This is a genomic window from Streptomyces sp. H27-H1 (assembly GCF_026627445.1).
Taxonomy (GTDB): domain Bacteria; phylum Actinomycetota; class Actinomycetes; order Streptomycetales; family Streptomycetaceae; genus Streptomyces.
Genome location: NZ_JAPNLJ010000019.1, coordinates 57,330 through 112,134, shown reverse-complemented (window position 1 = coordinate 112,134; position 54,805 = coordinate 57,330). Strand labels below are relative to the sequence as shown.

Below are 54,805 nucleotides of genomic sequence, written 5' to 3'. Positions count from 1 at the left end.
GCCCCGGGATTCAGTCGCTGCGTCAATCCCCGCATGTATCCGGAGAGTTGGCCAATCACCTGCGAAGTCGCGGTCTCCATCCCCGCATTGGATCCCATCCGTGTTACGGGCGGGCTACAGGAGTCTCAAAGCTTGGCGGCGGGCGGGGCGAGCCTGACCGCGATCGCGGTGTGAGGCCGCTCGCCGCGACGGAACACGGTGGCCGGCACGTCCAGCAGCCAGAACTGCCAGGTGTACTTGCGCAGCAGCAGCTTCCGCACCCCCTTCAGCCCCGCCACGTCCAGCAGGCGTGCCTCCGCCTCGACCGCCACGGCCCCCTCGGCCACCCGCCCGCGTACGTCACACGCCACGACGGTGACCTGTGCGTTGTTGCGGATCCGCTTCACCTTCCACGAGTCGCTGCGCGTCCACACGTACAGCTCGTCGCCCTCCGCCACCGCCCACACCGGCGTGGCCACCGCCGTGCCGTCCTTGCGGAAGGTGGTGAGACTGACGTACTTCGCTCTGCCCAGCTCCTCGATCATCATGCGCCCGACCCTACGCGGCGCGGGTCACCCAGTAGGGCCTGCGCCGGAGCCGGCCGCCCGTGCGTGAGGGTCTCCCGCGCCACGAACAGGTCGTCCTCCCGGACGGATGGTCTCGGCGGCCCGTGCCGAGGTGGAGCCGGAACAGGCGGCCTGGAGTCCGGCGTCGTCCTCGACGTGGCGCTTCATCACGGCCGACCAGCCGTCCACGATCCGTGCGGCCTTGCGGGCGTGGACGTCTTGCCGTTCACCGACCACAGCAGGGCGTGGGTGTACGCGGCGATCGCGTCCTGCCGTTCGTCGAGGCAGGACCGCGGTCCCGCTGGAAGCGGGTGTAGGTGACGGCGACGCCCCGGTCGCGGGTGTGGCTGAAGACGACGCCCGGGTGGTGGAACACCACCTCGCCCGGGCCCTCGGCCTGGGCCTCGGGGGCGGCGCATGCCGCGAGCAGCAGGCCGCCCGCGAGGAGGGCGCCCAGGATTCCGAGGCCGAGTCGCTCGGATACGGATGCGTTCATGTCCGACACGCCTTCACGCTTGCCCCGCGCCGCAGGACTCCCACCGCCGATTGGGCCGTTCGGCCCGCCGGGCCCGCCGGGCCCGCCCTGAGGACATGCCGAACGGCGGGCCCGGCGGCCGAACGGCCGCGGCCCGCACGCTCCCCCGGGTCTCACACGGGTACGAGGGCGCAGCCCCGCAGCACTTCGTCCAGGGAGAGCCCGAGGGCCCCGGCGAGGGCGGCGACGGTGAAGAAGGCCGGGGTCGGGGCCCGGCCGGTCTCGATCTTGCGGAGGGTTTCGGCGGAGAGCCCGGCGCTGGCCGCGACCTCGACCATGCTGCGAGCGCCGCGGGCCGTGCGCAACATGGCGCCCAGACGCTCGCCGCGCTCGCGCTCTTCGGGGGTGAGGGGGGTACGGACCATGCCTCCACTCTACCCCGGACCCCAATAATTATCCCGTTACAGTTATACCGGTATAGTTATTGGCATGATGGAACTGAAGACAGACCGATCGATCGACCAGATGCGCGCCGCCGGCCGCGTGGTCGCACACGCCCTCGCCTCCGTCCGGGACCTGGCCGACGTGGGAGTGTCCCTGCTCGAGCTCGACCGAGCCGCCCGCGAAGTGCTCCGCGAGGCCGGCGCGAGCTCGCCCTTCCTCGGCTACCGGCCCCGGTTCGCGCCGGTCCCCTTCCCTGCCGTCATCTGCGCCTCGGTCAACGACGCGATCGTGCACGGCATCCCCGACGGCTACCGGCTGCGCGACGGCGACCTGGTCAGCATCGACTGCGGCGCGAAACTGGACGGCTGGGTCGGCGACGCGGCCGTGAGCTTCACCGTGGGCCGGGCCCGCCCCGCCGACCTGCGGCTCATCGAGACCGCCGAGGCCGCCCTCGCCGCGGGCATCGCCGCGGCACGGCCCGGCAACCGCGTCGGCGACATCGCCCACGCCATCGGCAACGTCTGCCGCGCCGCCGGGTACGGCATCCCCGACGGCTTCGGCGGCCACGGCATCGGGCGCTCCATGCACGAGGAGCCGGGCGTGCCCAACGAGGGCCCGGCCGGACAGGGTACGAAGCTGCGCGCCGGCATGGTGATCGCGATCGAGCCGATGCTGATCGCGGGCGGCACGGACGACTACGCCTGCGACGCGGACGGCTGGACCCTGCGGACCGTCGACGGCACCCGCGCCGCGCACGCCGAGCACACGGTCGCGATCACCGCCGCCGGCCCGCGGATCCTCACCGCCCTGTAGGCGGTCTCCCGAGCGTCCCCGCCCGGATCTACGGCTTCCCGTGCGGGTGCACCACCATCGCCGAGCCGCCGCCCCGCCGGGTCTTCTCGGCCGCGGCCAGCCAGCGCCCGTCGGGCAGCCGCTGCACGCCGGTGGCCGCGCCGATCTCCGGGTTCTGCCGGAAGCCCTGGCCGAGGGCCTCCAGCTCGGCGCGGACCGGGCTGTCCCACAGGCCCGGTTCCAGCTCGGTGGTGGTCTGGTTGCGCTGGCTGGCCCGCGGCGCGGCAATGGCCTCGGCCAGCGGCAGCCCGCGGTCCAGGTGTCCGGTCAGGGTCTGGAGCACCGTGGTGATGATGGTCGCCCCGCCCGGGGAGCCCACCGCCAGCACCGGGCGTCCGTCCTCCAGCACGATGGTCGGGGACATCGACGAGCGCGGCCGTTTGCCGGGTCCCGGCAGGTTGGGGTCGGGGACGCCGGGGGCCGCCGGGGCGAAGGAGAAGTCGGTCAGCTCGTTGTTGAGCAGGAAGCCGCGTCCGGGGACGGTGATGCCGCTGCCGCCGGTCGACTCGATGGTCAGCGTGTAGGAGACCACATTGCCCCAGCGGTCGGCGACCGTCAGGTGCGTGGTGTTCTCCCCCTCGTACGTGGTCGGGGCGGCCTGCCCGGCGGCGCCGCAGGCGACCGGGTGGCGCGGATCGCCCGGAGCCAGCGGGCTGGTCAGCGCCTTGCCCGGGTCGATGAGGCAGCCGCGCGCATCGGCGTACCGCTGCGAGAGCAGCTCCCGCGTGGGCACGTCCTCGGCGGCCGGGTCACCGACCCAGCGGCCGCGGTCGGCGAAGGAGATCCGGGAGGCCTCGATGAAGCGGTGCAGGTACTGGGCTTCGGAGAGCGAGCCGAGGTCGGTGCGCTCAAGGATGTTCAGCGCCTCTCCGACGGTGGTGCCGCCGGAGGAGGACGGGGCCATGCTGTAGACGTCCAGGCCGCGGTAGCCGACCCGGGTCGGGTCCTGCCGCTTGGTCGCGTACGCGCGCAGGTCCCCGGTGGTCAGATCGCCGGGGCGCACCACACGGGTGGCGGCCGGGTCCACCGGGGGCGTGCGCACGGCCTGGACGATGTCCTCGGCCAGCGGGCCCCGGTAGAGCGCGCCCGTACCCTTGCGGCCGAGCTCGGCGTACGTGGCGGCCAGGTCGGGGTTCTTGAAGGTGGAGCCGACCACCGGGAGGACCCCGCCGGGCAGGAAGAGTTCCGAGGTGTCCGGGAAGTCCCGGAACCGGGCCTCGTTGAGCGCGGTCTGGGACCGGAAGGTGTCGTCCACGGTGAAGCCGTCGCGGGCCAGCTTCTCGGCGGGACGCAGGAGTTGGCGGAGCGGACGGGTGCCGCAGGCGTCGAGCGCGCTCTGCCAGGTCGCCGGAGTGCCGGGGACTCCGACGCCGAGGCCGCTGGTCTGGCCCTCGGCGAAGGGGATCGGCAGGCCGTTCTCCTGGAACAGGGTGGCGGTGGCGGTCGCGGGGGCGGTTTCGCGGCCGTCGATGGTGCGCACCCGGCCGGAGCGGGCGTCGTAGTACACGAAGTAGCCGCCCCCGCCGATGCCGGCGGAGTACGGCTCGGTGACCCCGAGCGCGGCGGCCGTCGCGACGGCGGCGTCCACGGCGTTGCCGCCTGAACGCAGGACGGCGATGCCGGCCGCACTCGCATCCGCGTCGACGCTGGCCACGGCCCCGCCGTAACCGGTGGCGACCGGCACCTTCGCGGGAGTCCCGTCGGCCGCCGGCGGGGCGGCCGCTCCGGTGGAGACGAGCGCACCGGCGAGTGCGAGGAGCGCTAATTGACGTGCTGCGGCGGGACGACGCATCCGTACCTCCAGTCGACGGCCTGTCAGCCCCCCTGGCCCAGGCCTGAGTCCGGCACTTTAACTTCCACGCACCCTCCGCGTCAGGAATGCCCCCTGCGGGTTAACATCCGCGCCATGAACGACGACGTGCGCAACATCGTGCTGGGGGTGGTGGCCACCGCCGTCAGCGGCGGCTTCGGCTGGTTCTCCCGGACCTATCTCTGGCGCCGCGCGCTGCGCCGCAAGCAGGGCTTCTTCGGGCTGCCGACCGGTTCCGACTGCCTGTTCGTGGTCAACCGGCAGATGGGCGGCACCGATTCCTCGCTGCACCGCAACGACGCCTTCGCCCTGCTGGAGATATCCGCCCTGATCAAGGACTGCGGGGCGAACGTCCAGATCGTCACCCACGACGGGGCCCGCCAGGGCTTCGGCGAGCGGGCGGAGTTCTGTGTGGGCGGGCCGCCCTCCAATGCCCGTACGACGGCGCATCTGGCCTCCATGCTCCCCGGGGTACGGATCCTCGTCTCCAGCGAGCCCGTACCGGACCGCGGGGCCATCACCGTCGGCGGGGAGACGTACCGCTGGCAGAAGGGCCTCGTCGAGTACGTGCTGCTGGCGCGGCTGACGACCGGGCAGGGCTCCCGGCCGGTGTTCCTGCTGTGCGGCCAGACCGCGATCAGCAATCAGGCGGCGGCCCGCTATCTGGCCAAGCACCACCGGAGGCTGGCCGGGGCCTACGGCAACGACTCCTTCTGCATCCTGCTGAAGGTGGTCAATTCCGACGCCTACGGCCCCGATGTGACGGAGCTGGTCGCCGATGTCACCGGCCCGGCCCGGACACCCGCAGTGGCAGCCGTGTGATCCCGTTGATGAAGTTGGACACCAACCGGCGCGGCGGTCCCGCCAGTTCCGGTGCGGGCATGAGGGCGCGCCACTCCTCGTAGAGGACGCGCAGCTGCAGCCGCGCGAAATGCGCGCCGAGGCAGACGTGCGGGCCGTCCCCGAAGGAGACGTGCGGGTTGGGGGCGCGGCCGAGGTCGAGGCGGCCGGGGTCGGTGAAGACCCGCTCGTCGTGGTTGGCGGAAGCGTGGAAGACCACCACCTTGTCACCGGCCCGGATCGGCTGCCCGGCGAGTTCGGTGTCGGCGGCGGCGGTGCGGCGAAAGCTCAGCACCGGCGGGTGGACGCGCAGGAGTTCCTCGACGGCCCGGTCCACCGGGGCCCGGCCGGCGGCGAGTTCGGCGTAGGCGCCCGGGTCGCGGGCCAGGGCGAGCAGGCCGCCGGGTGCGGCGGAGCGCACGGTGTCGTTGCCCGCGACGGTGAGCAGGAAGAAGAACATCTCCAGCTCCGCCTCCTGGAGTCCGGCGAGCGCGAGGGCGGTCATGACGTCGTCGCCGGGGTGGGCCCGCTTGTGCGCGGCCAGTTCGCGGGCGTACGCGAACATCTCGCCGAGGAGCGCGGGCGAGCGCGGGTTCAGCGGCTTCCCGTCCGGGCCGAGCCGCGGCGCGGGAGCGTCCTCGGCGTCCTGGTAGCCGATGATCCGTACGGTCCACTCCAGCAGCAGCCCCCGGTCGGCGGCCGGGATGCCCAGCAGATCGGTGAGGTTCAGCAGGGCGTACTCGTCGGTGACGCAGCGCACCAGGTCGGCGGCCCCGTCCTCGGCGCCGTCGCGGGCGGCGCGCAGCAGCGTACGGGCGCGGTCGCGGACCCTGGCGGCGAAGGCGTCGACGCGGGCCGGGGTGAAGGCGCGGGCCACGGTCCGGCGCAGGGTCCCGTGCTCGGGGGGATCCTGGTTGAGCATGGTGCGCCGCAGGAAGGGCAGGTCGGCCGGATCGGGGTCGCGGATCTGGGTGGCGCCCAGGTGGGAAGAGTACGTGCGGTGGTCGCGCAGGACCCGGACCACGTCGGCGTGCCGGGTGACGGCCCAGAAGCCGGGGCCGGCGGGCCAGCCGAGCACCTCCGGCTCGCTCTGCCAGGCCACCGGGCGGTGGTCGCGCAGCAGGCGGTAGCGCGCGTACGGGACGCCTTCGGCGTAGAGGCGCGGGTCGAAGACATCGGGGGCCGGTCCTTGGTCCATGCGCCACACCGTGGCGGGGAGCGGCCCGGCCCGCAAGGGGCCCCGCGGGGCCGGGGCGCCCCGGCCCGGGTCAGCCGTGCCCGGGCGAGCGGTGCCGGGTCAGCCGTGCCCCGGCGGGCGGTGCCCGGTCAGCCGTACCCGGCGTCCCGGCCCCGGCTCAGCCCTCCGGCTCTACCTGGCACGTGGCGCGCCGCTCCTCGCCCTCGGGGCCCACGAGGAGCACGTCGGGCGTCGCCGACGTGTGCACCGCCGCGATGGCCGTGCACGCCAGTTGGCGGCGGGCCGGTCCGGACAGCGGCCCGACCGGGATGGGCAGCCGCACCTCGACGGGCTTGCCGTCGGTGCCGTCGAACCTGGTGAACGGGTAGGCGCCGGCCCTGGTCCCCAACGCCGGTATCTCGGTGGTCAGTCCGGCCTCCCGCGCGGCCTCGTTCGGGCCCTCCAGCAGCATCCCGATCGTGAAGCCGATGTCCGGCCGCTGCATCCGGTCGGAGACGGGCACCGGGACGAGTGCGCCGCCCGGCGCGATGAAGTAGAGCAGGCCCGGGTCCGGCGCGGTGGCCAGTTTCACGGTACCGGCGCTGCCGCTCTCGATGACCCCGGTGGTGGCGATGCCGCAGCCGGTGGCGAGCAGCAGCGGGACGGTCAGCGCGGCCGCGGCCACGGTCGTGCGCACCCGGTTCATACGCGGGCCTCCAGCGGCATGTCGAGGGTGAAGAGGGCTCCGCCGCCGGGGCCGTTGGCCGCGTGCAGGGTGCCGCCGTGCAGGCGGACGTTCTCCAAGGTGATGGCCAGGCCCAGCCCGCTGCCCGTGGAGCGGGTGCGGGCCGCGTCGGCCTTGAAGAACCGGTCGAATATGTGCGGCAGCACCTCGGGGGCGATGCCGGGGCCGCTGTCGGCGACCTCGACCAGCAGCCGCTCGCCCTCGGGCCGGGTCTCGGTGCGGACGCCGACGCGGACCGGGGCCCCGCCGTGTTTGAGGGCGTTGCCCACGAGGTTGGCGAGGACCACGTCGAAACGGCGGGGGTCGAGCCGGGCACGGATGTCCGGGGGCAGGTCGGTGCTGACCCGGCCGTCGGTCCAGTGGCGGCGTTCCAGCGTCTTGGTGACGGTCTCGGCGACGTCGACCTCGTCGAGGTTGAGCTCGGCGGCGCGGGCGTCGAAGCGGGAGATCTCCATGAGGTCCTCGACGAGCACGGCGAGTTTCCCGGTCTCGGCGCTGATCAGGCGCAGCGCCTTGGCGGTGTCGGCGTCGAGCTCCTCGGCGTCCTCGTCCAGGACCTCGGTGACCGCGAGCATCCCGGCGAGCGGGGTGCGCAGTTCGTGGGAGACGTCGGCGGCGAACCGGCGTGCCCGGGCCTCGGCCTCCCGGAGCTCGCTGACCGACTGTTCGAGGGCCCGGGCCGTCTCGTTGAAGGTGCGGGCGAGTCCGGCGAGTTCATCGGCGCCGCGCACCTCGATGCGGGTGTCGAGCCGGCCGCGGCCCAGCCGCTGGGCGGCCTTGCGCATGTCCCGTACGGGCCTCAGCACGCTGCGCGCCGCGAGCAGGGCGGGGATCACGGAGATCGCCAGGCCCGGTACGGCGCCCCGTCTGGCGGCGGCGACCATGGCCTCCACGGTGGTCTGTTCCGATTCCAGGGGCACGACCGCGTAGAAGACCGCGCCGGTGGTCTCGTAGGACTCCTTGTACTTGAAGACGGCCGGCATGCCGACGACGAGGGAGAGGTTGCCGCTGCGGTCCTCCGTGCGCTGGAAGGCTCCGTGCGGGTGGGCGCTCACCTGGCTGCGGAGCTTCTCGCTGATGGAGGGGGAGGTGAGCGCGCCGCCCTGGTTCGAGCTGGCGCGCAGTTTTCCGTACTCCCCGTAGACGATCCAGGGGTGCGGCTGGCCGCGCTTGCCCAGCTCCCCGACGAGCCGCGCGAGCTCGGCCTGGCCCATGGGCAGCTGGGTGTACTGGGAGTCGACCAGGTCGCGCAGGGTGCTGACGGCGGTGTCCTGGCTCTGCTTGAGGATCGCGTTGCGGGCCTGCTGGTAGGTGAGCGCGGCCGTGGTCACCGCGCAGATGGCGGCGACGAGCAGGAAGGCGGCGATCAGCCGGGTGCGCAGGCCGAGCGGTGTGAAACGTCTCATGCGCGCCGCTTACAGGGGACCGAAGCGGTAGCCGAAGCCGCGCACGGTCTGGATGTAGCGGGGGGTGTCGTCCGGGTCCTCGATCTTGGTGCGCAGGCGGCGTACGCAGGCGTCCACCAGCCGGGCGTCGGCGTGGTAGCTGTGCTCCCACACGTATTCGAGGAGCTGTTGGCGGGAGAAGACCTGCTCGGGCGAGGCCGACAGGTGCAGCAGGAGCTTGATCTCGCTGGGGGCCAGGGGGACGCGCACGCCGTTCTTGGCGACGGTGAGGCCGGAGCGGTCGATGAGCAGCTCGCCGTGGAACTCCACCTCGGGGCGGCCGCCGGCGGGCTCGGTGAGGCGGCGCAGCACGGCCTTGATGCGGGCTTCTATGACCTCGGTGCGGGCGGGTTTGACGATGTAGTCGTCGGCTCCGGCCTCCAGGCCGACGACTATGTCGAAGTCGTCGCCGCGTGCGGTGAGCATGATGATCGGGACCTGGCTGGTCTCGCGGATCCGGCGGCAGACCTGGACGCCGTTGATGCCGGGCAGCATGAGATCGAGCAGGACCAGTTCGGGGTGGAAGCTCGCCATGAGGCCGAGCCCTGCCTCGCCGGTCTCGGCGGCGCTCACCTCGTGGCCCCGGCGGCGCAGGCCGAGGCCCACGCCCTCTCTGATGGAAGGGTCGTCCTCGATCAGCAGTACGCGTGGCATCGGGTCAGTATTCCAGGGTGATCGAACGGTCCCCTCCCCCATTCGGCCGATTCGGGCGGCCGGAAGGGGGACCGGCTAGCGGCCGGTTTTGCGTCGTACGGAGTCCAGCAGGTCGGTGATCTCCGTGACTCGCAGCGGGCGGGCGAGGAGTACGACGACGAGGACGATCACCGCGGTTCCCGCCGCGGCCCCGGCGAGATTCCCGAACCGGTCGACGGAGCGCGCGGCGGCGTACCCGGCGACGGCCGCCGGGGCGCACACGGCGAGGAGCCGCAGGTGGGTCCGTACGGCTGTGTTCCTGCGCTGCGTACGGGTCCCCGTGCGCGGGCCCAGTCGCCGGGCGAGGGTGCGGGCGGTGACGACGGCGCCCGCCGTGAAGGCGATCGAGCAGGCCGCGGCCATGCCCGTGACCGCCCAGCGCGGCGGCAGCAGGAGATAGGCGGCGGCCGAGAGGGCGGCGTTGAGGGCCGCGATGACCAGGTTGAGGAAGAAGGGGGTCCGGGTGTCGGACAGGGCGTAGAAGCCGCGGGAGAGCACGTACTGCGCGGAGTAGGCGATCAGGCCGGGCGCGAAGGCCGTGAGCATGCCGGCCATGACGGCTACGTCCGCGGGGCCGGTGCGCCCGTACTCGAAGACGCTGCCGATCACCCAGGGCGCCAGGGCCGCGAAGAGGGCCGCGGCCGGGACGACGAGGGCGGCGCTGGAGCGCAGGGCGTAGGAGACGTCCGCGCGCACGCGTCCGAGGTCGCCGTCGGTGGCGGCGGCGCTCATGCGGGGCATGAGGGCGGTGACGAGGGAGACGGTGATGATGCCCTGCGGGACCATCCACAGCAGGTAGGCGTTGCTGTAGGCGATGTACCCGGCGCCGCCCGCGAGGCCTTCGGCCACGGCGCGCTCCCCGGTGGAGGTGGAGAGGCGGGTCACGACCCAGTAGGCGAGCTGGTTGCTCAGGACGAGCAGGACGAGCCAGCCGGCGTTGCGCAGCGGGCGGGCCAGTCCGCTGCCGTGCCAGTCGAAGCGGGGGCGCCAGCGGAAGCGGGCGGCGCGCAGCGGGGGGATCAGGCCGAGGGCCTGGACGACGATGCCGGCGGTGGTGCCGATGCCCAGCAGCCGGGTGTCGGAGTCGCTGAACGCGCCGCCGGAGCCGTGCGAGACGGAGAGGAAGAGCCCGAAGACGGCGATGACGACGAGGTTGTTGAGGACTGGGGTCCACATCATCGCGCCGAACCGGCCGCGGGCGTTGAGTACCTGTCCGAGCAGGGTGAACAGCCCGTAGAAGAGGATCTGCGGGAGGCAGTACCGGGCCAGGGCCACGGTGGCGGACTGCTGGTCCCCGCTGTAGCCGGTGTACGCCGAGACGATCAGCGGGGCGGCCAGGACGGCGGCCGCGGTGAGGACCACGAGCGCGGCCGTGCAGACGGTGAGCAGCCGGTCGGTGTAGGCGGCTCCGCCGTCCTCGTGCTCCTTGGCGGCGCGGACCAGCTCGGGGACGAACACGGCGTTGAGGGCGCCGCCGATGAGCAGGATGTACAGGATGTTCGGGACGGTGTTGGCGACCGCGTAGCCGTCGCCGAGCAGCGTGGTGCCGAGGGCGGCGCCGATCACGGCGGTGCGTACGAAGCCGGTGGCGCGGGAGACGATCGAGCCGGCGGCCATGAGCGCGCCGCTGCGCAGCACCGAGTTCTTCCTCGGTGCCGCGCGGTCGGCGGCGGGCTCGGTCGCGGCCTGGGTGTCGGCCGCCCTGGGGTCTGCGAGGGTCACCGGCGGGCCATGTACGCCTGGAACGCCTTGTAGAGGGCCGTGTTGGCGCATCCGTCCATGGAGGTCTCCCACTCGCCGAGGGTTTCGACGAGCTCTCCGCCGGTGCCGAGCTTCCAGCGCAGCAGCCCGAAGGAGCGTTCGTCGGGGTCGAGGGTGGAGGGTACCCCGCGCATGTCGTATTCGTCCGCTCCGAGGGCATGTGCGTCGCACATCATGCGCCACTGAAGGGCGTTGCTGGGGCGGACCTCGCGGCGGTGGTCGGCGGAGGCGCCGGTCTGGTACCAGACCCGGCTGCCGGCCACGATCATGGTGTGCGCGGCGAGGATCTCGCCCTGGTGAATGCCCAGGTAGAGGCGCATGCGGCCCGGCTCCTCGGCGTTGAGGACCTCGTACTGCTGCTGGTAGTACGAGAGCGAGCGGCCGAGCTCGAAGCCGTCGCGTTCCTCGGTGATGCGCAACAGCCGGTAGAACTCGGGCAGCTCGGCAGCGGTTGCGATCACCGTCTCGACCCCCGCCTTGGTGGCCTTGCGCACATTGCGCCGCCACTCCTGGTTCAGGCCGGACCACAGCTCGTCGAGGGTGCGCCCGGCGAGCGGGACGCGGAAGACGTGGCGCGGCTGGGCGTCGCCGTCGTCCTCGCCGCCGCAGCGCTTCCAGCCGCGGGTGCGCAGCCGGTCGGCGAGCGCGGCGCCGACCGGGTCCACCTCGGTGGCGAGCACGTCGGAGATCTGCCGGCCCGGTCCGGTGCCCGACTTGGCGGTGGCCGCGTCCCAGCGGCGGTAGGCGGGGGTGGGCCCGATGCGGACGGCGAAGGCGCCGGAGGCCCTGAGGTGGTTCTTGAGGGGGGTCAGCCAGCGGTCGATGTCGGGGTCGGCCCAGTCGGCGACGGGCCCCTCGGGCAGGTAGGCGAAGTATTTGCGGGTACCCGGGAATTGACGGTAGAGAACGAGCCCGGCACCTTCTATCTCACCGCCGGGACAGTGCCATCCGACCCTTTCCGATCGCCAAAGGTCCTTTACGCTGCCCCACGACGGGTACTGGAGAAAGCTGGCCCGGCCGTGCCGGGAAAGGAATCCCCGATATTCCGGAACGGACAGGGAGCGCACCGTGAGCCCCTCGCCGCGGCTTCGGGTCTGGTCCTGCTGGGTGGGGGTCACGAGCAGTGCGCACACGGCTGACCGGCCTTCCTGTACGTCCAAATCGGTGGATGCACAGGACTCTCACAGCTGTCCATGACGGCAGTGCGCGGCGATTGTGACCGGACGATGACCGTATCGCTGCGGTGTATGTCACAAGGGGAATCCTGATCTTTTCCGAATCTCCCGCAACCTAGAGTCGTTCCGTTCGCATCTCCTTTTGCGCACGATCATTACTTCGGAGGGGTTTTCGTTGAGCCGCACACGCCGGGTCTTCTCTGTACGCAGCCGCACCGCCGTGGCGGCCGGCACCGCACTGCTGGCCGCCTCGCTGGCCGCCTGCGGTGGGGGCGCTGCTTCGGGCGGCACAGCCAAGTCCGAGATGAAGCAGAAGCCGGACATGGCGGTCTCGGTGAACCTGACCGGCGACCAGGTCAAGGCGGGCCGGCCGGTGACCGTGACGATCGCCGACGGAAAACTCGCGACGGTGAAGGTGACGGACGCCAAGGGCGGTGAACTGGCCGGCCAGATATCCGCCGACGGGAAGACCTGGACCTCGCAGGCCAACGCCCTGCCCTCGGCCGACTACAAGGTCGAGGCCCAGAACACGGACAGCCAGAGCGCCACGACGGCGTTCAAGACCTCGGCGCCCGACCAGGTGAACAAGGTCTCGATCAACATCCCCAAGGGCAGCACTGTGGGTGTGGCCATGCCGGTCTCGATCGTCTTCGACAACCCGGTGAAGGACAAGGCCGCGGTCGAGAAGCAGCTGAAGGTCACCACCTCGGACAACACCGTGGGTTCCTGGGGCTGGATCAAGGACTACTCGGGCAAGGACCGGGTGGACTGGCGACCCAAGGAGTACTGGAAGTCCGGCACCGACGTGAAGGTCCAGATGAACCTGAACGGCGTCGACTCCGGCCCCGGCGGCGGGATGTTCGTCAAGGACTACAACACCGAGTTCAAGATCGGCAAGGACCGCCGGGTGAAGGTGGACCTCGACTCGAAGAGGATGACGGTCACCGAGAACGGCCAGTCCGTCGGCACCACTGCGATCTCGGCGGGCACTCCCGGCGGGAAGAAGGCTTCCTGGGACGGGAAGATGGTGATGATGGCGAAGGAGGGCACCATCCGGATGGACTCCCAGACGGTGGGCCTGGGCGACTCCTACGACAAGATGGTCGAGTACTCGATCCGGCTGACCTGGTCGGGCATGTACGTGCACGCCGCCCCGTGGAACACCGCCAACTTCGGCCGCGCCAACACCAGTTCCGGCTGCGTGGGCATGAGTGACGAGGAGGCCAAGGCCTTCTTCGCGGCGTCCCAGGCGGGCGACCCGTTCGAGGTCGCGGGCCAGGGCTCCAAGGGCAATCCGGACATCGGCAACGGCTACGGCGAGTGGAACCTCACCTGGGAGCAGTGGCAGGCCAAGAGCGCCGCCGCCGGAGCCCCGCAGACCGGCTGAACCCTGCCGGACCGGTACGGCGCCGCCCGCACCGACACCCGCCGGACTGACCATTGTTCAATCGTTACCGCCACGTAACTTACTCACGGGTTACTTCCGGTAAGCCCCTCCCGTTACCGTCGGGTCACTTTGACACCCGGCACACGCGAGGAGCGATCGATGGTCCGTACGGTCCGCACCACCAGCACCGCGACCGCCATGGCGGCCGTACTGGCCGCAGCCGCCCTGGGCCTGGCCCCCCATCAGGCCCAGGCGGCTCCCGCCACCACGACCGCCGCCGTCACCGTCGCCACCGAGGCCTCCCCGGACCTCCGGTTCCACGACATCCCCGGCTCCGGCGGTATCACCCTCAAGGGCAACGTCTTCACCCCGGCCGGCGCCCTGCCCGGCGCGAAGTACCCGCTGATCGTGCTGCCCACCAGCTGGGGCATGCCCCAGATCGAATACATCGTCCAGGCCAAGAAGCTCGCCGACTCCGGCTATGTGGTGGTCAGTTACACCTCCCGCGGCTTCTGGCTCTCCGGCGGCGAGATCGAGACCGCCGGCCCGGCCGACACCGCCGACGTCTCCGCCGTCATCGACTGGGCGCTGGCGAACACCGCCGCCGACGCGGAGCACATCGGGATGGGCGGGGTCTCGTACGGCGCGGGCATCAGCCTGCTGGCCTCCGCGAGCGATCCGCGCATCAAGGCCGTGGTCGCGCTCAGCGGCTGGGCCGATCTCATCGAGTCCATCTACTCCGGGCGCACCCAGCACCTCCAGGCGGCCGGCCTGCTCGGCGGCGCCGGTTTCCTCACCGGCCGCCCCGGCCCCGAGCTCCAGCAGATCCTCGGCGACTTCCTCGGCTCGAAGCTGGACCGGGAACCGCAGATGATCGAGTGGGGCAAGAAGCGCTCCGCCTCCGAGAAGGTGGACCGGATCAACGCCAACGGCGCCGCGATCATGCTCGGCAACGCATGGGGCGACACCATCTTCCCGCCCAACCAGTACGCGAAGTTCTTCGAGAAGCTGACCGGCCCCAAGCGCCTGGAGCTGCGCCCCGGCGACCACGCCACCGCCGAGGCCACCGGCCTCCTCGGACTGCCCAACGACACCTGGACCAACGCCCACCGCTGGTTCGACCGTTACCTCAAGGGCGAGCGAAACGGTGTGGACACCGAGGCCCCCGTACAGATCAAACCCCGCAGCGACGGCGGGTACGAGGGCTATGCCGACTGGAAGTCGGTGGGCTCCGGCGGCGCCGAGAAGCTGATGCTCTCCGACAGCGAGCACCTCTTCACCGGCGTCGACTCCGGCGCCAACGGCGGAGTCGTCCTCCTGTCCAACCTCCTGGACCAGTTCTTCCAGGCGCCCCCGACAGCCTCCATCCCGCTGCTCCCCCGTGCCTTCGCCGCCGTCTGGCAGTCCCCGCGCTACGCCGAGGACCGGCGGGTGCGCGGCACCGTCGGACTGCACACCACCGTCACCCCCACCAAGTCCGACGGCACCTTCGTCGCCTACCTCTACGACGTCGGCCCGCTCGGCATCGGAAAGCTGGTCAGCAACGCCCCGTACACCTTCCACGGCAAGCCGGCCGGCCAGCCCTTCGGAGTGGACCTGGAACTCTTCTCCACCGCCTACGACGTCCCGGCCGGACACCGCCTCGCGGTAGTCGTCGACACCGTCGACCCCCTGTACATCGAGCACAACCCGACCGGCGCGCAGCTGACCTTCTCCTCGCCGCGCACCGATCCCTCATACCTCTCGGTGCCGCTGCGCGAGCAGTGATCCACGGCTGCGGCCGGGCCGGGTGTGGCTCTCGGGGCCTCGGCCCCGGCGGTCAGACCCGGCCCGGCGCCGCCGTTCCCGGCCCGGCCGCCTCGATGTCGATGTCGACCGCCTTCGTCTTGGGGTTGCGCCGCTCACGCCGGGCCACCCAGGTGGCGAACCAGGACAGGAGCATGCACATCCCGATGTAGATCGGCGAGATGATCATCACGACGGGGATGAAGGGCAGGTCGTAGTCGAGGTTGGAGGCGATCAGCTTGCCCGCGTGCAGGAACTCCTCGTAGGTGATCAGGTAGCCGAGCGAGGTGTCCTTGAGCGCGACCACGAGCTGGCTGATGATCGTGGGCAGCATCGCCCGGACCGCCTGCGGGGCAAGGACGTAGGTCATCACCTGGGTCTTGCGCATGCCCAGCGCGTACGCGGCCTCGCGCTGGCCCTTCTCGACCGAGTTGATGCCGGTCCGGAAGACCTCGGCCAGCACCGAGCCGTTGTACAGGGTCAGTCCGGCGACCAGCGCGGGCAGCGGCTGGACCTTCAGTGCGACGAAGATGAAGAAGATCATCACCAGCACCGGCATGGCCCGGAAGAACTCCACGCACAGTGTGGACAGCCAGCGCACCGGCCGGTGGGCCGAGAGCCGGCCCGTCGCGAGCAGCGCGCCGAGCGCGAGCGAGAGCACCGAGGCGTAGGCGAAGGCCTTGAGGGTGTTCCCGAGCCCCTTGAGCAGCAGCTCCTGGATGCCCTTGTACTCGAAGGGGGCCCATTTGGCGGCGGTGAACTGGTTGGTGTCGAAGAGCAGGTAGAGCAGCCAGCCGAGGAGCCCGAGAATTATGGCCGTCGAGGCGACCCCGTAGAAGAAGTGGCGGCGCTGCGCGCGCGGGCCCGGCAGATCGTAGAGGGCGGTGGACTCCAGGTCTCCGTGGAGCGCGTGCGCGGTCATCGGGCGACTCCGAAGCGCTTCTCCAGCACGTTGAACAGCGCGCTGATGGACAGGGTGATGATCAGGTAGCCCACCGCGATCCAGACGAAGGTCCAGATGATGCTGTAGCCCAGCTCGTTGAGGGCCTTGTACGTGCCCAGCAGCTCGGTGACGCTGAAGGCCCCGGCGATCGCGGAGTTCTTGGCGAGCGCGATCAGCGTGGAGCCGATGGGCGGGATGACGGACCGGAAGGCCTGCGGCAGCACAACGGTGCCCAGGCTCTGGCCGAAGGACATGCCGAGGCTGCGGGCCGCCTCGCCCTGGCCCTTGGGCACGGTGTTGATGCCCGAGCGCAGGACCTCGCAGATGAAGGCGGAGGTGTAGCAGCCCAGCGCCAGGACGGCGAAGAGCTGGAAGGGCAGGACCACGCCGAAGCGCGGCAGGCCGAGGAGCACGGCGAAGAAGAGCAGGGTGAGCGGGGTGTTGCGCAGGATGGCCACCCACACGGTGCCGAAGACCCGGAAGGAGCCGACGGGGGCGACGCGGAAGGAGGCCATCAGGAATCCGAGGACCAGGGCCAGGAGGGAGGCGTAGACCGTGAGTTCCACGGTGCCGAGGAAGCCCTTCCCGTAGAGCGAGAAATTTTCGGTGAGTACGTCCATGGCGGTGCGCTCTCCCCTCAGCTCGCCGGGTAGCGGTCGATGGCGGGCGGTTTCGGCGCCGGTTGCCCGGAAAGGCCGAGGGTGGCCCCGTAGGCCTTCTTCCAGTTGCCGTTCCGCTCGTTCTCGGCGAGGGCGTCGTCGAGGGCGAAGCGCAGCGCGTTGTCGGAGCGCGGGACCCCGATGCCGTAGGGCTCCTCGGAGAAGGGCTTGCCGACCACCTTGAGCTCCTCGGGGACCTTGGCCGCGTAGCCGAGGAGGATGGAGTCGTCGGTGGAGACGGCGTCGACCTGGTAGGTCAGCAGGTTGTCCACGCAGACCGAGTACGTGTCGTAGGCGACGAGCACGGCCCGGGGGAACTCCTTCTGCAGCCGCTGGTAGGGGGTGGAGCCGGCGGCCGAGCAGACCTTCTTGCCCGCGAGGTCCTCGGGGCCCTTGATCTCCGTCTCCCCCTTGCGCACGAGCAGCGACTGGCCGGCGAGGAAGTAGGGGCCCGCGAAGCCGACCTGCTTCTTGCGGTTGTCGTTGATCGTGTAGGTGCCGACGTAGTAGTCGATCTGGCCGTTCTGCAGGGCCGTCTCGCGGTTGGCTGAGGCGATGGTCTTGAACTCCACGGTCTTGGGGTCGAAGCCGAGCGAGGCGGACATCATCTTGGCGATCTCGATGTCGAAGCCGGAGTAGCGGCCGCTCGCGGGGTCCTTCTCCCCCATGTACGGCTGGTCCTCCTTGGCGCCGACCACGAGGTGGCCGCGCCGCTTGGCCTTCTTCCAGGTCGGGGAGCCGGGCAGCTGGAAGCCGGTCGCGACCTGGTAGACGGGCAGGTCTTCGGGCTGCGGGCCCTTGACCGGGGGGCTGCCGGACTTTCCGCAGCCGGCGAGGGCGCCCACGAGTACGAGGGCCACGGCGAGAGCGGAGGCGCAGGCCGGCGGGAGGGAGGCGCGCGGGCGTTTCGTCGGGGGGCACTTCATCGGGTGGTGCTTCATCGCGTGGCGTTCCATCGGCCGGTGTCCCATCGGGCCGCCCCTCAGTGCTTGAGGATCTTGGAGAGGAAGTCCTTGGCCCGGTCGCTCTCGGGGGCGGTGAAGAAGGCCTCCGGGGTCCGGTCCTCGATGATCCTTCCGTCGGCCATGAACACGACGCGGTTGGCGGCGGAGCGGGCGAAGCCCATCTCGTGGGTGACCACGATCATGGTCATGCCCTCGGCGGCGAGCTGCTGCATGACCTCCAGCACTTCGTTGATCATCTCCGGGTCGAGCGCGGAGGTGGGCTCGTCGAAGAGGAGGGCCTTGGGGTTCATGGCGAGTGCTCGGGCGATGGCCACGCGCTGCTGCTGGCCGCCGGAGAGCTGGGCGGGGAACTTATCGGCCTGGTCCGCGAGGCCGACCCGCTCCAGCAGCTCGCGGGAGCGCTTGTCCGCCTCTTCCTTCTTGCGCTTCCTGACCTTGATCTGGGCGAGGGAGACGTTGGCGAGGACCGTCTTGTGCGCGAAGAGGTTGAAGGACTGGAAGACCATGCCCACGTCCGCGCGGAGCGCGGCGAGCTCCTTGCCCTCGTCCGGCAGCGGCTTCCCGTCGAGCATGATCGTGCCCGACTCGATGGTCTCCAGCCGGTTGACCGCCCGGCACAGGGTCGATTTCCCGGAGCCGGAGGGGCCGATGACCACCACCACCTCCCCGCGGCCGACGGTGAGGTTGATGTCCTGAAGGACGTGCAGTTGTCCGAAGTGCTTGTTGACGTCCCGCAGCTCGATCAACGGATCGACGGCCATACGCTGCCCTGCCCACTTGTCGGTGTGTCGAGGTCAGCGCAAACTATCCAGCCGCGGAAGGGCACTTCACCGCGACACGCCTAAACGCCGCATAAAGGCCCCGGAGGTCAGCCTTCCGAGGCTTCGGCGTACGCCTGGCTCAGCTCGGGGGATCCCGTCATCGCCCACGACACCCCCGACTCGACCACGTTCAGCTCGCGGCCCGAGGCCAGCCGGATCACCGGCTGTCCGTTGGGCCACACCTGCCAGACGGCGCCCGGAACGGAGCGGACGATCACGGTCCCGAGGTAGAAGCCCGCGTCGTTGCCGAGCCACGGAGTGATCTCCGGATCCCGGCGCCAGCGCGGCATCAGCTGGTCGATCCCCTCCAACGAGCCCGGGGTCTCGTCCAGTTCGAGCCCGGCCGAGCGCGCTTGGGCGCGCAGCATCTCACATTCCGCGAACAACTCGTTGATGCCCTCGGGATCATCCGCGAGGGCCGCGGCGAGCCCCGCACCCACGCCCGTTTCGTGCCGATTAATCCAGTTTGCCAGGAAAGGGATGTTCATAACTCCAGCCTGACACCCGGATCCCCGGCGGGCTACAGGGCGCGCCTGAAGGATCACCGGCCGCGAGCACAATCCGCGTGCGCCGGATGATCACATCGAGGGAGACTGGGCCGGTGAACTTCGAAGTCCCGGCCACGCCGCAGGAACGGGCCGTTCGCCATGTCACCGAGCTGTCGTCCGGCGACCCCATGGACCCGGCGCTGCGCGTGACCCTCAACTTCCACCCGGATCGACGGGTGCGCGGCAAGCCGATCCTGGATGCCCTGGCTCACGACGGCATCTACCGCTCACAGTTCGTCACGGGCGTCGGCAACGGCGGCCTGACCGCCCACCCCGGCGGGGAGCGGTGGCGGTGGGAGAGCCGGATCTTCGGCGGATCCTATGACGACGCCCCCGCCCACGAGCGGCCCGTCTACGGGGCCCTGAACTTCCGCCGCAAGCCGGCAGGCGCAGCGCCGCGATTCGGATCCGCTCACTTCCGGCTGACCGCGGGGCCGCTCGAGCGCACCACGTTCTGCTATCCCGACAGCTTTCTCGAGCCCTCGGACTTCGGTGTCGCGGCCAGGATGCCGCTGATCGAGCAGGCCCGGGCCGACGACCAGGACGACCTCGACGACTACATCGAGGCCCAGGTCCACGGACCGGTCGTGCTGGACCGCGACGTGGAAGCACTGGTCCTGGACCCCTGCTACCGCGGCACGGCGGTGGAGGCGGCGGCGCTTCGGCTGCCCTGCCCGGTGGAGTGGCACGCCGGCTTCGAGCTCTCCGTCGGGGATCTGCGGCTGCACCCCGGCTACCGCGGAGCGCAGTACGTCGACATGGGCGCGGCCATCGCGGCCGAAGGGCGGCTCGACCCCGGGGTCATCGGGGACGCCCTGCTCGCCGGCCGCGGGGACGAACAGTCCCTCAAAAAGGTGTGGCACTGCCTCGCGCGGTTCGGGGCGCCCCCGCCCGGTGTCTTCGACGGGTTTCGCCGAACGGGTCAGACTTGCAGGTCGACGACGACGGGCGCGTGGTCGGAGGCGCCCTTGCCCTTGCGTTCCTCGCGGTCCACGTAGGAGTCGGTGACGGCCTTGGCGAAGGCCTCGTTCCCGTAGACCAGGTCGATGCGCATTCCCCTGTTCTTCGGGAAGGCCAGCATCCGGTAGTCCCAGAAGGTGTACGGCCGGTCGTACTTGAGGGCACGCGGGAAGACGTCGGAGAGGCCGACTGAGCGCAGCTGCTCCAGGGCGGCCCGCTCTTCCGGAGTGACGTGGGTCAGGCCCTCGAAGACCGCCGGGTCGTAGACGTCCTCGTCGGTCGGGGCCACGTTGAAGTCGCCGAGCACCGCGAACGGGCGCGGGCCGGCCGCGTCTTGCTCGACGACGGCGGACAGGGCCCGGAACCAGTCCAGCTTGTAGCCGTAGTGGTCGTGCGCGACCTCGCGCCCGTTGGGTACGTACACCGACCAGACGCGCACTCCGCCGCAGGTGGCGGAGATGGCGCGGGGCTCCTGGACCCCCTCGTAGTCGGGGCCGCCGGGCAGGCCGGTGACCACGTCCTCCAGGCCCACCTTGGAGAGCAGGGCCACCCCGTTCCACCGGCCGGTGGCGTTGACGGCCGACTCGTAGCCCAGCTCGCGGAGCTCCGCGTACGGGAACTGCTCCGCGGAGCACTTGGTCTCCTGGATGCACAGGACATCGGTGCCGGAGCTCTCCAGCCAGGCCAGCAGGCGCGGCAGCCGGGCGGTGATCGAGTTGACGTTGAACGTGGCGATACGCATGCCGTCAAACCTACCGCCCGGCACCGACAGTCACAGGTCGGCGGTGTCCCCGGCGGTGAGTCGGCCGTACCCTGCGCCGCCGAGGTTTCCGATCTGGGTGGCGTAGATCGGGAGCACCAGGTCGGTCAGACCCGCGTCGTGGATGGCGAGGGTTTCGCGCGGCTGGACCTCGCGGACGTAGTCGATCACTTCGGCGATCTTGTTCCAGGGCGCGTGCACCGGGAGCATGAGCGTCTCGACGGGAGCCTCGGGCACGGTCAGGGCGTCCCCCGGGTGGAAGAGGGAAGCGTCCACCAGGAAGCCGACATTGGTGATCCGCGGGATGTCCGGGTGGATCACGGCGTGCAGTTCGCCGTGTACCTGGACCTCGAAGCCGGCGGCGGTGAAGGTGTCCCCGTGGCCCACGGTGTGGACACGGCCCGGATAGGCGGGGGCGAGTTTCTCCGCGACGCTGCGCAGGGTCCACAGCTGCGCCGCCGGGTTCGCGTCGAGGGCGGCCCGCAGCCGGCCCTCCTCGTAGTGGTCGGGGTGCTCGTGCGTGACGAGCAGGGCGTCGGCCCCGAGGCCGGCGTCCGCTTCGCTGAAGGCGCCCGGGTCGATGACGAGCAGGCGCCCGTCCTTCTCCAGCTGGACGCAGGAGTGCAGCCGCTTGGTGAGCTTCATGATCCAAGGCTAGCCCCCGACCGGGCGGTCAGGGGGTGGTCGAGGAGACCACGTAGACCTTGGAGACCTTGTCGTCCGAGAGGTCGACCGTGATGTCCCGGGTGGGCCTCGGATCCTCCTCTTCGAGGGTGATCCCGAGCCACCCGGTCTTGGACTCCCAGTTCCATCCCGCGACCGAGGTGTCGTGCTCGGAGATCGACACCCCGGGAGTCAGCTCCTTGCGGCTGGTGCCGACGGAAGCCAGGAACGCGTCCAGCTCGGGCGGGGTGACCGCGAACTGCGTGTACAGCCGGCTGGTGCGCCAGTTGTTCGTCTCCAGGAACCCGACGCGCCAGGCGTTCGGCGGGATCGGGACCTCGTAGATGCTGCGCTGCACCTTGGACGGCCAGCCGGGGCGCACCTGGGCGGCGCCGACCTTGGACGCCTTGTCGCGGCCGCTCTGCCGGCTCTGCTGGGCGGAGATGGCCAGGTAGCCCGCGGGTACGCCGATCAGCAGCAGGATAATGATCGCGGTGATCCAGCGGCGCCGCACCACGTGCTTGCGGTCCTCGGCGGGGGCCGGCGCGGCGGGCCCCTCGCCGGGGGACGCGGCCTGGCGGGGCAGGGAGGGCGGTGTCACTGCGTTTCCTGGTCTTCGGTGCCGGTGGTGTCGCGCCGGCCGAACTGCGCGTAGCGCTCGTAGCGCTCCACGCGCCGGCGCGTGGCGCGGCGGAAGCGGCGGGCGACGAGCCGGGAGAGGTCGGCGGCGCCGACCATGCCCGCCTCGGGGCCGAGCTGGGCCTTGGCGATGCGGGCCTCGGGGCGGTAGCCGCGGCCGGTGAGGTGGCGGCGGAAGGCCTCGCGGGCCGGGCCGATCAGCAGGTCGTCGGCGGCGCTGACGCCGCCGCCGATGACGAAGCACGAGGGGTCGAGGGCGGCGGCGAGGTTGGCGATGCCGACGCCGAGCCACTGGCCGATGTCCTGGAGGAGCTCGATGCACATGGCATCGCCCTCGCGGGCCAGCTCCGTGATGAGCGGCCCGGTGATCTCCGAGACGTTTCCGCCGACCCGGGCGATGAGGTTGTACGCCACCGGGGAGTCGGCGGCGGCCAGCTCGCGGGCCTCGCGGACCAGCGCGTTGCCGGAGCTGTACTGCTCCCAGCAGCCGCGGTTGCCGCAGGGGCAGCGGTGGCCCCCGGGGACGACCTGCATGTGGCCGAACTCGCCGGCGACCCCGTAGCGGCCGCGCTTGACCTGGCCGCCTTCGAGGATGGCCCCGCCGATGCCGGTACCCAGGGTGATCATGACGAGGTGGTCCTCGCCCCGGCCGGCGCCGAAGCGCCATTCCGCCCAGGCGGCGGTGTTGGCATCGTTGTCCACCATGACCGGGACCGCGAGCCGGGACTGGAGCGCGTCGCGCAGCGGTTCGTCGCGCCAGGCCAGGTGGGGGGCGAACAGGACGCGGGAGCGGTCGGCGTCGACCCAGCCGGCGGCGCCGATGCCCACCGCGTGCACGTCGTGCCGGTCGGAGAGGTCGAGGACCAGCTCGACGATGGTGTCCTCGACCACCTTGGCGCTCTTGGACTTGTCCGGGGTCTCGGCCCGGATCTTCTCCAGGATGATCCCGTCGGCGTCGACCACCCCGGCCATCACCTTGGTGCCGCCGATGTCGATGCCGACGGTCGGAACGCGCGGGGCGGTCAGGTGCGACCGGCGCTCACGGGTCCCGATGGTCCGCAGGACGGTGCCTCGCGCCGCCCCCCGGTGGGCGAGCGTGAAGTCCCGGTACGTGCTCATCGAGTCGTGTCGTCCCTCATGGTGCGGCAGTGCCCGGAGTGGGTCCGGATGCCTGGTCGGATGGAGTGGCGGATGTGCTGTCAGGTCCCGATTCTGCCACTCGCTCCAGTTCGTGGCTCAGTTCGTCGAGCTCGGAACCGCCCGCCATCTGCCGGGTGAGCTCGTCCAGGGTGATCGAGTCGCGGGTGTGGCTGCCCGCCATGGTGCCGCGCTTGAGGAGCACGAACCGGTCTCCGACCAGGTGTGCGTGGTGCGGATTGTGCGTGATCAGGACCACGCCGAGGCCCGCGTCACGGGCCGCGGCGACGTACTTGAGGACCACCCCGGACTGTTTGACGCCGAGGGCGGCGGTGGGCTCGTCGAGTACGAGGACCTTCGCGCCGAAGTGGACGGCGCGCGCGATGGCCACGCACTGCCGCTCGCCGCCGGACAGGGTGCCGATGGGCTGGTCGACGTCCCGCAGGTCGATGCCCATCCGCAGCAGCTCGGTGCGGGTGGTGCGGCGCATGAGCTCCACGTCGAGGCGGCGCAGGGGGCCGCGCCCCTTGGTGGGCTCGGAGCCGAGGAAGAAGTTGCGCCAGACGGGCATGAGCGGGACCACGGCGAGGTCCTGGTAGACGGTGGCGATGCCGCGGTCGAGGGCGGCGCGCGGGTTGGCGAGCACCGTCTCCTCGCCCTCGATCTCGAAGGTGCCGGCGTCGTGCCGGTGCAGCCCCGCGATGATCTTGATGAGGGTGGACTTGCCGGCGCCGTTGTCGCCGAGGACACAGGTGATCTCGCCGGGCGAGACCTCCAGGGAGACGTCCTGGAGGGCGCGGATGTTTCCGTAGTACTTGCTGACGTCGGTCAGCTTCACCAGGGCGGGCGCGCCGTCGGGAGCGCCGGCCGGGTTCGCTTCGGTCATCTTCACTTCGCCTCCGCCCGCTTGCGGACCCATGCGTTGAGCAGCGTGGCCAGCAGCAGCATCGCGCCGAGGAAGAACTTGAACCAGTCCGGGTTCCACTGGGCGTACACGATGCCGTTGCTGGTCATGCCGAAGATGAAGGCGCCCACGGCGGAGCCGATGGCCGAGCCGTAGCCGCCGGTCATCAGACAGCCGCCGATGACGGCCGCGATGATGTAGAGGAACTCGTTGCCGACGCCCTCGCCCGACTGGACCACGTCGAACGAGAAGAGGATGTGCTGCCCGGAGATCCAGGCGCACAGCGCGACGCCCATGTACAGGCCGATACGGGTCTTCACGACGGGGACGCCGGTCGCGCGGGCCGCGTCCGCGCCGCCGCCGACGGCGAAGATCCAGTTGCCGGCGCGGGTGCGCAGCAGGATCCAGGTGGCCACGGCGACCAGTAGCAGCCACCACAGGATGGTGACCTTGAGGGTGACCGAGCCGAAGGTCCACTGCGAGGCGAAGAGCGCTCGGGCGGAGGAGAAGCCCTCCATGTCGGCGATGGTCTTGGTGGACACCGAGCCGCTGATCAGCTTGGTGAAACCGAGGTTCAGGCCGGTCAGCATCAGGAAGGTGCCGAGCGTGATGATGAAGCTGGGCAGTTTCGTGCGGGTCAGCATGAACCCGTTGAAGAACCCGATCGCCAGGGTGACCAGCAGCGATACGAGGACGCCCACCCAGACGTTGGCGGTCATCTGGTAGCTGAACATCGAGCTGAGCAGCGCCGAGGAGGTGACCATGACCCCGGCGGACAGGTCGAACTCCCCGCCGATCATGAGCAGGGCCACCGGGACGGCCATGATGCCGATGGTGGAGGCCGAGTAGAGGACCGTGCTCAGGCTGGAGGCCCGCAGGAAGCTGTCGGCGGCGAAGGAGAAGAAGACGAAGACGGCGGCCGCGCCGACCACCGCGCCGAGCTCGGGCCGGCCGAGCAGGCGGCGCAGCAGCGAGGTGGGCGCGAGACGCTCGTCGCGCGGACCGGCTGCGGGAGCGGGGGCCTGGGTGGCGGTGCTCATCGGCTGCCCCGGTTGATGAACTTCTCCAGGGTGGCCGCCTCGGCCCCCGTGACGATCTGCGGCCCGGTGAGTACCGGCCGGCCGCCGCCGAGCACGTCGGCGTTGTAGCGGTAGAGCCAGAGCAGGTCGACGGCCTCGTAGCCCTGGAGGTAGGGCTGCTGGTCGACGGCGAATCCGAGGGCGCCGGACTTCAGGTCGCGGGCCACCGAGGCGTTCAGGTCGAAGGTGTCCACCTCGGCCTTGCTGCCCGCCGCCTCCTTGGCCTTGACGGCGGTGGGGGCGAACGGCGCGCCGAGGGTGACGATCGCGTCGACGGAGGGGTCGGCCTGGAGCTTGGCCTGGAGGGCCGACTGGACGGACGGCATGTTGGTGCCCTCGACGTACAGGTTCTCCATGGTCCCGCCGGATTCGCCGAAGGTCTTCTTCGCTCCGGCGCAGCGCTGCTCGTGGCCCACGTTGCCCTGCTCGTGCAGGACGCAGACCGCCTTCTTGCGCCCGCGCTTGCCCAGCTCGGTGCCGACCGCCTCGCCGGCGATCTCCTCGTCCTGGCCGATGTGGGTGAGCGCCCCGTACTCGGCGGACTTGGCTGATCCGGAGTTGACCGTGACCACCGGGATACCGGCCTTGACGGCCTTGGCGAGGACGTCCTTGAGGGCATCGGGCTTGGCGAGGGAGACGATCAGCCCGTCGACCTTCTGGTCGATGGCGTTCTGGACGAACTGGGCCTGCTGCTGTGCCTGGTCGTCGTGGGCGTAGACGAAGTTGATGTTGTCCTTCGCCGCGGCCTCCTTGGCGCCCTTCTGCACGATGTCCCAGAAGGTGTCGCCGTCGCCCGCGTGGGTGACCATCGCGAAGGTCCAGCGCGGGGTCGAAACCGCGGGCCGGCCCGCCGCCTCGGCCTTCGCGCGGTCCTCGGCCCGCTTCCCGCCCGTACTGCTGCAGCCCACGAGGGAGGCGCCCAGTACCGCCGCGAGCACCGCACCCACGAGGCGCACCCCTGTCCGAACCCTAGCCACGTCTGCCCGTGCCTTTCGCTTGTCGCGCCGTCCCGCCGGCGCTGTCCCGCCGCGGTACCCGCTCGTCAAAACGGTCATTTGTTTCAAGCCGCAGCCGCCCAGTATCCGTCACAATGCACCATGCAAGGTCATCGGGGCCATTGCGGATGGCGCGGGACACAGCGGGACGGATTGACAGCTCCCCCGGACGGGGTCAGGTTGAATGCATGCGCATCGGGCTCATCGGTACGGGCCGGATCGGCTCCTTCCACGCGGCGGCGCTGGCCCGCCAGGCGGACGCGAGCTCGCTCCTGCTCGCCGACGCGGACCCCTCGCGGGCGGCGCGCCTCGCCGACCGGCTCGGGGCCACCGCCGCGCCCACCGTCGAGCAGATCTTCACGTGGGGCGTGGACGCGGTGGTGGTGTCCTGCGCCACCGAGGGGCACGCGGACCTCGTCGTACGCGCGGTTCGCGCCGGGCTGCCGGTGTTCTGCGAGAAGCCGATCGCCCCGGACCTGAACCGCACCCTGTCGGTGCTGCGCGAGGTGGCGGCGGTCGGCGGGGTGCTCCAGCTGGGGTTCATGCGCCGCTTCGACGAGGGCTACACGACGGCGCGCGAGCTGGTCCGCTCCGGCGCCCTGGGCCGGCTGCACACCGTACGGACCACCACCGCGGACCCCTCCCCGCCGAGCGCCGCATACCTCGCGACCTCGGGCGGGCTGTACCGGGACTGCCTGGTCCACGACTTCGACATGGTCCGCTGGGTGACCGGGCACGAGGTGAGCGAGGTGTACGCGACCGGGTCGGACGCGGGGCCGGCGCAGTTCCAGGAGACGGGCGACATCGCCACCGCCGCCGCGGTCCTCACCCTGGACGACGGGACGCTGGTCTCCAGTACCGGTACGCGGTGCAACGGCGCCGGTTACGACGTACGGATGGAGCTGGCCGGGGAGCTGGACCAGGTCTCCACCGGGCTGGACGACCGTACGCCGATCGCCTCGACCGAACCGCACGGCCCGCCCCCGGCCACCAAGCCGTGGCCCGGGTTCCTGGAGCGCTTCGCCCCCGCCTACGAGGCGGAGCTGGCGGCCTTCGTCCGGCTGGTGCGCGGCGAGGGACCCAATCCGTGCGACGGCGTCGAGGCGCTCGCCGCACTGCGGGTGGCAGAGGCCTGCGAGCGCTCGCGGCGGGAGCGGCGGCGGGTCGGGCTGGAGGAGCTCCCGGAGCTGTGACCTGCGCTGCGGCCTGGACTGTGGCCCGGGCTGAGGCCCGGGCTGCGCATCGGCCCGCGCGCGGATCCGCCGGGTCTGTGCGGGATGGGTCATGAGTGTCATGGCGGTCCTGGCTGTCATGGCGGGCGCGGCTACCAGCGGACCGGCAGTCGCTTCACTCCCCGGATGAGGGTGCCGGGGATCCACTCCGGTGGCCCCGCCTGCGGGTCGTCGGCCAGGTCGGGGAATCGTTCCAGCAGGGCCCGGATCGCGATGCGGCCCTCCATGCGGGCCAGCGGGGCTCCGAGGCAGAAGTGGATGCCGTGGCCGAAGGCCAGGTGGCTCTGGCCGGCGCGGCGGATGTCGAACACGTCGGGCCCGGGATCCGGGAAGCGTGCCGGGTCTCGGTCGGCGGCGGCGAGGGAGACCAGTACGGGTGAGCCCGCCTCGATGAGGGTCCCGCCGATCTCCAGGTCGGCGCGGGCGAATCGGTAGGTGGCGCTCTCCACCGGGCCGTCGTAGCGAAGCATCTCCTCCACGGCTCCGTCGATGAGCCCGTCCGTATCGGCGCGCAGTGCCGCCAGCTGCTCGGGGTGGGCGAGCAGGGCCCGTACGCCGTTGCCGAGCATGTTCACCGCGGTCTCGTGGCCGGCGAGCAGCAGCAGGAAGGCCATCCCGGCCAGTTCCTCCGGGGACAGCTGGTCGCCGTCCTCGTTCCGGGACCTGATCAGGGCGCTGAGCAGGTCCTGGCCGGGGTGCTCCCGCTTGGCCCCGATGAGCTCGGCGAGGTAGCCGGACATCTCGCGCAGTGCGGTGGTCTCGGCCTCCTTGCCGGTCGGCGCGACCACTTCGTTGCACCACCGGCGGAAGGAGTCCCGGTCGAGGTCGGGGACGCCGAGGAGTTCGCAGATCACGGTCATCGGCAGCGGTACGGCCAGGGAGCTGATCAGGTCGCCGCGGCGGTCCGGGGCGGCCTCCATCGCGTCGAGCAGCTCGTCGGTGACCTGCCGGACCCGGGGGCGCAGGGACTCGACCCGGCGGGCGGTGAACTCGCCGGCCACCAGACGGCGCAGCCGGGTGTGGTGGGGCGGGTCGGAGCGGAGCATGTTGGTGCTCAGGCTGGTGGTGGTGGTCCGGCCGGCGTAGAGGTCGGTGGTCTGCCAGTTCTTCAGCACATCGGGGTGGGCGAGGGCCTGGCGGGCCTCGTCGTGACCGACGATCAGCCAGACCTCCTCCCCGTCCGCCGTCTTGACGCGGTGGACGGGGCCGCTCTCCCGCAACCGCGCGTAGTGCGGATAGGGGTTCTCGTTGAAGCCGTCGGCGAGGCTGCTGAGGTCCAGAATTGGCATGGTGACCAGCGTAGAGCGGGCGATCACCCTGACTGGGGGGCTCTTTCGGACAATCGCTCAGCCACCGGCGCGCCGCCCCCACGCGGTACCCGCGAGTACCAGCGCCGCCCCTGCGAAACCGAGGGCCCCGAGGTGCTCGCCGCCGATGGCGATGCCCGCCGCGGCCGCCCAGAGGGGTTCGGTGCCGAGCAGCAGGCTGACGCGGGAGGGCGAGGTGCGCCGGACCGCCCACATCTGCACGAAGAAGGCGAACAGGGTGCAGAAGACGGACAGGAAGGCGAGCCCGGCCCACTCGGCCGCGCCGAAATCGGCGGCGGCCGCCCAGGGGCTCGCGCCGGTGCCGGGCAGCAGGGCCAGTACCGCGAACACGCAGACCGCGGTGCCGAGCTGAACAGTGGTCAAGGAGAGCGAGTCCGCCTCCTGCACGGCCTTGATCCGGGCCATGAGCAGGACGTGCACGGTTCGCGCGAGGGCCGCGCCGAGGATGAGCAGGTCACCGGGGCTCAGGGCGGTGAATCCGGCGCCCTGGGTCAGCAGGACGACGCCGCTGACGGAGACGGCCGCGGCGCCGAGGAAGGCGGCCGAGGGAGCCTCGCGGCGGACGGCGGACTCGGCGAGCGGAGTGAAGATCATGGTCAGGCTGATGATGAGCCCGGCATTGGTGGCGGAGGTGTGGACGACCCCGTAGGTCTCCAGCAGGAAGATCCCACCGAGTACGAGTCCCAGCGCTCCGGCCCCGCGCAGCTGGGCGGGGGTGAGTGCGCGCAGCCGTCGCCGGCCGGCGACGGCGAGGACGGGCAGGACCAGCGCGAAGCGCAGGACGAGTACCGCGATCACGGTGTGCGTGGTGGTGACGCCCTTGGCGGCGAGGTAGCTGCCACCCCAGACGACGGCGACCAGCAGGACCGGCAGATCCGCGAGCCAGGCCCTGCGGGGGGCGGCGACGGGGGGCGCGGGGGCGGCGATGGTGGACACCGGTTCTCCAACGGCAGAAGGCAGGTGGAGACTTCGGCGGCTCGCACGGGGGGTGGGCCCACGCTACCCGAGCATGATCGGCCGGTCGAGCCATTTGCCCCCGGGCCGCTCCGCGCGCGGGCGTACGCGCGCGGGCGTACGCGCAGGCCCGTCCGCGCGCTCCCGCCGCCGGCCGGGCCCGGTACCCGGTGTCACTCGAAGCTGCCGAACGCGGCGCGCCCCTTCGTCCGGTAGGTGTGGATGGCCGTGCCGGCCGAGGTGGTCCGCGAGTCCGTCACCTCGAAGGCCGTCGGCAGCCCGCCCGTCGGAAACAGCCGCCGTCCGGCGCCCAGGAAGACGGGGAAGACCAGCAGGTTCAGCTCGTCCACCAGGTCCCGCGCCAGCAGCCACTGCGCCAGCGCGCCGCTGCCGTGCACCTGCAGCTCCCCCTCGGTCGCGTCCTTGATCCGTACGACCTCGCTCTGCAGCTGCTCCCCGTCGATCACGGTGGCGGGGCCCCAGGCCGGCTCCTTGAGCGTGGTGGAGGCCACGTACTTCGGCAGCCGGTTGAGCTTGCTCGCGACGGGGTCCGCGGGGTCGTCGTGCCGCGGCCAGTACGAGCCGAAGATCTCGTAGGTCCGGCGTCCGAGCAGGAAGGCCCCGGTCCGGTCGAAGACCTCGGTGACGAACTCCCCCATGCCCTCGTCGGCGAAGGGCACGATCCAACCGCCGTACGAGAACCCGCCACTGGGGTCCTCGTCCGGAGCCCCGGGCGCCTGCATCACACCGTCGAGGGTCAGGAAGGTGGTGAGGGTCAGCTTTCCCATGTCTCTGCGCTCCCGGGCTCCGGTACGTCGGCTGCTACGGGTTCAGACTCCCGGGTCGAGCGGAACTCATCGGTCCGCCGCGCGCGAACGCGATGTCCGATTCCTGCCAGCGCGCCGGTCCCGTCCCCCGTTTCATTGAATCCACAACGACCTGACGGCACTACGACGGAGGAAACCCATGAACGGCACAGTGGCACTGGTGACCGGAGGCAGCAGGGGCATCGGGGCGGCCACCGCCATCCGGCTGGCGGAGGACGGCAACGACGTGGCCCTCACCTACGTCAACGACGAGGAGGCCGCACGGGTGGTCGTCGGCAAGATCGAGGCGCTCGGTCGGCGCGGCCTGGCCCTGCGCGCCGACGCGGGGGACGCGGAGGCGGTCGCCGGCGCGGTGGAGGACACCGTACGGGGCCTGGGCCGGATCGACGTCCTGGTGAACAACGCCGGGGTGGGCGTACTCGGCCCGCTCGAGGCACTCACCCCCGCGGACGTGGACCGGGTCCTCGCGATCAACGTCCGCGGCGCCTTCCTGGCCTCCCGGGCCGCGGCCGGCCGGATGGGCCGGGGCGGGCGGATCGTCACCATCGGCAGCTGCATCACCCAGCGGGTCCCGGGGCCGGGCGGCACCCTCTACGCGATGAGCAAGTCCGCGCTGACCGGTCTGACCAAGGCCCTCTCCCGGGAGCTCGGGGAGCACGGGATCACCGCGAACCTCGTCCACCCGGGCCCGGTGGACACCGACATGAACCCGGCGGACGGCCCCTACGCCGCCCCTCAGGCGGCCATGACGGCCCTGGGCCGCTTCGGCACCCCGGAGGAAGTGGCCGCCATGGTCTCCTTCCTCGCGGGCCCGGACGCCGCGTACGTCACGGGCGCCGAGTTCGCGGTGGACGGCGGGCACGCGGCTTAGGCCCGGCGCATAGGGGGCCCGGGTCTCGTACGGGGCCCCGTACGAGACCCGGGCCCCCGTACGCGGCGCACGCCCGGCCGGTCGTCAGACCAGCCAGCGGCCGGCCTTCATGAGGTCGCGTCCCGCGATCTCATCGGCCTCGCGCCAGGCCTGGATCCACTCCGGCACGATCCGGAAGTACGGATAGGGCGACTTGAGGGTGCTCGGGTCGAAGCCGGAGTGGGCCGCGAAGGCCTCGATCTCGCCGGGCGCCAGCTCCGCCGCCTCCAGCCGGGTCGCGGCGCCTTCCACCAGGACCACGTCGCGGGTTCCGCCGAAGGCAAGGCGTACCCGGCCGCCGGCGGCGAGGTTGCGGCCGGTGGGCAGGGTGCGCCCGGTCGACATCAGGAACGTCTCCCCGTCCCACCGGAACGACAGCGGCACGAGGCACGGGGCGCCCTCGGCGCCTGCCGTGGCCACCCAGACGTCGATGTCGGTCTCGAAGCGTGCCAGCGTGTCCGTGCGGCGCTGTTCCCTCGTGCGCGGTGGTACCTCGGTGGTCATCGTCGGCCGCCTCCCTGGTCGTGAGCCCTGGTCGTGAGCCCTGGTCGGGCACTCCGACCGCAGGCTAGTGCTGTGGCCGGGACCTGCGGTCAACCGGGAACGCCGCAGGGGCGCACCAGCAAGTGGTGCGCCCCTGAGGACAGTTGAACGCACCGAGGGTGTCGGCCCCCGGGGCGTCGGTGTGGTGCGGGAGTGGGTGGCGTCAGCCGCCCAGCTCCTGGTGACGGGCGGTGTGCGCGGCGGTGCCGGCCTCCGTCAGCGCGCCGAAGAGGCGCAGGCGGGAGAAACCGCCGTCCGGGAAGATGTCGATGCGCACGTGCGTGCCGACCGCCGGGGCGTCGAGCACGAAGCGGTGGTTGGTGTCGGGCTGCAGGCGGGTGCGCGGCAGGAACTCCGTCCACTCGCCCTCCTCGCCCGTCTTGACGGACAGCGAGGCCCAGCCGGCCGAGTTGCCCTTGAGGTACGCGGTGTCGATCTCGACGGCGCGGATCTCGGACTCGGCGACGAGCTGGTAGCGGATCCAGTCGTTGCCGTTGTCACGGCGACGGGCGGTCTCCCAGCCGTCGTCCATCTTGCGGGAGCGGCCCGGGTTGATGGTGTTGGTCGGCGGGGAGTAGAAGCGGTTGGAGGCGTCCTGGACGGAGCCGCCGTTCTCCAGGGCCACCACGTCGAAGGAGCCCAGCGCCGCGAGCCACTTCGGGTCGGGCACGACCTCGCCGTAGACGCGCAGGCGGGCGATGCCGCCGTCGGGGTGCTGGTTCACGCGCAGGTGCGTGAAGCGCTGCTCGACGTCGACCTCGAAGCCGTTGGCCGCGTGGCCGCCGACCGGGGTGCGGGCGATGACGGTCGTCCACTTGATGTCGTCGCCCTGGAGCTCCGCCGGGGTCGGCGCGAGCGCGCCCTCCCAGTTGGTGGCCTCTACGGAGACGGCCTGCGGCATGTTGCCGCGGAAGTGGGCGGTGTCGACGACGATGCCGCGGATGACGCCGGGGGCGCCCAGGCGGACGAGCGCCCAGTCGTGGTCCTCGGCGGTCGGCCAGGGCTGGGTGGCGGAGATGCCGCGGCGGCGGCGGGTCTCCCAGCCGTCCATGACCTTGCCCTTGTGGCCGAAGTCCTCGGGGTCGAAGTGCGCGGCCTCGGAGATCAGCAGGTTCTCGCGCTGGGCGAAGAACTCGTCGTTGGCTTCGATGACCCCGGCGCCCAGCTCACGTGCGGCAAGGTTCGCGTACTGGGTGAACGGGAAGTCCGCGGTGCGGTAGTCCGCGTACGGGTCGCCGCCCCCGTACGGGTTCGCGTTACCGGTGAAGGAAGCCAGAGGAATCGAACGCTGTGCCACAGTCAGTTCTGCCTTTCAAGGAGTCGGCCGGTGGGCTCGGACGGGGTGCCGTGGTCGGCGATCTGCGCGCCGCGCAGCCAGGTGGACTTCACGACGCCGTGCAGGGTCTTGCCCGCGTACGCCGTGACCTGGTTGCGGTGGTGCAGGTGGGCCGGGTCCACGGTGAAGGTCTCTTCGGGGGCCAGGACGGCGAAGTCGGCGTCGCGGCCGGCCTCGATCGCGCCCTTGCTCGCCAGACCGGCGAGGGCGGCCGGGGCGGCGGACATCCAGCGGACGACGTCCTCGAGGGTGCGGCCGCGCTTCTTCGCCTCGGTCCAGATGGCCGGAAGACCCAGCTGGAGGGAGGAGATGCCGCCCCACGCGGTGGCGAAGTCGCCGGTCTTGAGGTCCGCGGTGGAGGGCGAGTGGTCGGAGACGATGCAGTCGATCGTGCCGTCGGCGAGCGCGTCCCACAGGACGTCCTGGTTGGCGGACTCGCGGATGGGCGGGCAGCACTTGAACTCGGTGGCGCCGTCCGGGACTTCCTCGGCCGTCAGGGTGAGGAAGTGCGGGCAGGACTCGACCGTGATCCGGACGCCCTCGGCCTTAGCGGCGGCGATCAGCGGCAGCGCGGAGGAGGAGGACAGGTGCAGGACGTGAACGCGCGCGTCTCGCCGCTTCGCCTGGTCGATCAGGTTCTGGATCGCGGTGTTCTCGGCGTCCTTGGGGCGGGAGGCCAGGAAGTCGGCGTACTTGGGGCCCGGGTTCTGCGGCGCGGACTCCAGGTGGTGCGGGTCCTCGGCGTGCACGATGAGCAGGCCGCCGAAGCCGGTGATCTCCGCGAGCGAGGCGGCCAGCTGCTCCTGGTCGAGCAGGGGGAACTCGTCGACGCCGGAGGGCGACAGGAAGCACTTGAAGCCGAAGACGCCGGCGTCGTGCAGCGGGCGCAGGTCCTTGACGTTGTCGGGCAGCGCACCGCCCCAGAAGCCGACGTCCACGTGCGCCTTCGTCCGCGCGACCTCCTGCTTGACCACCAGGTTGGCGGTCGTGGTGGTCGGCGGCAGCGAGTTCAGCGGCATGTCGAGGATGGTGGTGATACCACCGGCCGCGGCGGCGCGGGTGGCCGTCCAGAAGCCTTCCCACTCGGTACGACCGGGGTCGTTCACGTGGACGTGGGTGTCGACCAGGCCGGGGAGGAGCACGTCGTCGCCGAAGTCCTCCAGCCGGGCACCGGCCGGTACGTCGGCCTCGTACGGCAGCACGGCCGCGATCTTCCCGCCGGCGACGGCCACCGAAGCGGCGATCGTCCCCTCGGGGGTGATGACGCGCGTCGAGCGCAGTACCAGTTCCACAGCCAGGTCGGACACCGGAACCTCCCCATCTACTTCCACAGAGCGAAATTCAACGTTCTGTTGACGGAGTCTTCACGTCGATCCGGAACCAGTCAAGAGCGCCCGGACGGACCACTGACGGACCCGTACCGCAATTGGATGTTTCCACAGGATGGAATTAAGATTTCGCTATGCAGAATGTAGCTACCACCACCAGGTACTGGGCGGGTAACTTCCCGAGGACGTTCGCCACCCGGACAAACCGCCTCTGACCGGCGGGGACGGGCATTGACCCGGCCCTAGGGCCGACGCCGACCGACCGGTAGGCTGCTTCCTTGCCTGCCAGCACCGAAAGGACCGCGCCGTGCCGACGTCCAGCGCCAGCACCACCGACGCCTCCACCAAGCCCACCGCCGCCAGCGGTGGCGTCCAGTCCCTTGAGCGCGCCTTCGATCTGCTCGAACGTATGGCCGACGCGGGGGGTGAAGTAGGCCTCAGTGAGCTCTCCGCCGCCAGCGGCCTGCCACTGCCCACCATCCATCGCCTCATGCGCACCCTCGTGGCGTGCGGCTACGTCCGGCAGCAGCCCAACCGACGGTACTCCCTCGGACCCCGGCTGATCCGCCTCGGCGAGTCCGCGTCGCGGCTGCTGGGCACCTGGGCCCGCCCCTACCTGGCGCGCCTCGTGGAGGAGACCGGCGAGACCGCGAACATGGCCCTGCTCGACGGCGACGAGATCGTCTACGTCGCCCAGGTGCCGTCCAAGCACTCGATGCGCATGTTCACCGAAGTCGGCCGCCGCGTGCTGCCGCACTCCACCGGCGTGGGCAAGGCGCTGCTCGCCCACACCCCCGCCGACGAGGTACGGGCCCTGCTCGCGCGTACCGGGATGCCGGCCGCGACCGAGAAGACCATCACCACGCCCGAGGGCTTCCTGGACGCCCTGGAGCACGTGCGCCGGCTGGGCTACGCAGTCGACGACAACGAGCAGGAAATAGGAGTCCGCTGCCTCGCGGTCTCCGTGCCGAACTCGCCGACCGCCGCCGCGATCTCCATCTCCGGCCCGGCCGGCCGGGTGACCGAGGCCGTGGCCGAGTCCTTCGTGCCGATCCTCCAGGGCGTCGCGGCCGAGCTGTCGGTGGCCCTGCAGAGCCAGAACCCCGCGTAGGCACCCGCCGTACGCGAAAGGCCCCGGCCGCCCCCTCGAAGGGGTGGCCGGGGCCTTTCGCGTACGCCCGTGGCCGGGCCGCCGCGCGGCCGCCTACGGGGCTGCGCGGCCCCGTAGGCGGCCGCGTAGCCCCTTACCGCGGCTGGGCGGCCGGGACGGCCTGCGTCAGGCGGCCGTCCGTCATCGTCGCCGTCGCGTCCATGCGGTCCAGGTGGGCGTGGTCGTGGGTGACCAGCACGGTGGCGGTGGAGCGTTCCCGGGTGAGGTTGACCAGCAGGTCCAGGACCGCGGCGCCGCGGTCGTGGTCGAGGGCGCTGGTGGGCTCGTCGACGAGCAGCACGGCGGGCTCGTTCATCAGGGCGCGGGCGATGTTGATCCGCTGGCGCTGCCCCCCGGAGAGCTCGTGGGGCCGTTTGCCGGCCTTGTCGGCCAGTCCCACCGCGTCCAGCAGCTCCAGGGCCCGCCGGCGCAGGGAGTGCGGGGGCCGGCCGGATATGTGGGCCATGACCTGGAGCTGTTCGGCGGCGGTGAGCGAGGCCAGCAGGTTCGGCTGCTGGAAGACGATGCCGATCTTCTCCCGGCGCAGCGCCGCCTTCTCGGCCGCGCCGAGCTTCGAGGTGTCCTGCCCCGCCACGACCACCCGGCCGGCGTCGGGGGTGACCAGGGTGGCGGCGACCGCGAGCAGGCTGGACTTCCCGGAACCGGAAGGGCCGACCACCGCCGTCAGGGTGCCGGCCGGCACCTCCAGGCGGACTGCGTCCAGTGCGGTGAGGCGGCCCTCGCCGTCCGGGTAGGTGAGCGTGACGTCGTGCACGAACAGGGTCATCGGGCGCTCCCGAGTGCCGTCAGGGGGTCTACGGCGGTGATCCGCCGGATGGACAGGGCGGCGCCCAGCGCGCCGAGCGCGATCATGACGGCGGCCGGTACCAGCACGGTGGCTGTGTCGAGCACGAAGGGCACGGCGCCGCCGCTGATGAGGACTCCGAAGCCGACCGCGAGCGCGGTGCCCGCACCGGTGCCGAGCGCCAGCATCACCACGGCCTGCCCGAGCGCGTCCTTGAGGAGGTACGGGGTGGAGGCACCCAGTGCCTTCAGTACGGCGATGTCCCCGCTGCGCTGGATGGTCCACACCGTGAAGAAGGCTCCGATGACCAGGGCCGAGATGGCGAAGAGGAACCCGCGCATCAGCTGCAGCGAGCCGTTCTCGGAGGTGTAGGAGCCGATCGCGCCCAGTGCCTCGTCGACGGTCTGCGCGTCGGTGCCGGTGGCCTTGTCCCCGGCCGCCCAGTCGACGCCCACGCCGTCCAGGGCCACAACGGTGGCGAGGGGGTCCAGGGAGGTGCCGGGGTTTCCGACGCGCTGCCAGTCGGCCAGGTCCATCCAGACGACCGGGGTGTGGCTGTAGGCCGCGGTGCCGGAGACGGCGGCCACGGTCAGCTCGACGGGGCCGATCTTGAGCCGGGCGCCGGCGGTGAGCCCGCCGAGCTCCTCGGCGGCCTTCTCGGTGAGGACCACCCGTCCCTGGGTGAGGCCGCTGCCCGAGGGCGCCAGGGAGCCTGCCGGATCCACTCCGAAGACGGACACGGCGGCGGTGCGCTCACCGGAGACGGCGTTGGTGGTGCGGATGCCCAGCGGCTGCGCGGAGGTCACCCCCGGCTGCTCGCGCCAGGCCAGCCAGGCCCTCTCGGGCACCTGGGAGTTGGTGAAGGAGACCTTCTGGTCCCCGGCGGGCGCTGCGAACGCGAGGCGGGTGGTGGATGGCAGGCCGGTGAGGGCCGAGATGTTCTCCCGGGCCAGGCCCGCGGTGAGCCCGGACAACAGGCCGACCAGCAGCGTGATCAGCAGTACGACCGAGCCCATCAGGGCGAAGCGGCCCTTCGCGAACCGTAGATCTCTCCATGCGACGAACATGTTCCCCACCTTGGTGTTCCGCGTGGTCACAAGGCATCGCGCCACAGTAGGGATCCTCGTATCGAAGGGCGCACCCATACATCAATCCTTTGGTTGACCGGTGCCCCCGGACCCGGACTTACGCTGGTCAGGACATGACTGCTCTCTCCCGGCCCCCCGCGCCCACGGCCCTCGCCGACCGCGCCCTCACCCCCGTCTCCCGCGTCCTGCGGCTGTGCCTGCACGCGCTGCTCTTCGGCCTGCTCGCCCTCGCCGCAGGGCGGGCCGTCACCGACTCCGCGCCGCGCGCGGGCTGGGTGGTCGCGGCCTGCGCGGTACTGGCCGCCGTGTACCTGGTGGGCGTACGCACCCCCGTGGTGCACAGCTCGGTGCGTGCCGGGGCGGTGTGGCTGGCCGCACTGGGCGCGGTCTGGGCCGCCCTGCTGGTGGTCTCCCCCGACGGGCTGTGGATCGCCTTCCCGCTGTACTTCCTGGAGCTGCACCTGCTGCGGCTGCGGTGGGGCGTGGCGGCCGTCGCGGTGACCGCCTGCGCGGCGATCGGCGGCTTCCTCGGGCACAGCGGCGCGGTGACCCCGGGGGCCTTCCTCGGGCCGCTGCTGGGCGGGGCCGTCGCGGTGGCGACCGTACTGGGCTACCAGGCGCTGTACCGGGAGAGTGAGCGGCGCCGCGAGCTGATCGAGGAGCTCATCACGACCCGGGCCGAGCTGGCCGCGGCCGAGCGGAGCGCCGGGATCCTGGCGGAGCGGGAGCGGCTCGCCCGCGAGATCCACGACACCCTGGCGCAGGGCCTGTCCTCCATCCAGCTGCTCCTGCGGGCCGCGGAGCGCGGCCTGCCCGAGGGCTCGCCGGCCCTCCCGCACATCGGCCGGGCCCGGGAGGCCGCCCAGGAGAACCTCGCCGAGGCACGCCGCTTCGTACGGGCCCTCACGCCTCCGGACCTGGAGTACGGGTCGCTGCCGGCCGCGCTGGAGCGGTTGTGCTCGGGGGCGCCGGGCCCCCGGGTCCGGTTCTCCCTGAGCGGCGCCGCGCGCCCCCTGCCCACGCCCTACGAGGTGGCGCTCCTGCGGATCGCGCAGTCGGCGCTGGCCAATGTGGTGCGGCACGCGGGGGCCGGCCGCGCCGAGATCACCCTGACGTTCATGGACTCCTCCGTGACCCTGGACATCGTCGACGACGGCAAGGGCTTCGACCCCGGCGCGGCCTCCCGCGACCCCTCGGGCGGGGGCGGCTTCGGCCTGCCGGCGATGCGCTCGCGGGCGCAAACCCTCAGCGGCCTGTTCACGGTCGAATCCGCCCCCGGCCAGGGCACCGCCGTGGCCGTCACCCTGCCCTTGCCCGCGGAGGCACTCTCATGACGATCCGGCTGCTCCTCGCCGACGACCACCCGGTGGTCCGGGCCGGGCTGCGCGCGGTGCTGGACACGGAGCCCGACTTCGAGGTGGTGGCGGAGGCGGCGACCGCGGAACGGGCGGTGGAGCTGGCCGGTTCCACAGGGGTCGACGTGGTCCTGATGGACCTCCAGTTCGGGCCCGGCCCCGGTATGCACGGCTCGGCGGCCACGGCCCTGATCACGGCCCGGTCCCCGTCCCCCCGAGTGCTGGTCCTGACCACGTACGACACCGACGCGGACATCCTGGCGGCGGTGGAGGCGGGCGCGTCGGGCTACCTCCTCAAGGACGCCCCGCCGGAGGAACTGGCGGCGGCCGTCCGCACCGCGGCAGCCGGCCAGTCGGCGCTGGCCCCGGCGGTGGCACTACGCCTGATGGACCGCATGCGCACCCCCGCGGAGGCCCTGACCAAGCGCGAACTGGAGGTCCTCCAGCTGGTCGCGGACGGCCTGTCGAACCAGCAGATCTCCAAACAGCTCTTCCTGAGCCAGGCCACGGTCAAATCCCACCTGGTCCACATCTACGCAAAACTGGGCGTCGACTCCCGCACCTCGGCGGTGGCAACGGCCGCCACCCGCCGCCTGATCCGAACACCCTGACCACGAACGCCACCCCCAGCCCCGCCACGGACCACCGGGCCAGGACCCCGACCCGGGGAGCGGTCCCCTACGCCACCCAGTAAGGCCGCTCCACCGCCGAAGGCAACGGCACACCCTCGTGGAAGGCCTGCGCCAGCCTCCGTACCCCCTCGTCCAACTGCTCCGCCTCCAGCGTGTACGGAATCCGCAGCCGGTGCTCGAAGGTCCCGGGGTCCACCCCGAACCGCGCGCCCCGCCCGATGTTCACCCCTGCGGCCACCGCCCGGTCCGCCAGCGCGGAGCTGACCGGCTCCCCCAGGTCCACCCAGAGCGACAGCCCGCCCGGCGGCAGGGTCCAGGACCACTCGGGCGTGTGCCGCTCCAGCGAGGCGACCAGCGCCGCCCGCTGTCCGCGCAGTTGCTCCAGCCGCGCGGGCAGCGACCGGTCCAGCCCCTCCAGCAGCGGCAGCGCCACCAGCTGGTCCAGTACCGAGCCGGTCATGTCGGCCGCCACCCGTAGCGCCGTCAACTCCGTGATCATCTTGGCTGTGGCCCGGATCCACCCGACCCGCAGCCCGCCCCAGTGGGTCTTGCTCAGCGAGCCGATGGTCACCACGTGGTCGGCCCCGCCCTTCGGCGCGAGCGAGGCCAGCGGGGCGGGCGCGGGCACGTCGAGCGCGATGTCGGCGATGGTCTCGTCGACGACCAGCCAGGTCCCGGTCCGCCGGGTCGCCGCCAGCAGTCGCAGTCGCTGCTCCTGCGGCATCAGGGCGCCCGTGGGGTTGTGGAAGTCGGGGATCACGTACGCGAGCCTCGGCACGGTCTGGCGCAGTGCCGACTCCGCGATCTCCAGGTCCCAGCCCCCGTCGGAGACGGCGATCGACCCGGTGCGCAGCCGTGCGTGGCGCAGGGCGTCGAGGGCGTTGGCGTAGGTCGGGTTCTCGGTCATCACCCGGTCCCCCGGCCGGCACAGCAGGCTCACCACCAGCGTGAACGCGTGCTGCGCGCCCGCCGTGACGAGGATCTGCTCCGGGCGGGTCGCCATTCCCCGCCGGGTGAACCGCTCGGCGATGGCCGTACGCAGGTCGGGCAGTCCGAAGGGGTGGTAGCCGGGGCGGCGGGCCAGCGCCGGGAGCCGGGGCGCGGCCCAGGCCAGTGCTTCGGCCAGAGTTCCGTCGGGGGCGCCCATCGCGGCGATGGCGAGGTCGATGCCGGGGTTGTCGTCGGCGCGGCCGCCGCTGCCCCCGATGATGGCGTGCGCGCCGACCGGGCCGTGTCCTTCGGGGAGCTCGGTCCAGGTCCCGGATCCGCGGCGGCTGCGGACGTAGCCGCTCTCGCGCAGGAGGTCGTAGGCGCTGGTGACGGTGGCCCGGCTGGCGCCGACCGCTTCGGCGAGCTCGCGTTCGGCGGGCAGGCGCACGTGCAGGGCGATCCGGCCGTCGAGGATCAGGGTGCGGACGGCGTCGGCGAGGGCCCGGTAGCCGGGGCGGGCCAGTACCTCCGCCGGGAGCAGTGCCGCGAGCTGGCGGCTGCCGATCGTTCTGTCCGCCGTCTGGACCACTCGCCCGTTTGCCATGCCAACCTCCCCTGATTGGCTCTGCCTGCCAGGCCAATCCAGGTTCAGACTCGCTCTATTGGCCGTTGATTGGCAAGGAGAAGCCGCGATGTTGACCGACCGTGACGAACGGGCCCTGCTCACCGCCAGCGAGAACCGGATCACCGAGCCCCTGCGCATCGGGGCGGCGCTGGCCGCCGTACGACGGTTTCTGCGGCCCGAGCGAGAATCGGTGACATGTCACCCCACAGCCGCACACCCGACCATCACCAGCCTCGACCACGGCCCGCAGCGGACGGCACCCCTCCCCCGGTGATCGCCGGCCTGCTCCTCGCGGCCGGCGGCGGCCGGCGGCTGGGCGGCCGCCCGAAGGCCCTGCTGACCTACCGGGGCCGCCCGCTGGTGGAGAACGCCGTACGGGTCCTGCGCGAAGCGGGCTGCGGCCCGCTGCACGTGGTGCTCGGCGCCTCTGCGGCCGAGGTGCGCGAACGGGCCGACCTCAGCGGATGCGTGGTGACCGACAACCCGGACTGGGCCGAGGGCATGGGCTCCTCCCTGCGGATCGGCCTGGCCTCGCTGGCCGGTACGGGAGCCGAAGCGGCCCTGGTCTCCCTCGTGGACCAGCCGGGCATCGGCCCCGAGGCGGTGGCCCGGGTCCGGGCCGCCTACCGGTCCCCCGCGAGTCTGGTGGCGGCGTCCTACGACGGCGAGCGCGGGCACCCGGTGCTCTTCGGGGCGGACCGCTGGCCGGACATCGTGGCGACGGCCACGGGCGACAAGGGCGCGCGCGTCCACCTGACGAACTACGCGGAACAGCTCACACTGGTCGAATGCGGGGACATCGCGGAGGCCTTCGACATCGACACGCCGCCCGACCTGGCACGACTGGTCTGAGCAGGCTGTGACGATGGTGGCACTGAGGGCCACCGCGATGCGGAATCTGTCGACTCAGAGAATCTCGACATCAACAAACCATTGAACTTCCACCATGAGGAAATTACTATCCACTGGTCAGAAGCGCCCTGAACCCCCAGACGGCGCCCGCGACCGTATCCCGGAACTCTCCACACCCGACGGCACTGCGTGCCGTCCAGCGCGAGCATTCCCCGCGGCCGCCAGGCACCGCCGCTGAAGGAGTGACAGATATGTCCGCACCAGCGCCGTCATCGCTGGCCATCGTCGACGCCGAGCCCCTGCCCCGGCAGGACGAGGTCCTCACCGAAGCGGCTCTCGCCTTCGTGGCCGAGCTCCACCGGCAGTTCGCCCCCCGCCGCGCAGAGCTCCTCGCCCGCCGCTCCGTGCGGCGCGCCGAGATCGCCCGCACTTCCACGCTCGACTTCCTCCCGGACACCGCACAGGTCCGCGAGGGCGACTGGAAGGTGGCGCCGGCCCCGGCCGCGCTGAACGACCGCCGTGTGGAGATCACCGGCCCGACCGACCGCAAGATGACCATCAACGCCCTGAACTCGGGCGCCAAGGTCTGGCTTGCCGACTTCGAGGACGCCTCGGCTCCCACCTGGGAGAACGTGGTCCTCGGCCAGCTCAACCTGATCGACGCCTATGAGCGCCGCATCGACTTCACCGACGCCCGCACGGGCAAGGCGTACACCCTCAAGCCCACCGAGGAGCTCGCCACCGTCGTGATGCGCCCGCGCGGCTGGCACCTCGAGGAGCGCCACCTCCAGTTCGAGGGCGGCCCGGCCTCCGGCTCGCTCGTGGACTTCGGCCTGTACTTCTTCCACAACGCCAAGCGCCTCATCGCGCTCGGCAAGGGCCCGTACTTCTACCTGCCGAAGACCGAGTCCCACCTGGAGGCGCGCCTCTGGAACGAGATCTTCGTCTTCGCCCAGGACTATGTCGGCATCCCGCAGGGCACCGTCCGCGCGACCGTCCTGATCGAGACGATCACGGCCGCGTACGAGATGGACGAGATCCTCTTCGAGCTGCGCGACCACGCGGCGGGCCTGAACGCCGGCCGCTGGGACTACCTCTTCTCCATCGTCAAGAACTTCCGTGACGGCGGCGAGAAGTTCGTCCTGCCGGACCGCAACGCGGTGACGATGACCGCCCCGTTCATGCGCGCCTACACCGAGCTGCTGGTCAAGACCTGCCACAAGCGCGGTGCGCACGCCATCGGCGGCATGGCGGCCTTCATCCCGTCCCGCAAGGACGCCGAGGTCAACAAGGTCGCCTTCGAGAAGGTCAAGGCCGACAAGGACCGCGAGGCCGGCGACGGCTTCGACGGCTCCTGGGTCGCCCACCCCGACCTGGTCCCGATCGCGATGGCCTCCTTCGACGCGGTCCTCGGCGACAACCCGAACCAGAAGAGCCGCCTGCGCGAGGACGTCTCCGTCGCCCCCGGCGAGCTCATCGCCATCGACTCCCTGGACGCGAAGCCCACGTACGACGGCCTGCGCAACGCCGTCCAGGTCGGCATCCGCTACATCGAGGCCTGGCTGCGCGGCCACGGCGCCGTCGGCATCTTCGGCCTGATGGAAGACGCCGCCACCGCCGAGATCTCGCGCTCGCAGATCTGGCAGTGGATCAACGCCGGCGTGATCTTCGAGAACGGCAAGCTCGCCACCGCCGACCTCACCCGCGAGATCGCGGCCGCCGAACTCGCCGCGATCCGCGCCGAGGTCGGCGAGGAGGCCTTCACCTCCGGCAAGTGGCAGCAGGCCCACGACCTCCTCCTGCAGGTCTCCCTGGACACGGACTACGCGGACTTCCTCACCCTCCCCGCGTACGACCAGCTCACCGGCTGACACCGCACTTTCGGCTGAATCGCACAGCAGCCGAAACATGACCGCGCCCCCGAAGCCTTCCGGCTCCGGGGGCGCGGTCGTGTGCCCGGCCGAATCCGACAGCAGCCGTAGACGCGGGTACCGGCCGAACGACCGATCGGTTGTTACTCGTTCGTAACGTGACTGTACCTAGCGGTAACAACGCGCGGCATGGGAGTTTTCCGGTTGCCACCGGCCGGAGGTAACCCCCACTTACCAGCCATGCGCCGAAGCCGTTCCTGGCTTCCGCATGGCCGACCGCAGGAGTTCCGCAGTGAACGGATTCCGCAACGACAGCATGGACCGGCCCCGTCGGGTGCGACGACTGGCCGGGATCGGGATGGCGGTGCCGCTCCTCGCCGGGGTACTGGTCGCCGGAGGGGCCGGGCCGGCCGTGGCCGGGCCTGGGTCCGGGCCGACCGCCGTGGTGTCCCTCGGGGACAGCTACATCTCCGGTGAGGCCGGACGCTGGAAGGGCAACAGCCTGACCAACAGCGGGAACCGGACCGGCACCGACCGGGCATGGGTGAGCGGCAGCAGCTACGACCCCGGCAAGGTCTACGGGGCCACCGCCGGCGGCTGCCACCGGTCGGACTCCGCCGAGGTGAAGAGCGCCGGGGCCATCGCCGATGTCGCGATCAACCTGGCGTGTTCCGGGGCGACTTCGCAGAACGTGTTCCGCGCCTCCAACGGGGGTGTCGCCTTCAAGGGAGAGGCCCCGCAGGCCGATCAGCTCGCCGCGGTGGCCGCGAGCAACGACATCAAGGTCATCGCGCTGTCCATCGGCGGCAACGACCTCGGCTTCGCCGACATCATCAAGGAGTGCGCGTACGACTTCGTGCTGTGGAACTCCTACTGCTACGACGACCAGCAGGAAGGGGTCGACGAGAAGATCGGCGGCGTGATGGCCGACGTCGGCAAGTCGGTCGACGAGGTGCGGGCCGTCATGCGGGGCGCCGGTTACGCCGACTCCTCGTACCGGCTCGTGCTGCAGTCCTACCCGTCGCCGATCCCGCGCAGCGCGGAGAACCGGTACACCCAGAGCGACTGGAGCCGGCTCAACACGGGCGGGTGCCCCTTCTGGAACAAGGATTCCGACTGGGCGCGGGACTCGCTCGTGCCGCAGATCGCGGGGCGGCTCAAGGCGGTCGCCGCCGCCAAGGGTGCGCAGTTCCTGGACCTGAAGGACATGATGCAGGGGCGCGAGGTGTGCGCGAAGGCGAGCAAGCTGGTGACCACGACCGCTCCGGCCTCGGCGAAGACGAGCGAGTGGGCGCGCTGGATCGACAGCAGCGAGACGCAGGGGCTGGTCCAGGAGTCCATGCACCCGAACCACTTCGGGCAGCTCGCGGCCGGGCGCTGCCTGGCGCTGGCCGTGGCACAGCCGGCGGGCAGCGGTTTCGGCTGCAAGAACACCGCCGGGGCCGACCAGAGCGGGATGTACCTGACCCCGGCTCTGTAGTTCCGTAGTTCCGTAGTACCGATCCGCCGCGGCCCGGCCCTTCCGGCCTCGCCGCGGTGGGTTGCGGTACTACGCGGACTCGTTGAGGACGGACAGAATGTTGCCCGCCGGGTCCTTGAACCAGGCGATGGACGGCGTTCCGGGTTCGGCGTGGCGGACAACGCCTCTATCGTCGGCCTCGAATTCTTCGTAGCGCTCGAAGCGGACACCTCGCGCGGCGAGTTCGTCGACCGCCTTGTCGATGTCGTCAACGGGGAAATTGAGAATCGTGAAGCTCGCGGGCTCGTGGTTCTCCTTCGGATAGATCAGCACCTTCGTGTCGCCCGCGAGGTGCAGTTGCAGGTGCGGCATGTCCTCTTCCTCCGTGACGCGAAGCCCGAGCGTGCCTCCATAGAATTCCTTCGCCTTCCCGAGGTCGTCGACCGAGAAGCCGCTGTACCCCTTGCTGTCCGCAAACATGACCACTCCCTCGATCCGCCGCACGTGCCCCTGCTCCCATGGTCCTCCTGGGCCCGGTGGTCGTCGACCGGGAAATCGGGTGATCGTCCCGGCCGCGGGCTGGCATGCTCTCGCGCATGACAGACCGCAGCGCGGGCCCCAGCCTCTACATCTCCGTCGACGTCGAGGCCGACGGGCCCATCCCCGGGCCGTATTCGATGATCAGTTTCGGGGCCGCCGTGGCGGGGCGGCAGGACGGGGCTTCGTACGCAGCCGCCGATCCGGAACAGGACACCTTGTAGCGGGAGTTGCTGCCGATCAGTGAGGCGTACGTACCGGAGGCGCTCGCGGTCAGCGGGCTGGACCGGGACCGGCTGCTCCGCGAGGGGGCCGAACCGGCCGTCCCCATGGCGGAGTTCCGCGCCTGGGTGCGGGAGGTCTCGGCGGGGGCGCAGCCGGTGATGTGCGCCTATCCGGCCTCCTTCGACTGGACCTTCCTGTACTGGTACTTGTTGACCTCCTCCCCTCCCTGGAGGGAGGGGATTCCTTCCCTTGCGGGTCGGGTCTTCTGCTTCGTCGACCGCTGCCTCTCAGGAGTGCTCCGTTGAGGAGCTGCGGCTCGGCGCCATGCCGGAGACCCTGCGGCTGCTCCGGGACGCCGGGGTGGAGGTTCACGTCGAGGAGACGACCGCCGCGGTCGCGCTCTACAACCGACTGGCCGCGACCGAGCGCGTGGGCGGGCTCTTCCACTCGACCTGCTGAGCGGCGGGCCTGCGACAAGGAGCCTGCCCAGTCAGCCCGCCAGCTCCGGCAGTAGTTCGCGCAGTGGCGTCCGGGCGCCGCAGGTGTAGGCCGCGCGGAAGGCCTGTGGGGTGAGGCGGGTGCGGACCGCGTGCTGGGCGCGGGGGGCCGGGGCCGCGCGCGGGCGGGTGCGGGAGACCGCGCCGAGGAGGCGGGCCGCCTCGGCGTAGCGGCCCTGGTCCGCCTCCAGTTCGGCGAGGAGCTCCACCGAGAAGGCCTGCCCCAGCGTGTCGTCCAGCCCGAACTGGGTCCGCAGCGCGCGCAGCAGTTCCGTTCGGGCCAGCGCCGGGCGGCCCTCGTGGCGCTGGACCAGGGCGTGGGCGCAACTCAGCCAGGAGCGGGCCCACGGATCGGCCGGGTCGTCCGGCGGGTCGTCCTCGGCCGGTACCGAAGCCGGGTGCGTACGGGCGAGCGCCAGGGTGTGCGCGGCCCGCAGGGCTTCGCGGCCGGGGCCGAACTCGGGATCGGAGGGCAGGAGTTCCAGTCCGTCCCGGTACTCCGCCGCGGCGTCCTGGTAGCGGTGTTCCCACAGCGCGATGGTCCCGCGCAGGTGCGCGAGGTAGGCCAGGCAGGTGTCCTCTCCCTCGTGCACGGCCTCGGTCCACGCCTCCACGAGCAAGGGGTCGGCGCCGTCCGGCTCGCCGAAGCCGGCGACCAGCCACGCCGCGAGCCACAGAGCCCGGGCGGGCCGGGGCGCCGGGTGTACGGCCAGGGCCCGTTCCACGTGCCTGCGCCCCTCCGCCACCATCCCGCAGGCGGACCACAGGAACCACAGGGACACCGCGATCTCCAGGGCGGCTCCCGGCCCCCCGGCGGCGAGCGGGTTCATCGCCGCCCGCAGCTCGGGGAGTTCCCGTAAGGCGAGGGCGCGCGCCTCCCGTTGCGCGCCGGCGCGCCACAGCCGCGCAGCCCGCTCCGCCACCACCCGGCAGCGCTCGCGGTGGCGCCGGGCCGTCGTCGCGCCGTCCCCGGCGGGTCCGTGCGCGAGCCGCCGGGCCGCGTACGCCCGTACTGACAGGGGCAGCCGGTAGCGGCCCTGCCCGGCGTCCGCGAGCAGGCCCGGGGCCAGCCGGAGCAGTGCCTCGACGGCGGTGTCCGGGGTGAGCGATCCGAAGCCGCACACCTCGGCGACGGCCGCCCGGTCGAAGGAGCCCGCGAATACGGAGAGCCGCTCCCAGAGCAGCCTCTCGGCGGGCGAGGCGAGGCGCAGCGAGCGTTCGGCGTCGGCCCGGGTGCTGCGGCCGGCGCCGCCGGCGAGGAAGGCCAGCGGGTCGGAGCCGAGCCTGCGGAGCGCCTGCGCGGGCGCGTACTGGTGCGAGCGCCCAGCCGCGAGCTCCAGTGCGCCGGGAATCCCGTCGAGCGCCTGGCACAACGCGGCCACGGCCCCCGCGTTGCGGTCGGTCAGTTCGAAGAAGGGGTCGGCGCCGCGCGCCCGCTCCTCGAAGAGCCGTACGGCCGCGTAGCCGGCGACGTCGGCCACCGGGAACCGGCGCGTGAGGTCGGGCGCAGCGTGTCCCGGTACGGCGTGGACCGCCGCGGGCAGCGGCTGAAGCGAGTGCGTGACGGGCACCGACAGCGGCGGTACCGCGAGTACCGCTTCCCCGGCGAGCCGCAGCCGTCGCTGCGAAGTGGCCAGGATCCGCAGCCCCGGAAGACGCCGCAGCAGCTCGGCGGCCAGCCTCGCACCGGCCTCCCCCAGCTGTTCGCAGCCGTCGAGCACGAGCAGCGCCTCACGCCCCGCGAGCCGGCCTGCGAGCTCCGCTCCGAGACCGTCCCAGCACCACTCGGGCAGGGCCGCGAGCTCCGCCCAGACGGTGTCCAGGCCCTCCCTGTCGCCCAGTGCGCGGACGGTGCGCACGGCAAGCCGGGTCTTGCCGATGCCGGCCGGTCCGGTGAGCGTGACCAGGCGTTCGGTGGCGAGCAGGGAAGCGAGGGCGGTGAGCTCCCGCTCCCGCCCGATGAAGCTCGACAGTTCGGCGGGCACCGCCTGCCGCATGCCCGAGCGGGACTCCCCCACGCGTCCTCCTGCGATGTCCAACACGTGCGCACTGTCATGTGGTCAACAGTTGAACGCACAAAGAGAGATGATCGGCTCATAATCCCGTTGTCCCGTCACCGACCGGGAGAACCGCCAAGGGGAGGGTATGAATTCGGCCATTTCCGCCATCGACGACACAGACCGGGCACTGGTCCACGCACTCCAGCTCGCGCCCCGCGCGAGCTGGGAGCTGCTGGGACCCGTCCTCGGCGCGCGCCCGGACACCCTGGCTCGTCGCTGGGAGCGGCTCACCGGGTCCGGCGAGGCATGGCTGAGCGGACTGGGGCTGCGCAGCGGGATCACGACGCCCTGTATGGCGTGGGTGGAGGTCACCTGCACCGCGGGCAGCTCGGCTTCGGTGGGGGACGTGCTCGTGGCGGATCCCCACGCCCTGGGCGTCGAGCACACCACCGGGAGCCGGGACCTGCTGGTTTTCGTGGCCGTACCCGACCTGCCCACGCTGTACCGCTACCTGTCCTCCCGGGTGCAGCGCATACCGGGCGTGGTCGGCACCCGCACCTCGATGGTGACGGCGGTGCACTACGCCCCCGACCGCTGGCGCCTGGACCAGCTGACCCCGGGCCAGATCGGTCTGCTGACGAGACGGACCCGGCGGCCGGCGGCCTCCGCCTCCCCGGACCGGCCGGTGGTGGCCCCACTCACGGAGGAGGACCGGCCGCTGGTACTGGCCCTGGCCTCGGACGCCCGGCGCAGCGTGGCCTCGCTGGCCCGGGAGTTCGCGATGAGCGAGTCGACCGTACGGCGCCGGCTCACGCGGCTGGAGGCCGGGCACAGCCTGCGCTACAGCTGCGCGCTGGCGGCCGGACTGTCGGGCTGGCCGGTGTCGGCGACGCTGTGGGCGGAGGCTTCCGAGTACGAGCTCGCCGACTGCGCGGCGGTCGCCGCAGGACTGCGCGAGACCCGGATCTGCATGTCGGTCAGCGGACCCTGGAACTTCCTGATCGTCGCCCGGCTGCGCACGGTGGAGGGTCTCTCCCGGTACACGGCGGAGCTCGCCCGTCGGCTGCCGGGACTGCGCATCACGGACTCGGCGGTGTCCCTGCAGGTCCGCAAGTCGGAGGCACAGGAACTGGACCGGCGCGGACACCGCGTGCACACGGTCGCCCCGGACATCTGGTCCGACCCGGTCCCGGCGGAAGGGACTTGAGCCTTGCCACGAGTCCGGGGCTGCCCAAATCCATTGGCCCCGACGGCATTTGAGCCCCAGTAACATCCGCCGGAGCCTGGGCCCAGCGGCCAGTGGTCAGCGGTCAGCCGTCACGCAACCCAGCACTCCTCACGGCGAAGCAGCAGCAGCAGCAACAACAGCAACAGCCGAAGACGCGGAGCGGCGGCGCGGACGTCAACCCCGCAGTGGGTGACGTACGCGCCGCCGCTCCGCATCCCGGCCGGGCAGAGCCCGGTCAGTGCACCAGCACCGCTTCCGGGGAGCCTGGGGCCGATTCCTTCTTGGCGCCGAGGTGGTTGAAGGCCAGGTTCAGCACGATGGCCACGACGCAGCCGGTGCTGATGCCGGAGTCGAGGACGACCAGCAGGTCCTTCGGGAAGGCGTGGTAGAAGCCGGGGGCGGCGATCGGGATCAGGCCGATTCCGAGTGCGGCGGCGACGATCAGGGCGTTCTCGCCCTTCTCCATGGCCGCGCCGGCCAGGGTCTGGATGCCGCTGGCGGCCACCGAGCCGAAGAGGACGATGCCCGCGCCGCCGAGAACGGGCAGGGGTACGACTCCGATGACGGAGGCGGCGATCGGACACAGGCCCAGCAGGATCAGGATGCCGCCGCCGGCCGCGACGACGAACCTGCTCCGTACCTTGGTCATCGCGACCAGGCCTATGTTCTGGGCGAAGGCACTGCACATGAACCCGTTGAACAGCGGGCTGAGCGCGCTGCCGAGGGTGTCGGCGCGCAGGCCGCCCTCGATGGTCTTCGAGTCCGCCGGGCGGCCGACGATCTTGCCCAGCGCGAGGATGTCGGCGGTGGACTCGGTCATGCACACCAGCATCACGATGCACATGGAGATGATCGCGGCGACCTGGAACTGCGGCGCCCCGAAGTGGAACGGCGTCGGGAAGCCCACGAAGTCGGCGTTCCTGACGGCGTCGAAGCTCGTCATGCCCAGCGGCAGTGCTATGAGCGTGCCGACGACCAGGCCGAGGAGGATGGAGATCTGCTGGAGGAAGCCGCGCAGGAACTTGCGCATCAGCAGGACGATCGCGAGAGTGGCGGCGGCCATGGCGATGTTCTTCATCGAGCCGTAGTCGGTGGCGGTGCTGTTCCCGCCCTGGGACCAGTTGAAGGCCACGGGGAGCAGCGAGACGCCGATCAGGGTGATGACCGTACCGGTGACCACCGGTGGGAAGAACCGGACCAGCCTGCCGAAGTACGGGGCGGCGAAGAATCCGAGGATCCCGGCGACGATGATCGCGCCGAAGATGATCGGGATGGCGTTGTCGCCCTCGCCCTTTCCGATGGCGATCATCGGGGTCACACCGGCGAAGGAGACGCCGTTGACGAAGGGGAGTTTGGCGCCGATCTTCCAGAATCCGAGGGTCTGGAGGAGGGTGGCGAGTCCTGCGGTGAAGAGCGAGGCGCCCATCAGGAAGGCGGTCTCGGTGGCGGAGAGGCCGACGGCCGGTCCGACGATCATGGGTGGGGCGACGACGCCCGCGTACATGGCGGCCACGTGCTGCAAACCGCTCGTGAACATTTTCAATGGAGGCAAGGTCTCGTCGACCGGGTGCTTCCCCTCCGGTACTACGACTGCATCTTTGCGAAACCTGGGCGCAATGGCCACGGCTTCCTCCGGTCGGTTATACACGTCGGCAGGGACGTGGGTGTCATGGAGGTGGTGCGAAAGCGTTGCTAGTCGAGCCTGTATGGAGTTGTGGGGGTGCTGCGCGTGCTTGTCCCAAGGGGTGCGGAGACGATTCGCCCGAGTCGTTTCCACGCGGTGGCGGCCCGAGCCGCCGGTGTGGAGGAGAGCCCGTGGGGAACCCGCCGAAGAACCTGCGGGGAACCCGCCGAGAGCTCGAGGAAAGCTGAAAGAGAGCTGGCGGTGCCGTGGCGGTGGCGCGGTACACGAGCTGCGGGGCGAGTGTCACGAGTCACCGCACCCGGGGCGCCTGCGGAAAATCCTCAGGCGCTACCCGGGAACGGCTGCCGCGGACCCCGCTCGGGTCCGCGGCCGCCGACCGGGGGCCGTCCCCCCCAGCCGGACTTCCGTGGGATCAGGCCTACGCGGAGAGTCGCGCGAGGCGCTGGGCCTCTTCCCGCGTGGACACCGCGATGGCGTCCTCGTCGGCGAAGAGGAGACGGTTGCTCTCGACGATCTGCTTGCCGTTGACGAACGACGCGGTGACCGGAGCCGCCGCACCGAAGACCAGGGCGGTGACCGGGTCGGCGATCGAGGAGTGCAGGAGCGTGCTCAGGTTCCACATCACCAGGTCGGCGCACTTGCCGACCTCGAGCGAACCGATGTTGTCGGCGCGGCCGAGGACCTGGGCGCCGCCGTAGGTGCCGAGGCGCAGGGCCTGGCGCGCGTTGAGGGCGCGCTCGCGGTGGACCGGGTTCAGGCGGTTGATGAGGAGCGCGTTGCGCAGCTCGGTGTGCAGCTCGCCGGACTCGTTGGAGGCGGTGCCGTCCACGCCGAGGCCGACCGGGACACCGGCGGCGAGCATGTCCGGGACGCGGGCGATGCCGGCGGCCAGACGGGCGTTGGAGGACGGGCAGTGCGCGACACCGGTCTTGGTACGGGCGAACGCGGCGATGTCGGAGTCGTTCATGTGGACGCTGTGCGCCATCCACACGTCCTCGCCGAGCCAGCCGGTCGACTCGAAGTAGTCGGTCGGGCCCATGCCGAACAGTTCCTTGCAGAACTGCTCTTCCTCGACGGTCTCCGAGCCGTGCGTGTGCATGCGCACACCCAGGCGGCGGGCCATCTCGGCGCCCTGCTTGAGCAGCTCGGTGGAGACCGAGAAGGGGGAGCAGGGGGCGACGGCGACCTGGGTCATCGCGTCGAAGGAGGCGTCGTGGTACTTCTTCACGGTCGCCTCGGTGTCCGCGAGCGCACCCTCGAGGGTCTCGACCGCGTGGTCCGGCGGCAGGCCGCCGTCCTTCTCGCTGCGGTCCATCGAACCGCGGGCGAGGGTGAAGCGGACGCCCATCTCGGACGCGGCGCGGATGATCGAGCCGGACAGGTCGCCGGAGCCCTTGGGGAACACGTAGTGGTGGTCCATGGCGGTGGTGACGCCGCCCTTGGCCATCGCGGCGAGGGAGCCCTGCGCGGCCGTGTACGTCATCTGCTCGTCGATGCGCGCCCACGTCGGGTACAGCGCGACCAGCCAGTTGAAGAGGTTGTGGTCGGTGGCCAGACCGCGCGTGATCCACTGGTAGAAGTGGTGGTGCGTGTTGACCAGACCGGGGGTCACGAGGTGCCCGGTGCCGTCGATGCGGCGGACGACGTTGTCGAGGTTCTCGGGGGCCTTGCCCGCACCGATGAACTCGATCTTGTTACCGGCGACGACCACGTGGCCCGAGGCGTACTCGGTGTCGTTGGCGTCAACGGTCGCAATCGCACAGTTTTCGATGACGATGCGCTCTACGGCGCTGTCATTGGCTGCCGATGCTGCCATGGGACTTCCTCGTGCTTTCAGTGGCGGTGCGGGCACGGCAAAACCCAGGGGATTTGAGTGCCGGAGCCGGGGGCCTTGACAGCTGACAGTACTGCCGCCCCGTGTGGTGCGTCCGGGTGCCGATTCAGGAAGTTGAGAGTACTGACAGGTGTCGCACCGCCCCGGGGCCACTGCGGAGCCCCGGGACGCGAGTGCCACATCAGAGGTTGGTCATGTCCACGGGGATACGGGCGTCGACGCCGTCGCGGAGAACCGTCGCCTCGATCAGACCGTACGGGCGGTCCGCGGCGAAGTAGACCTCGTTGTCGTTCTTGAGACCGAAGGGCTCGAGGTCGACGAGGAAGTGGTGCTTGTTCGGGAGCGAGAAGCGAACCTCGTCGATCTCCGAACGGTGGTTGATGATGCGCGAACCCATCTGGTACAGGGTCTGCTGCAGCGACAGGGAGTAGGTCTCCGCGAAGGCCTGGAGCATGTGCTTCCGGGTCTCGGCGTAGGACTTCTCCCAGTTGGGCATCCGCTGCTCGTCATCCGACCAGGCGAAGCGCCAGCGAGCCGAAACCTGGGTTGCCAGGATGCGGTCGTAGGCCTCCTTCAGGGTCGTGTACTTGTCCTTCACGTAACCCCAGAACTCGGAGTTCGTGGAGTTCATGACGACCAGGTCCTTGAGGCCGGAGATGACCTCCCAGTTCTTGCCGTCGTACGTGATCTGGGTGACACGGGTCTCCATGCCCTCGCGGACGAAGGAGTGGTTCACCTCATCGGAGCCGATGAACTTGGAGTTCGCGTCCGAGGTGGCGATCCGGGACCAGGAGTACTCCTCGATCCGGATGCGCGCCTTCTGGATCGGCTCCTGGCTGTTGACGAACCAACGCGCCAGGTGGATGCCGAACTGCTCGGCGGACTCGATGCCGTACTCCTTGGCGAACGCGTACACCGTGTTCTTGGTGGTGTCCGTCGGCAGGACGTTGGCGTTCGAGCCGGAGTAGTGGACGTCGTCCATGTCGCCGGAAAGGGCGACCGAGACGTTCAGGTCCTTGATGTGGTGGGTGTCGCCGTCCCGCGTGATCTTGACTACGCGGTTCTCTGCTTTGCCGTACTGGTTCTGGCCGAGAATCGTGGGCATGTCTGCTAGCTCCCTCGGTAAACGGAGTAGCCGAACGGGTTGAGCAGCAGCGGTACGTGATAGTGCTCGCCCGGGTTCACCGAGAAGGTGATGGTGACCTCCGGGAAAAACGCACCGCTGTCCCTTACGCGGGGGGCGTCCTGCTGCGCCTCGGCTTGCTTCTTGGAACTGTTCTTATTCACAAAGTACGTCTCGGTCTCGAAGTCGAGACGTACGTGGGTGGTGCCCTCCGGCAGAGCCGGCAGGTCCTTGCAACGCCCGTCCACATCGGTGGCGGAACCGCCCAGGGCCACCCACTCACC

The 54,805-nt window shown here is 71.2% G+C and carries 56 protein-coding genes (2 of these 56 only partly in view); 18 read left to right on the top strand and 38 right to left on the bottom strand.

The window, feature by feature from the left end:
- The 4 genes from OTB20_RS21890 to OTB20_RS21875 form a co-directional block, all read right to left on the bottom strand.
- On the bottom strand, window positions 1-26 hold the start of the coding sequence (locus OTB20_RS21890) for a hypothetical protein (protein ID WP_267819858.1). 2,098 nt of this gene lie to the left of the window's left edge; 26 of the gene's 2,124 nt are visible here — the first part of the coding sequence; its start codon is at window positions 24-26; its stop codon lies off the left edge, out of view.
- A gap of 99 nt (window positions 27-125) precedes the next feature.
- Entirely contained in the window at window positions 126-527 is a 402-nt protein-coding gene (locus tag OTB20_RS21885; RefSeq protein ID WP_267819857.1) for a PPOX class F420-dependent oxidoreductase, read from the bottom strand.
- A gap of 244 nt (window positions 528-771) precedes the next feature.
- Window positions 772-1,041, bottom strand: coding sequence for a hypothetical protein (locus OTB20_RS21880; RefSeq protein ID WP_267819856.1), 270 nt, complete (start codon window positions 1,039-1,041; stop codon window positions 772-774).
- Between the two features lie 152 nt (window positions 1,042-1,193).
- Window positions 1,194-1,445, bottom strand: a complete 252-nt coding sequence (locus tag OTB20_RS21875; protein WP_267819855.1) for a helix-turn-helix domain-containing protein — start codon at window positions 1,443-1,445, stop codon at window positions 1,194-1,196.
- 64 nt (window positions 1,446-1,509) lie between these two features.
- Here OTB20_RS21875 and map point away from each other — a divergent pair, with 64 nt between their 5' ends.
- Complete coding sequence (map, locus tag OTB20_RS21870) at window positions 1,510-2,277, top strand: type I methionyl aminopeptidase (protein WP_267819854.1); 768 nt, start codon at window positions 1,510-1,512, stop codon at window positions 2,275-2,277.
- Between the two features lie 28 nt (window positions 2,278-2,305).
- Here the strand turns inward: map and ggt are convergent, their stop codons facing one another.
- On the bottom strand, window positions 2,306-4,108 hold the full coding sequence (gene ggt, locus OTB20_RS21865) for a gamma-glutamyltransferase (protein WP_267819853.1): 1,803 nt from the start codon (window positions 4,106-4,108) through the stop codon (window positions 2,306-2,308).
- Between the two features lie 114 nt (window positions 4,109-4,222).
- On the opposite strand from ggt, the gene OTB20_RS21860 reads away from it, so the two are divergent.
- Entirely contained in the window at window positions 4,223-4,948 is a 726-nt protein-coding gene (locus tag OTB20_RS21860) for a hypothetical protein (RefSeq protein ID WP_267819852.1), read from the top strand.
- On the opposite strand, the gene OTB20_RS21855 is transcribed toward OTB20_RS21860, so the two are convergent.
- From OTB20_RS21855 to OTB20_RS21830, 6 genes are all read right to left on the bottom strand, one after another.
- Window positions 4,908-6,164, bottom strand: coding sequence for a cytochrome P450 (locus tag OTB20_RS21855; RefSeq protein ID WP_267819850.1), 1,257 nt, complete (start codon window positions 6,162-6,164; stop codon window positions 4,908-4,910). The genes OTB20_RS21860 and OTB20_RS21855 overlap by 41 nt on opposite strands.
- Before the next feature lie 157 nt (window positions 6,165-6,321).
- On the bottom strand, window positions 6,322-6,849 hold the full coding sequence (locus tag OTB20_RS21850; RefSeq protein ID WP_267819849.1) for a hypothetical protein: 528 nt from the start codon (window positions 6,847-6,849) through the stop codon (window positions 6,322-6,324).
- Entirely contained in the window at window positions 6,846-8,294 is a 1,449-nt protein-coding gene (locus OTB20_RS21845) for a sensor histidine kinase (RefSeq protein ID WP_267819848.1), read from the bottom strand. The genes OTB20_RS21850 and OTB20_RS21845 overlap by 4 nt, the downstream gene beginning before the upstream one ends.
- Window positions 8,295-8,303: 9 nt before the next feature.
- Window positions 8,304-8,987 (bottom strand): response regulator transcription factor, encoded by a 684-nt coding sequence (locus tag OTB20_RS21840; RefSeq protein ID WP_267757569.1) that lies wholly within the window; start codon window positions 8,985-8,987, stop codon window positions 8,304-8,306.
- Window positions 8,988-9,062: 75 nt separating this feature from the next.
- Entirely contained in the window at window positions 9,063-10,799 is a 1,737-nt protein-coding gene (murJ, locus tag OTB20_RS21835; RefSeq protein ID WP_267819846.1) for a murein biosynthesis integral membrane protein MurJ, read from the bottom strand.
- Entirely contained in the window at window positions 10,745-11,920 is a 1,176-nt protein-coding gene (locus tag OTB20_RS21830) for a lipid II:glycine glycyltransferase FemX (RefSeq protein ID WP_420716452.1), read from the bottom strand. Before OTB20_RS21830 ends, murJ begins: the two co-directional genes overlap by 55 nt.
- Before the next feature lie 217 nt (window positions 11,921-12,137).
- Between OTB20_RS21830 and OTB20_RS21825 the strand changes: the two genes are divergently transcribed.
- Both OTB20_RS21825 and OTB20_RS21820 read left to right on the top strand, forming a co-directional pair.
- On the top strand, window positions 12,138-13,349 hold the full coding sequence (locus OTB20_RS21825; protein ID WP_267819845.1) for a L,D-transpeptidase: 1,212 nt from the start codon (window positions 12,138-12,140) through the stop codon (window positions 13,347-13,349).
- Window positions 13,350-13,508: 159 nt separating this feature from the next.
- Window positions 13,509-15,116 (top strand): CocE/NonD family hydrolase, encoded by a 1,608-nt coding sequence (locus OTB20_RS21820; protein ID WP_267819844.1) that lies wholly within the window; start codon window positions 13,509-13,511, stop codon window positions 15,114-15,116.
- Between the two features lie 52 nt (window positions 15,117-15,168).
- Here the strand turns inward: OTB20_RS21820 and OTB20_RS21815 are convergent, their stop codons facing one another.
- The 5 genes from OTB20_RS21815 to OTB20_RS21795 form a co-directional block, all read right to left on the bottom strand.
- A complete protein-coding gene (locus tag OTB20_RS21815) occupies window positions 15,169-16,056 on the bottom strand; it encodes an amino acid ABC transporter permease (protein WP_267819843.1) in 888 nt (295 codons plus the stop codon).
- Complete coding sequence (locus OTB20_RS21810; RefSeq protein ID WP_267819842.1) at window positions 16,053-16,697, bottom strand: amino acid ABC transporter permease; 645 nt, start codon at window positions 16,695-16,697, stop codon at window positions 16,053-16,055. Before OTB20_RS21810 ends, OTB20_RS21815 begins: the two co-directional genes overlap by 4 nt.
- Before the next feature lie 17 nt (window positions 16,698-16,714).
- Complete coding sequence (locus tag OTB20_RS21805) at window positions 16,715-17,662, bottom strand: glutamate ABC transporter substrate-binding protein (RefSeq protein ID WP_267819901.1); 948 nt, start codon at window positions 17,660-17,662, stop codon at window positions 16,715-16,717.
- Window positions 17,663-17,718: 56 nt separating this feature from the next.
- A complete protein-coding gene (locus OTB20_RS21800; protein ID WP_267819841.1) occupies window positions 17,719-18,462 on the bottom strand; it encodes an amino acid ABC transporter ATP-binding protein in 744 nt (247 codons plus the stop codon).
- Window positions 18,463-18,569: 107 nt separating this feature from the next.
- Complete coding sequence (locus OTB20_RS21795) at window positions 18,570-19,010, bottom strand: DUF6278 family protein (protein ID WP_267757560.1); 441 nt, start codon at window positions 19,008-19,010, stop codon at window positions 18,570-18,572.
- Between the two features lie 188 nt (window positions 19,011-19,198).
- Here OTB20_RS21795 and OTB20_RS21790 point away from each other — a divergent pair, with 188 nt between their 5' ends.
- Window positions 19,199-20,068, top strand: a complete 870-nt coding sequence (locus OTB20_RS21790; RefSeq protein WP_267819899.1) for a DUF3626 domain-containing protein — start codon at window positions 19,199-19,201, stop codon at window positions 20,066-20,068.
- On the opposite strand, the gene OTB20_RS21785 is transcribed toward OTB20_RS21790, so the two are convergent.
- From OTB20_RS21785 to OTB20_RS21755, 7 genes are read right to left on the bottom strand one after another with little or no spacing between them, the layout of a single operon-like run.
- Window positions 19,993-20,772 carry an exodeoxyribonuclease III gene (locus tag OTB20_RS21785; RefSeq protein WP_267819840.1) on the bottom strand — a complete coding sequence of 260 codons (780 nt, stop codon included), beginning with the start codon at window positions 20,770-20,772 and terminating at the stop codon, window positions 19,993-19,995. The two genes, OTB20_RS21790 and OTB20_RS21785, sit on opposite strands and share 76 nt — an antisense overlap.
- Before the next feature lie 30 nt (window positions 20,773-20,802).
- Entirely contained in the window at window positions 20,803-21,435 is a 633-nt protein-coding gene (locus tag OTB20_RS21780) for an MBL fold metallo-hydrolase (RefSeq protein ID WP_267819839.1), read from the bottom strand.
- 28 nt (window positions 21,436-21,463) lie between these two features.
- Window positions 21,464-22,054 (bottom strand): hypothetical protein, encoded by a 591-nt coding sequence (locus OTB20_RS21775; RefSeq protein WP_267819838.1) that lies wholly within the window; start codon window positions 22,052-22,054, stop codon window positions 21,464-21,466.
- The gene (locus OTB20_RS21770; protein ID WP_267819837.1) at window positions 22,051-23,211 is read right to left on the bottom strand and encodes an ROK family glucokinase; all 1,161 of its coding nucleotides are present in this window, start codon (window positions 23,209-23,211) and stop codon (window positions 22,051-22,053) included. Before OTB20_RS21770 ends, OTB20_RS21775 begins: the two co-directional genes overlap by 4 nt.
- A gap of 16 nt (window positions 23,212-23,227) precedes the next feature.
- A complete protein-coding gene (locus OTB20_RS21765; protein ID WP_267819897.1) occupies window positions 23,228-24,115 on the bottom strand; it encodes an ATP-binding cassette domain-containing protein in 888 nt (295 codons plus the stop codon).
- A gap of 2 nt (window positions 24,116-24,117) precedes the next feature.
- Entirely contained in the window at window positions 24,118-25,173 is a 1,056-nt protein-coding gene (locus tag OTB20_RS21760; protein WP_267819836.1) for an ABC transporter permease, read from the bottom strand.
- Window positions 25,170-26,159, bottom strand: coding sequence for a sugar ABC transporter substrate-binding protein (locus OTB20_RS21755; protein ID WP_267819895.1), 990 nt, complete (start codon window positions 26,157-26,159; stop codon window positions 25,170-25,172). Before OTB20_RS21755 ends, OTB20_RS21760 begins: the two co-directional genes overlap by 4 nt.
- Window positions 26,160-26,395: 236 nt before the next feature.
- On the opposite strand from OTB20_RS21755, the gene OTB20_RS21750 reads away from it, so the two are divergent.
- Complete coding sequence (locus OTB20_RS21750) at window positions 26,396-27,400, top strand: Gfo/Idh/MocA family oxidoreductase (protein ID WP_267819835.1); 1,005 nt, start codon at window positions 26,396-26,398, stop codon at window positions 27,398-27,400.
- A 131-nt stretch (window positions 27,401-27,531) separates the two neighbouring features.
- Here OTB20_RS21750 and OTB20_RS21745 read toward each other — a convergent pair whose 3' ends face one another.
- The 3 genes from OTB20_RS21745 to OTB20_RS21735 form a co-directional block, all read right to left on the bottom strand.
- The gene (locus tag OTB20_RS21745) at window positions 27,532-28,728 is read right to left on the bottom strand and encodes a cytochrome P450 family protein (RefSeq protein ID WP_267819834.1); all 1,197 of its coding nucleotides are present in this window, start codon (window positions 28,726-28,728) and stop codon (window positions 27,532-27,534) included.
- A 57-nt stretch (window positions 28,729-28,785) separates the two neighbouring features.
- A complete protein-coding gene (locus OTB20_RS21740) occupies window positions 28,786-29,703 on the bottom strand; it encodes a DMT family transporter (RefSeq protein WP_267819833.1) in 918 nt (305 codons plus the stop codon).
- Between the two features lie 191 nt (window positions 29,704-29,894).
- Window positions 29,895-30,509, bottom strand: coding sequence for a dihydrofolate reductase family protein (locus tag OTB20_RS21735; protein WP_267819832.1), 615 nt, complete (start codon window positions 30,507-30,509; stop codon window positions 29,895-29,897).
- A 178-nt stretch (window positions 30,510-30,687) separates the two neighbouring features.
- On the opposite strand from OTB20_RS21735, the gene OTB20_RS21730 reads away from it, so the two are divergent.
- Complete coding sequence (locus OTB20_RS21730) at window positions 30,688-31,419, top strand: 3-oxoacyl-ACP reductase family protein (RefSeq protein WP_267819831.1); 732 nt, start codon at window positions 30,688-30,690, stop codon at window positions 31,417-31,419.
- Window positions 31,420-31,503: 84 nt separating this feature from the next.
- On the opposite strand, the gene OTB20_RS21725 is transcribed toward OTB20_RS21730, so the two are convergent.
- The 3 genes from OTB20_RS21725 to allB all read right to left on the bottom strand — a co-directional run bounded on the left by OTB20_RS21725 (window position 31,504) and on the right by allB (window position 34,635).
- Window positions 31,504-31,962 (bottom strand): pyridoxamine 5'-phosphate oxidase family protein, encoded by a 459-nt coding sequence (locus tag OTB20_RS21725; protein WP_267819829.1) that lies wholly within the window; start codon window positions 31,960-31,962, stop codon window positions 31,504-31,506.
- Window positions 31,963-32,164: 202 nt separating this feature from the next.
- Window positions 32,165-33,283 carry an allantoicase gene (alc, locus tag OTB20_RS21720; protein ID WP_420716454.1) on the bottom strand — a complete coding sequence of 373 codons (1,119 nt, stop codon included), beginning with the start codon at window positions 33,281-33,283 and terminating at the stop codon, window positions 32,165-32,167.
- 17 nt (window positions 33,284-33,300) lie between these two features.
- Window positions 33,301-34,635 carry an allantoinase AllB gene (allB, locus tag OTB20_RS21715; protein WP_420716453.1) on the bottom strand — a complete coding sequence of 445 codons (1,335 nt, stop codon included), beginning with the start codon at window positions 34,633-34,635 and terminating at the stop codon, window positions 33,301-33,303.
- 337 nt (window positions 34,636-34,972) lie between these two features.
- Here allB and OTB20_RS21710 point away from each other — a divergent pair, with 337 nt between their 5' ends.
- A complete protein-coding gene (locus OTB20_RS21710) occupies window positions 34,973-35,776 on the top strand; it encodes an IclR family transcriptional regulator (RefSeq protein ID WP_267819825.1) in 804 nt (267 codons plus the stop codon).
- 133 nt (window positions 35,777-35,909) lie between these two features.
- Here OTB20_RS21710 and OTB20_RS21705 read toward each other — a convergent pair whose 3' ends face one another.
- Both OTB20_RS21705 and OTB20_RS21700 read right to left on the bottom strand, forming a co-directional pair.
- Complete coding sequence (locus tag OTB20_RS21705; RefSeq protein WP_267819824.1) at window positions 35,910-36,602, bottom strand: ABC transporter ATP-binding protein; 693 nt, start codon at window positions 36,600-36,602, stop codon at window positions 35,910-35,912.
- Window positions 36,599-37,687 (bottom strand): ABC transporter permease, encoded by a 1,089-nt coding sequence (locus tag OTB20_RS21700; RefSeq protein ID WP_267819822.1) that lies wholly within the window; start codon window positions 37,685-37,687, stop codon window positions 36,599-36,601. Before OTB20_RS21700 ends, OTB20_RS21705 begins: the two co-directional genes overlap by 4 nt.
- Before the next feature lie 134 nt (window positions 37,688-37,821).
- Between OTB20_RS21700 and OTB20_RS21695 the strand changes: the two genes are divergently transcribed.
- Window positions 37,822-39,042, top strand: a complete 1,221-nt coding sequence (locus OTB20_RS21695; protein ID WP_267819821.1) for a sensor histidine kinase — start codon at window positions 37,822-37,824, stop codon at window positions 39,040-39,042.
- Entirely contained in the window at window positions 39,039-39,674 is a 636-nt protein-coding gene (locus OTB20_RS21690) for a response regulator (RefSeq protein WP_267759574.1), read from the top strand. Before OTB20_RS21695 ends, OTB20_RS21690 begins: the two co-directional genes overlap by 4 nt.
- A 67-nt stretch (window positions 39,675-39,741) precedes the next feature.
- Here OTB20_RS21690 and OTB20_RS21685 read toward each other — a convergent pair whose 3' ends face one another.
- The gene (locus OTB20_RS21685; RefSeq protein WP_267819819.1) at window positions 39,742-41,229 is read right to left on the bottom strand and encodes a PLP-dependent aminotransferase family protein; all 1,488 of its coding nucleotides are present in this window, start codon (window positions 41,227-41,229) and stop codon (window positions 39,742-39,744) included.
- Window positions 41,230-41,317: 88 nt separating this feature from the next.
- Here OTB20_RS21685 and OTB20_RS21680 point away from each other — a divergent pair, with 88 nt between their 5' ends.
- The 4 genes from OTB20_RS21680 to OTB20_RS21665 all read left to right on the top strand — a co-directional run bounded on the left by OTB20_RS21680 (window position 41,318) and on the right by OTB20_RS21665 (window position 45,453).
- On the top strand, window positions 41,318-41,524 hold the full coding sequence (locus tag OTB20_RS21680; RefSeq protein ID WP_267819817.1) for a hypothetical protein: 207 nt from the start codon (window positions 41,318-41,320) through the stop codon (window positions 41,522-41,524).
- Window positions 41,521-42,102 (top strand): nucleotidyltransferase family protein, encoded by a 582-nt coding sequence (locus OTB20_RS21675; RefSeq protein ID WP_420716451.1) that lies wholly within the window; start codon window positions 41,521-41,523, stop codon window positions 42,100-42,102. The genes OTB20_RS21680 and OTB20_RS21675 overlap by 4 nt, the downstream gene beginning before the upstream one ends.
- Window positions 42,103-42,353: 251 nt before the next feature.
- Complete coding sequence (gene aceB / locus OTB20_RS21670) at window positions 42,354-43,973, top strand: malate synthase A (protein WP_267819816.1); 1,620 nt, start codon at window positions 42,354-42,356, stop codon at window positions 43,971-43,973.
- Window positions 43,974-44,265: 292 nt separating this feature from the next.
- Complete coding sequence (locus tag OTB20_RS21665; RefSeq protein WP_267819815.1) at window positions 44,266-45,453, top strand: GDSL-type esterase/lipase family protein; 1,188 nt, start codon at window positions 44,266-44,268, stop codon at window positions 45,451-45,453.
- A gap of 69 nt (window positions 45,454-45,522) precedes the next feature.
- On the opposite strand, the gene OTB20_RS21660 is transcribed toward OTB20_RS21665, so the two are convergent.
- Entirely contained in the window at window positions 45,523-45,912 is a 390-nt protein-coding gene (locus tag OTB20_RS21660) for a VOC family protein (protein ID WP_267819814.1), read from the bottom strand.
- A gap of 116 nt (window positions 45,913-46,028) precedes the next feature.
- Between OTB20_RS21660 and OTB20_RS21655 the strand changes: the two genes are divergently transcribed.
- From OTB20_RS21655 to OTB20_RS21645, 3 genes are read left to right on the top strand one after another with little or no spacing between them, the layout of a single operon-like run.
- Window positions 46,029-46,193 (top strand): hypothetical protein, encoded by a 165-nt coding sequence (locus OTB20_RS21655; protein WP_267819813.1) that lies wholly within the window; start codon window positions 46,029-46,031, stop codon window positions 46,191-46,193.
- A 6-nt stretch (window positions 46,194-46,199) separates the two neighbouring features.
- Window positions 46,200-46,499, top strand: coding sequence for a hypothetical protein (locus OTB20_RS21650; RefSeq protein ID WP_267819812.1), 300 nt, complete (start codon window positions 46,200-46,202; stop codon window positions 46,497-46,499).
- Window positions 46,500-46,518: 19 nt separating this feature from the next.
- Window positions 46,519-46,653, top strand: a complete 135-nt coding sequence (locus tag OTB20_RS21645) for a hypothetical protein (RefSeq protein WP_267819811.1) — start codon at window positions 46,519-46,521, stop codon at window positions 46,651-46,653.
- Between the two features lie 31 nt (window positions 46,654-46,684).
- Here the strand turns inward: OTB20_RS21645 and OTB20_RS21640 are convergent, their stop codons facing one another.
- A complete protein-coding gene (locus OTB20_RS21640; protein ID WP_267819810.1) occupies window positions 46,685-48,709 on the bottom strand; it encodes an ATP-binding protein in 2,025 nt (674 codons plus the stop codon).
- A gap of 127 nt (window positions 48,710-48,836) precedes the next feature.
- On the opposite strand from OTB20_RS21640, the gene OTB20_RS21635 reads away from it, so the two are divergent.
- The gene (locus OTB20_RS21635; RefSeq protein ID WP_267819809.1) at window positions 48,837-49,898 is read left to right on the top strand and encodes an Lrp/AsnC family transcriptional regulator; all 1,062 of its coding nucleotides are present in this window, start codon (window positions 48,837-48,839) and stop codon (window positions 49,896-49,898) included.
- 256 nt (window positions 49,899-50,154) lie between these two features.
- On the opposite strand, the gene OTB20_RS21630 is transcribed toward OTB20_RS21635, so the two are convergent.
- The 4 genes from OTB20_RS21630 to uraH all read right to left on the bottom strand — a co-directional run.
- Complete coding sequence (locus tag OTB20_RS21630) at window positions 50,155-51,543, bottom strand: nucleobase:cation symporter-2 family protein (RefSeq protein ID WP_267819808.1); 1,389 nt, start codon at window positions 51,541-51,543, stop codon at window positions 50,155-50,157.
- Between the two features lie 439 nt (window positions 51,544-51,982).
- Window positions 51,983-53,380, bottom strand: coding sequence for an 8-oxoguanine deaminase (locus tag OTB20_RS21625; RefSeq protein WP_267759596.1), 1,398 nt, complete (start codon window positions 53,378-53,380; stop codon window positions 51,983-51,985).
- A gap of 199 nt (window positions 53,381-53,579) precedes the next feature.
- Complete coding sequence (gene pucL / locus OTB20_RS21620; protein WP_214953892.1) at window positions 53,580-54,503, bottom strand: factor-independent urate hydroxylase; 924 nt, start codon at window positions 54,501-54,503, stop codon at window positions 53,580-53,582.
- 5 nt (window positions 54,504-54,508) lie between these two features.
- Window positions 54,509-54,805 carry the 3' portion of a hydroxyisourate hydrolase gene (uraH, locus tag OTB20_RS21615; RefSeq protein ID WP_267819807.1) on the bottom strand. It continues 108 nt past the right edge of the window, so the window shows 297 of its 405 coding nt (coding positions 109-405); its start codon lies off the right edge, out of view — the gene reads right to left on this strand; the stop codon is at window positions 54,509-54,511.

Coding starts and splice junctions, on each gene's coding strand:
- OTB20_RS21885 (WP_267819857.1), bottom strand. CDS start 527: ATGATGATCGAGGAGCTGGGCAGAGCGAAGTACGTCAGTCTCACCACC.
- OTB20_RS21880 (WP_267819856.1), bottom strand. CDS start 1,041: ATGAACGCATCCGTATCCGAGCGACTCGGCCTCGGAATCCTGGGCGCC.
- OTB20_RS21875 (WP_267819855.1), bottom strand. CDS start 1,445: ATGGTCCGTACCCCCCTCACCCCCGAAGAGCGCGAGCGCGGCGAGCGT.
- map (WP_267819854.1), top strand. CDS start 1,510: ATGATGGAACTGAAGACAGACCGATCGATCGACCAGATGCGCGCCGCC.
- ggt (WP_267819853.1), bottom strand. CDS start 4,108: ATGCGTCGTCCCGCCGCAGCACGTCAATTAGCGCTCCTCGCACTCGCC.
- OTB20_RS21860 (WP_267819852.1), top strand. CDS start 4,223: ATGAACGACGACGTGCGCAACATCGTGCTGGGGGTGGTGGCCACCGCC.
- OTB20_RS21855 (WP_267819850.1), bottom strand. CDS start 6,164: ATGGACCAAGGACCGGCCCCCGATGTCTTCGACCCGCGCCTCTACGCC.
- OTB20_RS21850 (WP_267819849.1), bottom strand. CDS start 6,849: ATGAACCGGGTGCGCACGACCGTGGCCGCGGCCGCGCTGACCGTCCCG.
- OTB20_RS21845 (WP_267819848.1), bottom strand. CDS start 8,294: ATGAGACGTTTCACACCGCTCGGCCTGCGCACCCGGCTGATCGCCGCC.
- OTB20_RS21840 (WP_267757569.1), bottom strand. CDS start 8,987: ATGCCACGCGTACTGCTGATCGAGGACGACCCTTCCATCAGAGAGGGC.
- murJ (WP_267819846.1), bottom strand. CDS start 10,799: ATGCGCCAACACGGCCCTCTACAAGGCGTTCCAGGCGTACATGGCCCG.
- OTB20_RS21820 (WP_267819844.1), top strand. CDS start 13,509: ATGGTCCGTACGGTCCGCACCACCAGCACCGCGACCGCCATGGCGGCC.
- OTB20_RS21815 (WP_267819843.1), bottom strand. CDS start 16,056: ATGACCGCGCACGCGCTCCACGGAGACCTGGAGTCCACCGCCCTCTAC.
- OTB20_RS21810 (WP_267819842.1), bottom strand. CDS start 16,697: ATGGACGTACTCACCGAAAATTTCTCGCTCTACGGGAAGGGCTTCCTC.
- OTB20_RS21805 (WP_267819901.1), bottom strand. CDS start 17,662: ATGAAGTGCCCCCCGACGAAACGCCCGCGCGCCTCCCTCCCGCCGGCC.
- OTB20_RS21800 (WP_267819841.1), bottom strand. CDS start 18,462: ATGGCCGTCGATCCGTTGATCGAGCTGCGGGACGTCAACAAGCACTTC.
- OTB20_RS21795 (WP_267757560.1), bottom strand. CDS start 19,010: ATGAACATCCCTTTCCTGGCAAACTGGATTAATCGGCACGAAACGGGC.
- OTB20_RS21790 (WP_267819899.1), top strand. CDS start 19,199: ATGGACCCGGCGCTGCGCGTGACCCTCAACTTCCACCCGGATCGACGG.
- OTB20_RS21785 (WP_267819840.1), bottom strand. CDS start 20,772: ATGCGTATCGCCACGTTCAACGTCAACTCGATCACCGCCCGGCTGCCG.
- OTB20_RS21780 (WP_267819839.1), bottom strand. CDS start 21,435: ATGAAGCTCACCAAGCGGCTGCACTCCTGCGTCCAGCTGGAGAAGGAC.
- OTB20_RS21770 (WP_267819837.1), bottom strand. CDS start 23,211: ATGAGCACGTACCGGGACTTCACGCTCGCCCACCGGGGGGCGGCGCGA.
- OTB20_RS21765 (WP_267819897.1), bottom strand. CDS start 24,115: ATGACCGAAGCGAACCCGGCCGGCGCTCCCGACGGCGCGCCCGCCCTG.
- OTB20_RS21760 (WP_267819836.1), bottom strand. CDS start 25,173: ATGAGCACCGCCACCCAGGCCCCCGCTCCCGCAGCCGGTCCGCGCGAC.
- OTB20_RS21750 (WP_267819835.1), top strand. CDS start 26,396: ATGCGCATCGGGCTCATCGGTACGGGCCGGATCGGCTCCTTCCACGCG.
- OTB20_RS21745 (WP_267819834.1), bottom strand. CDS start 28,728: ATGCCAATTCTGGACCTCAGCAGCCTCGCCGACGGCTTCAACGAGAAC.
- OTB20_RS21735 (WP_267819832.1), bottom strand. CDS start 30,509: ATGGGAAAGCTGACCCTCACCACCTTCCTGACCCTCGACGGTGTGATG.
- OTB20_RS21730 (WP_267819831.1), top strand. CDS start 30,688: ATGAACGGCACAGTGGCACTGGTGACCGGAGGCAGCAGGGGCATCGGG.
- OTB20_RS21725 (WP_267819829.1), bottom strand. CDS start 31,962: ATGACCACCGAGGTACCACCGCGCACGAGGGAACAGCGCCGCACGGAC.
- OTB20_RS21705 (WP_267819824.1), bottom strand. CDS start 36,602: ATGACCCTGTTCGTGCACGACGTCACGCTCACCTACCCGGACGGCGAG.
- OTB20_RS21700 (WP_267819822.1), bottom strand. CDS start 37,687: ATGTTCGTCGCATGGAGAGATCTACGGTTCGCGAAGGGCCGCTTCGCC.
- OTB20_RS21695 (WP_267819821.1), top strand. CDS start 37,822: ATGACTGCTCTCTCCCGGCCCCCCGCGCCCACGGCCCTCGCCGACCGC.
- OTB20_RS21690 (WP_267759574.1), top strand. CDS start 39,039: ATGACGATCCGGCTGCTCCTCGCCGACGACCACCCGGTGGTCCGGGCC.
- OTB20_RS21685 (WP_267819819.1), bottom strand. CDS start 41,229: ATGGCAAACGGGCGAGTGGTCCAGACGGCGGACAGAACGATCGGCAGC.
- OTB20_RS21680 (WP_267819817.1), top strand. CDS start 41,318: ATGTTGACCGACCGTGACGAACGGGCCCTGCTCACCGCCAGCGAGAAC.
- aceB (WP_267819816.1), top strand. CDS start 42,354: ATGTCCGCACCAGCGCCGTCATCGCTGGCCATCGTCGACGCCGAGCCC.
- OTB20_RS21660 (WP_267819814.1), bottom strand. CDS start 45,912: ATGTTTGCGGACAGCAAGGGGTACAGCGGCTTCTCGGTCGACGACCTC.
- OTB20_RS21655 (WP_267819813.1), top strand. CDS start 46,029: ATGACAGACCGCAGCGCGGGCCCCAGCCTCTACATCTCCGTCGACGTC.
- OTB20_RS21645 (WP_267819811.1), top strand. CDS start 46,519: ATGCCGGAGACCCTGCGGCTGCTCCGGGACGCCGGGGTGGAGGTTCAC.
- OTB20_RS21635 (WP_267819809.1), top strand. CDS start 48,837: ATGAATTCGGCCATTTCCGCCATCGACGACACAGACCGGGCACTGGTC.
- OTB20_RS21625 (WP_267759596.1), bottom strand. CDS start 53,380: ATGGCAGCATCGGCAGCCAATGACAGCGCCGTAGAGCGCATCGTCATC.
- pucL (WP_214953892.1), bottom strand. CDS start 54,503: ATGCCCACGATTCTCGGCCAGAACCAGTACGGCAAAGCAGAGAACCGC.